The 57509-nt window shown below is 68.4% G+C and carries 51 protein-coding genes and 1 other annotated feature (2 of these 52 running past the window's edge); of the genes, 24 read left to right on the forward strand and 27 right to left on the reverse strand.

The features are described 5' to 3' along the window. The 11 genes in view from NV401_RS13100 to hemA are tightly spaced (at most 11 nt apart) and all read left to right on the forward strand, a layout consistent with a single transcriptional unit that may run on beyond the window. A protein-coding gene (locus NV401_RS13100; RefSeq protein ID WP_261294881.1) for a magnesium chelatase subunit H crosses the window boundary here: on the forward strand, positions 1-1660 show its end. 1991 nt of this gene lie to the left of the window's left edge; 1660 of the gene's 3651 nt are visible here — the last part of the coding sequence; its start codon lies beyond the left edge, outside the window; its stop codon occupies positions 1658-1660. A gap of 10 nt (positions 1661-1670) precedes the next feature. After that, positions 1671-2576 carry a ferredoxin:protochlorophyllide reductase (ATP-dependent) iron-sulfur ATP-binding protein gene (gene bchL, locus NV401_RS13105; protein ID WP_261294882.1) on the forward strand — a complete coding sequence of 302 codons (906 nt, stop codon included), beginning with the start codon at positions 1671-1673 and terminating at the stop codon, positions 2574-2576. After that, on the forward strand, positions 2576-3274 hold the full coding sequence (gene bchM, locus NV401_RS13110) for a magnesium protoporphyrin IX methyltransferase (RefSeq protein WP_261294883.1): 699 nt from the start codon (positions 2576-2578) through the stop codon (positions 3272-3274). Before bchL ends, bchM begins: the two co-directional genes overlap by 1 nt. Next, the gene (locus NV401_RS13115; RefSeq protein ID WP_261294884.1) at positions 3271-4719 is read left to right on the forward strand and encodes a BCD family MFS transporter; all 1449 of its coding nucleotides are present in this window, start codon (positions 3271-3273) and stop codon (positions 4717-4719) included. The genes bchM and NV401_RS13115 overlap by 4 nt, the downstream gene beginning before the upstream one ends. A gap of 11 nt (positions 4720-4730) precedes the next feature. After that, positions 4731-5498, forward strand: coding sequence for a photosynthetic reaction center subunit H (gene puhA / locus NV401_RS13120; RefSeq protein ID WP_261294885.1), 768 nt, complete (start codon positions 4731-4733; stop codon positions 5496-5498). Then, positions 5495-6145, forward strand: coding sequence for a photosynthetic complex putative assembly protein PuhB (gene puhB / locus NV401_RS13125; protein ID WP_261294886.1), 651 nt, complete (start codon positions 5495-5497; stop codon positions 6143-6145). The genes puhA and puhB overlap by 4 nt, the downstream gene beginning before the upstream one ends. Further along, the gene (puhC, locus tag NV401_RS13130) at positions 6142-6624 is read left to right on the forward strand and encodes a photosynthetic complex assembly protein PuhC (RefSeq protein WP_261294887.1); all 483 of its coding nucleotides are present in this window, start codon (positions 6142-6144) and stop codon (positions 6622-6624) included. Before puhB ends, puhC begins: the two co-directional genes overlap by 4 nt. After that, positions 6621-6914 carry a hypothetical protein gene (locus tag NV401_RS13135; protein WP_261294888.1) on the forward strand — a complete coding sequence of 98 codons (294 nt, stop codon included), beginning with the start codon at positions 6621-6623 and terminating at the stop codon, positions 6912-6914. Before puhC ends, NV401_RS13135 begins: the two co-directional genes overlap by 4 nt. After that, positions 6911-7984, forward strand: coding sequence for a magnesium-protoporphyrin IX monomethyl ester (oxidative) cyclase (gene acsF / locus NV401_RS13140; protein WP_261294889.1), 1074 nt, complete (start codon positions 6911-6913; stop codon positions 7982-7984). Before NV401_RS13135 ends, acsF begins: the two co-directional genes overlap by 4 nt. Beyond that, positions 7981-8760, forward strand: coding sequence for a putative photosynthetic complex assembly protein PuhE (puhE, locus tag NV401_RS13145; protein ID WP_261294890.1), 780 nt, complete (start codon positions 7981-7983; stop codon positions 8758-8760). Before acsF ends, puhE begins: the two co-directional genes overlap by 4 nt. An 11-nt stretch (positions 8761-8771) precedes the next feature. Beyond that, the gene (gene hemA, locus NV401_RS13150; protein ID WP_261294891.1) at positions 8772-9992 is read left to right on the forward strand and encodes a 5-aminolevulinate synthase; all 1221 of its coding nucleotides are present in this window, start codon (positions 8772-8774) and stop codon (positions 9990-9992) included. An 85-nt stretch (positions 9993-10077) separates the two neighbouring features. On the opposite strand, the gene NV401_RS13155 is transcribed toward hemA, so the two are convergent. The 11 genes from NV401_RS13155 to NV401_RS13205 form a co-directional block, all read right to left on the reverse strand. Beyond that, positions 10078-11328: a DUF3422 domain-containing protein gene (locus NV401_RS13155; RefSeq protein ID WP_261294892.1), complete on the reverse strand. Its 1251-nt coding sequence runs from the start codon at positions 11326-11328 to the stop codon at positions 10078-10080. 52 nt (positions 11329-11380) lie between these two features. Next, positions 11381-12457: a photosynthetic reaction center cytochrome PufC gene (pufC, locus tag NV401_RS13160; protein ID WP_261294893.1), complete on the reverse strand. Its 1077-nt coding sequence runs from the start codon at positions 12455-12457 to the stop codon at positions 11381-11383. Then, positions 12454-13428 (reverse strand): photosynthetic reaction center subunit M, encoded by a 975-nt coding sequence (gene pufM / locus NV401_RS13165; protein ID WP_261294894.1) that lies wholly within the window; start codon positions 13426-13428, stop codon positions 12454-12456. Before pufM ends, pufC begins: the two co-directional genes overlap by 4 nt. Positions 13429-13438: 10 nt before the next feature. Further along, positions 13439-14263 (reverse strand): photosynthetic reaction center subunit L, encoded by an 825-nt coding sequence (gene pufL / locus NV401_RS13170; RefSeq protein WP_261294895.1) that lies wholly within the window; start codon positions 14261-14263, stop codon positions 13439-13441. 95 nt (positions 14264-14358) lie between these two features. Continuing rightward, complete coding sequence (pufA, locus tag NV401_RS13175; protein WP_261294896.1) at positions 14359-14538, reverse strand: light-harvesting antenna LH1, alpha subunit; 180 nt, start codon at positions 14536-14538, stop codon at positions 14359-14361. A 46-nt stretch (positions 14539-14584) separates the two neighbouring features. Beyond that, positions 14585-14749, reverse strand: coding sequence for a light-harvesting antenna LH1, beta subunit (gene pufB / locus NV401_RS13180; RefSeq protein WP_261294897.1), 165 nt, complete (start codon positions 14747-14749; stop codon positions 14585-14587). Between the two features lie 136 nt (positions 14750-14885). Further along, complete coding sequence (gene bchZ / locus NV401_RS13185) at positions 14886-16331, reverse strand: chlorophyllide a reductase subunit Z (protein WP_261294898.1); 1446 nt, start codon at positions 16329-16331, stop codon at positions 14886-14888. 133 nt (positions 16332-16464) lie between these two features. Next, a complete protein-coding gene (gene bchY / locus NV401_RS13190; RefSeq protein WP_380816673.1) occupies positions 16465-17946 on the reverse strand; it encodes a chlorophyllide a reductase subunit Y in 1482 nt (493 codons plus the stop codon). A gap of 122 nt (positions 17947-18068) precedes the next feature. Then, complete coding sequence (locus tag NV401_RS13195) at positions 18069-19052, reverse strand: chlorophyllide a reductase iron protein subunit X (RefSeq protein ID WP_261294900.1); 984 nt, start codon at positions 19050-19052, stop codon at positions 18069-18071. Next, positions 19049-19975 (reverse strand): chlorophyll synthesis pathway protein BchC, encoded by a 927-nt coding sequence (gene bchC / locus NV401_RS13200; RefSeq protein ID WP_261294901.1) that lies wholly within the window; start codon positions 19973-19975, stop codon positions 19049-19051. The genes NV401_RS13195 and bchC overlap by 4 nt, the downstream gene beginning before the upstream one ends. Positions 19976-20060: 85 nt before the next feature. Then, positions 20061-21188 (reverse strand): acetylserotonin O-methyltransferase, encoded by a 1128-nt coding sequence (locus tag NV401_RS13205; RefSeq protein ID WP_261294902.1) that lies wholly within the window; start codon positions 21186-21188, stop codon positions 20061-20063. 51 nt (positions 21189-21239) lie between these two features. Between NV401_RS13205 and crtD the strand changes: the two genes are divergently transcribed. Then, positions 21240-22793, forward strand: coding sequence for a 1-hydroxycarotenoid 3,4-desaturase CrtD (crtD, locus tag NV401_RS13210; RefSeq protein WP_261294903.1), 1554 nt, complete (start codon positions 21240-21242; stop codon positions 22791-22793). After that, positions 22694-23626: a hydratase gene (locus NV401_RS13215; RefSeq protein ID WP_315369508.1), complete on the forward strand. Its 933-nt coding sequence runs from the start codon at positions 22694-22696 to the stop codon at positions 23624-23626. Before crtD ends, NV401_RS13215 begins: the two co-directional genes overlap by 100 nt. On the opposite strand, the gene NV401_RS13220 is transcribed toward NV401_RS13215, so the two are convergent. From NV401_RS13220 to NV401_RS13235, 4 genes are read right to left on the reverse strand one after another with little or no spacing between them, the layout of a single operon-like run. Beyond that, positions 23573-23758: a hypothetical protein gene (locus tag NV401_RS13220; protein ID WP_261294904.1), complete on the reverse strand. Its 186-nt coding sequence runs from the start codon at positions 23756-23758 to the stop codon at positions 23573-23575. The genes NV401_RS13215 and NV401_RS13220 overlap by 54 nt on opposite strands. Continuing rightward, complete coding sequence (gene bchO, locus NV401_RS13225) at positions 23755-24636, reverse strand: alpha/beta fold hydrolase BchO (protein ID WP_261294905.1); 882 nt, start codon at positions 24634-24636, stop codon at positions 23755-23757. The genes NV401_RS13220 and bchO overlap by 4 nt, the downstream gene beginning before the upstream one ends. After that, the gene (locus tag NV401_RS13230; protein ID WP_261294906.1) at positions 24633-26312 is read right to left on the reverse strand and encodes a magnesium chelatase subunit D; all 1680 of its coding nucleotides are present in this window, start codon (positions 26310-26312) and stop codon (positions 24633-24635) included. The genes bchO and NV401_RS13230 overlap by 4 nt, the downstream gene beginning before the upstream one ends. Continuing rightward, positions 26309-27274, reverse strand: coding sequence for an ATP-binding protein (locus NV401_RS13235; RefSeq protein WP_261294907.1), 966 nt, complete (start codon positions 27272-27274; stop codon positions 26309-26311). The genes NV401_RS13230 and NV401_RS13235 overlap by 4 nt, the downstream gene beginning before the upstream one ends. Positions 27275-27322: 48 nt before the next feature. Between NV401_RS13235 and NV401_RS13240 the strand changes: the two genes are divergently transcribed. Both NV401_RS13240 and NV401_RS13245 read left to right on the forward strand, forming a co-directional pair. Continuing rightward, the gene (locus tag NV401_RS13240) at positions 27323-27793 is read left to right on the forward strand and encodes a TspO/MBR family protein (protein WP_380816665.1); all 471 of its coding nucleotides are present in this window, start codon (positions 27323-27325) and stop codon (positions 27791-27793) included. Between the two features lie 83 nt (positions 27794-27876). Beyond that, on the forward strand, positions 27877-28674 hold the full coding sequence (locus NV401_RS13245) for a DUF2189 domain-containing protein (RefSeq protein ID WP_261294909.1): 798 nt from the start codon (positions 27877-27879) through the stop codon (positions 28672-28674). A gap of 43 nt (positions 28675-28717) precedes the next feature. On the opposite strand, the gene NV401_RS13250 is transcribed toward NV401_RS13245, so the two are convergent. Continuing rightward, positions 28718-29539, reverse strand: a complete 822-nt coding sequence (locus tag NV401_RS13250; protein WP_261294910.1) for a glycoside hydrolase family 16 protein — start codon at positions 29537-29539, stop codon at positions 28718-28720. Further along, positions 29536-30849, reverse strand: coding sequence for a sugar MFS transporter (locus NV401_RS13255; protein ID WP_261294911.1), 1314 nt, complete (start codon positions 30847-30849; stop codon positions 29536-29538). The genes NV401_RS13250 and NV401_RS13255 overlap by 4 nt, the downstream gene beginning before the upstream one ends. A gap of 170 nt (positions 30850-31019) precedes the next feature. On the opposite strand from NV401_RS13255, the gene NV401_RS13260 reads away from it, so the two are divergent. From NV401_RS13260 to NV401_RS13270, 3 genes are all read left to right on the forward strand, one after another. Then, positions 31020-31637 carry a TetR/AcrR family transcriptional regulator gene (locus NV401_RS13260; protein ID WP_261294912.1) on the forward strand — a complete coding sequence of 206 codons (618 nt, stop codon included), beginning with the start codon at positions 31020-31022 and terminating at the stop codon, positions 31635-31637. A 52-nt stretch (positions 31638-31689) separates the two neighbouring features. After that, positions 31690-31745: a sequence feature (sul1 is cis-regulatory element that is thought to sense ions involved in sulfur or methionine metabolism; They are found in Alphaproteobacteria), on the forward strand. A 72-nt stretch (positions 31746-31817) separates the two neighbouring features. Then, on the forward strand, positions 31818-33284 hold the full coding sequence (locus tag NV401_RS13265) for a SulP family inorganic anion transporter (protein ID WP_261294913.1): 1467 nt from the start codon (positions 31818-31820) through the stop codon (positions 33282-33284). Between the two features lie 19 nt (positions 33285-33303). Next, on the forward strand, positions 33304-34593 hold the full coding sequence (locus NV401_RS13270; protein WP_261294914.1) for an MFS transporter: 1290 nt from the start codon (positions 33304-33306) through the stop codon (positions 34591-34593). On the opposite strand, the gene NV401_RS13275 is transcribed toward NV401_RS13270, so the two are convergent. Next, positions 34580-36868: a glycoside hydrolase family 3 N-terminal domain-containing protein gene (locus tag NV401_RS13275; protein ID WP_261294915.1), complete on the reverse strand. Its 2289-nt coding sequence runs from the start codon at positions 36866-36868 to the stop codon at positions 34580-34582. The genes NV401_RS13270 and NV401_RS13275 overlap by 14 nt on opposite strands. Before the next feature lie 150 nt (positions 36869-37018). On the opposite strand from NV401_RS13275, the gene NV401_RS13280 reads away from it, so the two are divergent. The 4 genes from NV401_RS13280 to NV401_RS13295 all read left to right on the forward strand — a co-directional run bounded on the left by NV401_RS13280 (position 37019) and on the right by NV401_RS13295 (position 45469). Next, entirely contained in the window at positions 37019-38044 is a 1026-nt protein-coding gene (locus tag NV401_RS13280; protein WP_261294916.1) for a LacI family DNA-binding transcriptional regulator, read from the forward strand. Beyond that, a complete protein-coding gene (locus tag NV401_RS13285) occupies positions 38041-41007 on the forward strand; it encodes a TonB-dependent receptor (protein ID WP_261294917.1) in 2967 nt (988 codons plus the stop codon). Before NV401_RS13280 ends, NV401_RS13285 begins: the two co-directional genes overlap by 4 nt. Positions 41008-41069: 62 nt before the next feature. Next, a complete protein-coding gene (locus tag NV401_RS13290; RefSeq protein WP_261294918.1) occupies positions 41070-42479 on the forward strand; it encodes a glucoamylase family protein in 1410 nt (469 codons plus the stop codon). Further along, complete coding sequence (locus NV401_RS13295) at positions 42479-45469, forward strand: discoidin domain-containing protein (RefSeq protein WP_261294919.1); 2991 nt, start codon at positions 42479-42481, stop codon at positions 45467-45469. Before NV401_RS13290 ends, NV401_RS13295 begins: the two co-directional genes overlap by 1 nt. 12 nt (positions 45470-45481) lie before the next feature. On the opposite strand, the gene NV401_RS13300 is transcribed toward NV401_RS13295, so the two are convergent. Continuing rightward, the gene (locus tag NV401_RS13300) at positions 45482-46957 is read right to left on the reverse strand and encodes a DUF4403 family protein (protein WP_261294920.1); all 1476 of its coding nucleotides are present in this window, start codon (positions 46955-46957) and stop codon (positions 45482-45484) included. 149 nt (positions 46958-47106) lie between these two features. Here NV401_RS13300 and NV401_RS13305 point away from each other — a divergent pair, with 149 nt between their 5' ends. After that, positions 47107-48153 carry an SDR family oxidoreductase gene (locus NV401_RS13305; RefSeq protein WP_261294921.1) on the forward strand — a complete coding sequence of 349 codons (1047 nt, stop codon included), beginning with the start codon at positions 47107-47109 and terminating at the stop codon, positions 48151-48153. After that, complete coding sequence (locus NV401_RS13310; RefSeq protein ID WP_261294922.1) at positions 48150-49127, forward strand: SDR family oxidoreductase; 978 nt, start codon at positions 48150-48152, stop codon at positions 49125-49127. Before NV401_RS13305 ends, NV401_RS13310 begins: the two co-directional genes overlap by 4 nt. 3 nt (positions 49128-49130) lie before the next feature. Here the strand turns inward: NV401_RS13310 and NV401_RS13315 are convergent, their stop codons facing one another. The 8 genes from NV401_RS13315 to NV401_RS13350 all read right to left on the reverse strand — a co-directional run. Further along, positions 49131-49961, reverse strand: coding sequence for an exonuclease domain-containing protein (locus tag NV401_RS13315; RefSeq protein ID WP_261294923.1), 831 nt, complete (start codon positions 49959-49961; stop codon positions 49131-49133). Between the two features lie 46 nt (positions 49962-50007). Continuing rightward, positions 50008-51204: a DUF2252 domain-containing protein gene (locus NV401_RS13320; RefSeq protein WP_261294924.1), complete on the reverse strand. Its 1197-nt coding sequence runs from the start codon at positions 51202-51204 to the stop codon at positions 50008-50010. A 95-nt stretch (positions 51205-51299) separates the two neighbouring features. Continuing rightward, complete coding sequence (locus NV401_RS13325) at positions 51300-52409, reverse strand: hypothetical protein (protein WP_261294925.1); 1110 nt, start codon at positions 52407-52409, stop codon at positions 51300-51302. Beyond that, positions 52406-53548 carry a DSD1 family PLP-dependent enzyme gene (locus NV401_RS13330; protein ID WP_261294926.1) on the reverse strand — a complete coding sequence of 381 codons (1143 nt, stop codon included), beginning with the start codon at positions 53546-53548 and terminating at the stop codon, positions 52406-52408. The genes NV401_RS13325 and NV401_RS13330 overlap by 4 nt, the downstream gene beginning before the upstream one ends. Further along, positions 53548-54801, reverse strand: coding sequence for a D-arabinono-1,4-lactone oxidase (locus NV401_RS13335; RefSeq protein WP_261294927.1), 1254 nt, complete (start codon positions 54799-54801; stop codon positions 53548-53550). The genes NV401_RS13330 and NV401_RS13335 overlap by 1 nt, the downstream gene beginning before the upstream one ends. Then, positions 54798-55952 (reverse strand): SO2930 family diheme c-type cytochrome, encoded by a 1155-nt coding sequence (locus NV401_RS13340; protein ID WP_261294928.1) that lies wholly within the window; start codon positions 55950-55952, stop codon positions 54798-54800. Before NV401_RS13340 ends, NV401_RS13335 begins: the two co-directional genes overlap by 4 nt. A 155-nt stretch (positions 55953-56107) precedes the next feature. Further along, entirely contained in the window at positions 56108-57340 is a 1233-nt protein-coding gene (locus tag NV401_RS13345) for a parallel beta-helix domain-containing protein (RefSeq protein WP_261294929.1), read from the reverse strand. Positions 57341-57349: 9 nt separating this feature from the next. After that, a protein-coding gene (locus NV401_RS13350) for a TonB-dependent receptor (RefSeq protein WP_261294930.1) crosses the window boundary here: on the reverse strand, positions 57350-57509 show its 3' end. 2255 nt of this gene lie beyond the right edge of the window; only the last 160 of its 2415 coding nucleotides appear in the window; the start codon falls outside the window, past its right edge — the gene reads right to left on this strand; its stop codon occupies positions 57350-57352.

The raw sequence follows: 57509 nt of genomic DNA on the forward strand, positions 1-57509 counted from the left end.
GGGGCTGAACGAACTTAAGGCGTTGCTCGAACGGTGGCGCTCCTCGCCGTCGGAAGACGAACGCGCGGCGCTGGAGCCGATGATCCGCGCATCGGCCGAGACGCTCGACCTCCGCCCCCCTTCCGACCGACGTGCCGAACCCGGTTCAGCATCCGTCGTACCGCACGCGGCGGCGTTGCCAGCGGAGGGATCGACCCCGAGCCAAGCTCAGGGTGACGGCGCTTGGGAGATAGCGGCGCTCGCCACGCGGCTTTACGAAGTCGAGCGCGAACTCATCCCGCACGGGCTCCACGTGCTCGGCACGCCGCTGTCCGAAGCAACGCGCGCACAGACGATCGCGGCAGGCGCAGACGCCGATCTCGCGCCTGAAAACAACGAGCTCGCAGCGCTGATCCACGCGCTCGACGCGCGCTATGTTCGCCCCGCCCCCGGCGGCGACGTGTCGCGCAACCCCAAGGTGCTGCCGACCGGGCGCAACATCCACGGCTTCGATCCCTTCCGCATCCCCGGCAGTTTCGCGCTGGCGCAGGGCAATGCGCAGGCCGATCAGGTCATCGCGCGCCACATGGCAAGCGGTGCGGCCTTCCCGGAAACGCTCGCCATGGTGCTGTGGGGCACCGACAATCTGAAATCGGAAGGCACGCAGATCGCGCAGGCGCTCGCCCTGATCGGCGCGCGCCCACGCTTTGATGGTTATGGGCGGCTATCGGGTTCCGAACTGATACCGCTTGAAGAACTGGGGCGGCCACGGATCGACGTGGTCGTGACGCTGTCGGGGATCTTCCGCGATCTGCTGCCGCTCCAGACCAGGATGATCGCCGAGGCCGCCTGGCTCGCGGCGACGGCCGACGAGCCGCTTGACCGGAATTTCGTCCGCAAGCACAGCCTGATGCACGCTGCCCGCCACGATTGCGATCTGGAAACCGCAGCGCTGCGCGTCTTTTCGAATGCCGAGGGCGCCTATGGCGCCAACGTCAACATGCTGATCGACGATGGCGCCTGGAGCGATCCGGACGAAATCGCCGAAGTGTTCGAGCGCCAGAAGGGCTATGCCTATGGCCGCAGTGGCACGCCGGCGCGCCAAGCCGATCTGTTCAAGAGCGCGCTGGAAGGCGTCGATCTGGCCTATCAGAATCTCGATTCGGTCGAGCTCGGCGTCACCGACATCGATCATTATGTCGACGCGCTGGGCGGGATCAGCCGCTCGATCACGCGCGCCCGGGGCAAGGCCGCGCCGATCTACATCGTCGATGCCACGCAGGGCGCGTCCAAGGTGCGCACGCTGACCGAACAGGTCGATCTCGAAACGCGCACCCGGATGCTCAATCCGCTCTGGTACGAGGGCATGCTGCGCCACGGCTTCGAAGGCGTCCGCAATATCGAGGCGCACGTCACCAACACGGTCGGCTGGTCGGCGACCACCGGCGAGGTCAGCCCGTGGATCTATCAGCGCATCAGCGAAACCTATGTGCTCGATGCCGAGATGCGCGAGCGGCTGGCCACGCTCAACCCCAAGGCGTCCGCGCGCGTCGCCAATCGCCTGATCGAGGCTAGCGACCGGCAATTCTGGGCGCCCGACGCCGCCACCCTGGCGGCGCTCCACGCCGCCAGCGACGAACTCGAAGACCGCCTCGAAGGCGTCACCGCGGTGGCGGCATAAGGACAAGATGATGGCCCTGCTCGATCCCCCGGCACGCACCCGCGACCTGATCGGCCTCGACGGCGACGGCAGCGTGCAGGTTAAGCTCGATCCCGCCGATCGCATCGGCACTGCGAAAGTGTTCGCGGTTTACGGCAAGGGCGGGATCGGCAAGTCGACCACGTCGTCCAATCTCTCCGCCGCTTTCTCGCTGCTCGGCAAGCGCGTGCTGCAGATCGGCTGCGACCCCAAGCACGACAGCACGTTCACGCTGACCAAGAAGCTGATGCCGACGGTGATCGACGTGCTCGAAACGGTCGAGTTCCATGCCGAGGAGCTCCGGCCCGAGGATTATATGTTCGAGGGCTATAACGGCGTGATGTGCGTCGAGGCGGGCGGGCCCCCGGCGGGCACCGGCTGCGGCGGCTATGTCGTCGGGCAGACGGTGAAACTGCTCAAGCAGCATCACCTCCTCGAGGAAACCGATGTCGTATTGTTCGACGTGCTGGGGGACGTGGTGTGCGGCGGGTTTGCCGCACCGCTGCAGCATGCCGAGCGCGCGGTTGTCGTCGCGTCGAACGATTTCGACAGCATCTTCGCGATGAATCGCATCGTCGCGGCGATCAAGGCCAAGGCCAAGAATTACGACGTGCGCATGGCCGGCGTGATCGCCAACCGATCGGCGGCGACCGATGAGATCGATCGCTTCAACGCGGCGACGGGATTGAAGCGGCTGGCGCACTTCCCCGATCTCGATGCGATCCGTCGCAGCCGCCTCAAGAAATGCACCTTGTTCGAGATGGAGCAGACTCCCGAGGTCGCCGCCGCCTGCGACGAATATAAGCGGCTCGCGGCGATGATGTGGGCGGGCTGCGATGCGCTCGATGCCGAGCCGATGAAGGACCGCGACATCTTCGAATTCCTGGGGTTCGAGTGATGTCGAGCCCGGCGCTCTCCCGCAGCTATGACGACCGGCGTGCGCGGCTGGAAAGCTATTTCGACTGCACGGCCTCCAAGACCTGGCAGCGGCTGACCTCGGAGGCGCCGGTTAGCGGCATCCGCGCGACGGTACGCGCCGGGCGCAACCGTATGCGCGAGACATTGCTGTCCTGGCTGCCTGCCGACATGACCGGCCTGCGGCTGCTCGACGCGGGCTGCGGCACCGGCGCGCTGGCGGTCGAAGCGGCGCGGCGCGGCGCCGACGTGGTGGCGATCGATGTCGCCGGCAGCCTGGTCGCGGTGGCGCGCGATCGCGCGCCGGCGGCACTGTCGATCGACTGGCGGGTCGGCGACCTGCTCGATCCCGCGCTTGGCCGGTTCGACCATGTCGTGGCGATGGATTCGCTGATCCATTACCGCCACACCGACATGGTCGATGTCGCCCGCGGGCTGGCCGCGCGCACGCGTGGCTCGCTGCTGTTCACGTTCGCGCCAGCGACACGCCCGCTGCAGGCGATGCACGCGATCGGCAAGCTGTTCCCGCGCAGCGACCGCGCGCCGGCGATCGAGCCGGTGCGCGAACGGCTGCTGCGCACGCTGCTGATGCAGGCGCTGCCGCAGGCCCGGGTCGCGCGCGACGCGCGCATCGCCAGCGGCTTTTACACCAGCCATGCGCTGGAGGTGCTGCCGGGATGAGCCGCCTCGCCGCCTTGACCAACGGCACGTTCTGGAACCGGCTCGGCAGCCGTTTCCTGCCGTTCGCGGACGCGGCGACCGACGACCTGCCGCTCGGGCGCATCCTGCGCCTGTCACTGTTCCAGGTCTCGGTCGGCATGGCGGCGGTATTGCTCACCGGCACGCTCAACCGCGTGATGATCGTCGAACTCGGCATGTCCGCCAGCTTGGTTGCGGCGATGGTCTCGCTGCCCTTGCTGTTCGCGCCGCTGCGCGCGCTGATCGGCTTCAGGTCCGATCACCATCGTTCGATCCTCGGCTGGAAGCGCGTGCCCTATATCTGGTTCGGCACGCTGCTGCAGTTCGGCGGGCTCGCCATCCTGCCCTTCGCGATGCTGGTAATGACCGGCGGCGGCACCGGCCCGGCAATCGTCGGCCAGATCGGCGCGGCGGCGGGGTTCCTGCTGATCGGCGCGGGCATGCACATGACGCAGACCGCTGGACTCGCGCTCGCCGCCGATCTCGCGCCCGATCACGCCCGCCCGCGCGTCGTCGCCTTGCTGTACGTGATGCTGCTTGCCGGCATGATGATCAGCGCGATCGTGATCGGGCGGCTGCTCGCCGATTTCACCGCGACCAGGCTGGTGCAGATCGTCCAGGGCGCCGCGCTGCTGACGATGAGCCTCAACCTGATCGCCTTGTGGAAGCAGGAGGCGCGCGACCGCACCATCGCCGCCGTGCGGGTTACGGCGCCCGCGTTCGGCCCGGCCTGGGCGCAGTTCATCGCCCGCCCGCGCACGCGACGGCTGCTCGTCACCGTCGGGCTCGGCGCGGCCGCATTCAGCATGCAGGACGTGCTGCTCGAACCCTATGGCGGGCAGATCCTGGGCCTGTCGGTCGGCGCGACCACCGCGCTGACCGCCTTGTGGGCGCTGGGCATGCTTGCCGGCTTCGCGCTGGCCGCCCGGCGGCTCGGCGAGGGCGACGATCCGCACCGGCTGGCCGGCTATGGCGGCGTGCTCGGGATCGCCGCGTTCCTGTGCGTGATCTTCGCGGGGGCCCTGAGCCTGGTCGCGCTGCTCGGCATCGGCGCGGCGCTGATCGGCCTGGGCGGCGGGCTGTTTTCGGTCGGGACGCTGAGCGCGGCGGTGGCGATCTCGGACGAGGAATCGCTGAGCGGGCGCACTGGCCTGGCGCTCGGCGCATGGGGCGCGGTGCAGGCGACAGCCGCAGGGCTGGCGATCGCGCTTGGCGCGGTGCTGCGCGATCTGGCGTCGGCAGCGGCGGCGGCGGGCGCGTTCGGTGCCACGCTGGCCGCCCCGGCGGCCGGGCCGGTGACCGGCTATGCCGCGGTCTACGGGATCGAGATCGTGCTGCTGCTCGGCACGCTGGTCGCGCTCGGGCCGCTGGTCCGCGGCAGCAGCCCGGCCCGCACGCGTTTCGGCCTCAGCGAATTTCCGATCTGAAAGGGCATGCCATGAACCCGCATCTCACCTCCGGCATCGATGTCGCCCTGCTGGTCTTCTGGGCGTTCGTATTGTTCTTCATCTGCCTGGTCTTCTATCTGCGCCGCGAGGATCGCCGCGAAGGCTATCCGCTCGAGGACGAGATGACCGGCCGGCTGGATACGGTCGGCGGGCCATTGCACACCGCCAGCGACAAATGGTTTCTGCTACCGTTCGGCCACGGCCGGGTCGTCGCCGGGTCCAGCCCGCGCGAACCGGTCGACATCGCGGCGCGCCGCACCGATCGCTTTGCCGGCGCGCCTTATGCGCCGACCGGCAACCCGCTGGCCGACGGCATCGGCCCGGCAGCCTGGGCCAACCGCGCGCAGCGCCCCGATGTCGATATGGAGGGCCATCCGCGCATCGTGCCGCTGAGCAAAGCGGCCGGATTCACGGTCGCCGCGCCGGACCCGACGATGCTCGGCTGGCCGTTGCTTGGCGCCGATGGCGTGGTCGCCGGCACGATCGACGATCTGTGGATCGACCGCGCCGATCGCCTGATCCGCTACGTGCAGCTCGGCATGGATGGCGGCGCGATACTCGCGCCGCTGATGATGGCCAAGGTCGATCGCCACCGGCGCCGGCTGGTGATCGATGCGCTGCTCGCCCACCAGTTCGCCGGCGCGCCGCGCATCGCTGCCCCCGACCGAATCACGCTCTATGAGGAAGAGCGCGTGCAGGCCTATTTCGGCGGCGGTTATCTCTACGCCACGCCGGCACGACAGGAGCCGCTGCTGTGATCGAGCATGACGACGAACCGATCCCCGGCCTGCCCGGCCTGCCCCCGCCGGGCGAGCGGATCCTGTGGCAAGGCGCACCCGATCGGCGCGTGCTGGCGCGCACCGCTTTCCATACGCGGCTCGTGGCCGGCTATTTCGCGGTGCTCGCGCTATGGGCGCTGGCCGGCGCGGCGCTTCAGGGCATCGATGCGCCGGGCGATCTGGTCGGCTGCGCGATGACGATCATCGCCGGGATCGCCGGCGTTGGCCTGCTACACCTGCTCGCCTGGGGCGCGGCACGCAGCACGGTCTATACCTTGACCAACAAGCGCATCGTGCTGCGGGTGGGCATGGCGCTGCCCAAATGCATCAACCTGCCGCTGCCGCTGATCGGCGCGGTCGATCTCGCCCGGCGTGCCGATGGATCGGGTGACGTGCCGCTGGCGATCACCGGCCCCCAGCAGCTCGGCTATCTCGCGCTATGGCCGCATGCCCGGCCGTGGAAGATCGTCACGCCGCAGCCGATGCTGCGCGCCCTGCCCGATGCGGCGCAGGTCGCCGCGCTGATCGCGCGGACCTGCCTCGCCGCCAGCCCCGGCAGCCGGCTGACCGCGCCGGATAGCGCGCCGCGCCCGGCGCCGGGCCGTGCCGAGGCGCAGGCGGCATGAGCAGGACCGCCCGCTCGCCCGACCTGGTGCCGCGCCCCACGCTCATCGCCGCGGGCAGCCTCGTGCTGTTCGCTATCGCCGCGACCGGCATGATGCGGATCGCCGGGATCGCGCCGGCCGCCTCGCCCGTGCTGCTGCGCCAACAAGCGCATGTCGCGCCGGTCAAGACGCGCGTGCTGCGCTTCATCGACCGCGCCGATGGTGCGGTGGTGATCGCCGACGTGGAAGGCGGCACGGCGGCGGTGATCGCGCCGGGCGAACAGACCGGCTTCGTGCGCGGCGTGATGCGCGGGCTGGCACGGGAGCGGCGCGCGCACGGCATCGGCGACGGGCCGCCCTTCACGCTGACGCTGTGGCGCGACGGCGAGCTGTCGCTGACCGACAGCGCGACCGGGCGCGCGATCGAGCTGACCGCGTTCGGCTCGACCAACCGCGCGACCTTCGCTGCCCTGCTCGATGCCAAGGGACCGGCGGCATGAGCGCGCTACGCCGCACCCGCTTCGACACGTTGTGCCGCGTCGTGATCGAACATAGCGACGAGTTCCTCTGCGCGCATGTCGAGCTCGGCGATATCGCGATCGGCCCGGGCGACCGGGTGCGCGTGCATGGCGCGCCGATCGTGATCGGCTTCGGCGAACGCCTGGAGGTGGAACGGCTCGCCACGGTCGAGCGCGCCGCCTGGCACGAACGGGTGTGGACCAAGTTCGCCGGCCATTTCGAGATGACCGAACTCTACGACGTCAGCTTTTCAGATCGGACGACAGCATGAACGCGCATACGCCCGTCACGCCCGCCAGCTCGCCGGCGGACACGTTCGCCATCGCGCGGCAGGACACCGTCCTGTCGCCGCGCTTCTACACCACCGATTTCGCGGCGTTGGACCGGATCGACGTGTCCGCGGTGCGCGCCGAATGGGATACGCTGATCGCCGAGATGGAGAGCGATCCCAACCGGCTGCATTTCAAGCGGACCGCGGCGTTCGACGGCGTGATCGAAAGCCTGCCCGAGGCGCTGCGCGCCGAATTCACCGATTTCCTGGTCAGCTCGCTGACCGCGGAATTTTCCGGCTGCATCCTCTATGCGGAAATCGCCAAGCGCGTGACCAACCCGGACGTAAAGTCTCTATTCAAGCTGATGAGCCGGGACGAAAGCCGCCATGCCGGCTTCATCAACGATACGCTGAAGGATGCCGGCATCGGGGTCGATCTCGGCTTCCTCACGCGGGTCAAGAAATACACCTATTTCCGGCCCAAATTCATCTTCTACGCGACCTATCTCAGCGAGAAGATCGGCTATTCCCGCTATATCACGATCTACCGCCACCTCGCGCAGCATCCCGAACTGCGCTTTCACCCGATCTTCGACTGGTTCGAATTGTGGTGCAACGACGAGTTCCGCCATGGCGACGCCTTCGCCATCCTGATGCGCACCGATCCCAAGCTGCTCACGGGCATCAACAGATGGTGGATCCGCTTCTTCCTAGTTGCGGTCTATACCACGATGTACGTGCGGGATCACAACCGCCCGGCGTTCCACAAGGCGCTCGGCATGGATCCGACCGATTACGATCTCCGCGTGTTCGCGATCTGCTCGGCGATCACGCGGCAGGTGTTCCCGCTGGTGCTCGATACCGATGCACCGCGCTTCCGCGCCGGGCTGGAGCGGATGCGCCGCATCGCCGGCGCGATCGATGCAGCCAAGGCGCAGGGCGGCATGGTCGGCGCGATCAAGCGGGTGGCGTTGGTCGGCGCGGCGGCGGCGAGCTTCGCCTGGCTCTATCTGACCCCGGTCAAGCGCAATGCCGCGCCCGATACCGTGCGGCTGGTGCCAGCCTGGTGACCCTCCCCCCGCTCCTCTTTGCACTGCTGCTGTGGTTCATCGGCACCGGCGCGGTGGTGTGGCTCGACAGCCGGCCGCGCGAGACCTTCCGCACCAGCCTGACGCTGGCCGGTGTGGTGGCGATCGCCGCGCTCGGCCTGGTCTGGGCCAAGGCCGACGATGCCGGCGCGGACGGCGCTTATCTCGGTTTCGGCGCGGCGATCGTGATCTGGGGATGGCACGAGATGAGCTTCCTGATGGGGCACGTCGCCGGCCCGAACCGCGCGGAATGCCCGCCCGGCGCGACTGGCTGGGCGCGGTTCCGCGCCGCCACGGCGACCGTGATCCACCACGAACTGGCGATCGCCGCGACGACGATCCTGCTGTTCCTGCTGACCTGGAACGCCGTGAACCAGACCGCGCCGCGCACCTTCCTGCTGCTGTTCGCGCTCAGGCTGTCGGCCAAGTTCAACCTGTATCTCGGCGTACCCAATCTCAGCGACGAGGTGTTCCCGGCGCATCTCGCCTATCTCAAAAGCTATTTCCGCAAGCGCCGGCTGAACCCGCTGTTTCCCTTCTCGATCCTGTTCGGCAGCGCCATTGCCCTGTGGGCGTGGCAGGCCGGGGACGCGGCGCCGGCCGGCAGCGGCGCGGCGGTCGGCGCGGTCGCGATCGCCGGCCTCGCCGTACTCGGCGTGGTCGAGCACCTGTTCCTGGTCCTGCCACTGCGCGATGCGAAGCTGTGGCGCTGGGCCAGTTCGTCACCACGAGCGGCGTCGGCCGCCATCATCGATTGAGGGGGAGCGCCATGAATTACGAGGCATTTTTCGCAACCGAGCTGACCAAGCTGCAGGACGATGGCCGCTACCGCATCTTCGCGGAGCTGGAGCGCAAGGCCGGCGCCTTCCCCGCCGCGGAACAGTTCGTCGATACGCGTCGCCGCCCGGTCACCGTCTGGTGCTCGAACGACTATCTCGGCATGGGGCAACATCCCAAGGTGCTGGGTGCGATGCACGAGACGCTCGATCGCTGCGGCGCCGGCGCGGGCGGCACGCGCAACATTTCCGGCACCACGCACAGCCATGTGCTGCTCGAGGCCGAGCTGGCCGACCTGCACGGCAAGGAAGCCGCCTTGCTGTTCACCTCGGGCTATGTCTCGAACTGGGCGGCGCTCGGCACGCTTGGCGCGCGCCTGCCCGGCTGCGTGATCCTGTCCGATGCGCTCAACCACGCCTCGATGATCGAAGGCATCCGCCACAGCCGCGCCGAAGTGCACAAGTTCGAGCACAATTCGCCCGCGGATCTCGACCGCCGCCTCGCCGCGCTCGATCCCGCGCGGCCCAAGCTCGTCGCGTTCGAAAGCGTCTATTCGATGGATGGCGATATCGCGCCGATCGCGGAGATCCTCGACGTGTGCGAGGCGCATGGCGCGATGTCCTATCTGGACGAAGTGCACGCCGTCGGCCTGTACGGACCGCGCGGCGGCGGCGTCGCCGAGCGCGAGGGATTGATGGACCGCGTCACCGTGATCGAAGGCACGCTCGGCAAGGCGTTCGGGGTGATGGGCGGCTATATCGCCGCGTCGGCCGCCTTGTGCGATTTCGTGCGCAGCTTCGCCAGCGGCTTCATCTTTACCACCGCGTTGCCCCCCGCGCTTGCCGCCGGCGCGACCGCCAGCATCCGCCACCTCAAAACCAGCGAGATCGAGCGCGCGCAGCATCGTGACCGTGTCGCCAAGGTGCGGCGCCGGCTCGACGCGATCGGCATCCCGACGCTCGACAATCCCAGCCACATCATCCCGGTGATGGTCGGCGATGCGCACAAGTGCAAACGGATCAGCGACTGGCTGCTCGAGCAGCACGGCATCTACGTCCAGCCGATCAACTACCCGACCGTGCCGGTCGGCACCGAACGCCTGCGCCTGACGCCGTCGCCGGTGCATAGCGACGGCGATATCGACAAATTGGTCAGCGCGCTGAGTGAGATCTGGTCGCAATGCGAACTCGCGCGCCGCGCGCTCGCGGCGTGATCCTGCGTCGCCCGGATACCTGACGCCCCCGGATTACGCTTCCGCTGCGCAAGCAGGGCCAGGCCGAAGGTGCCGCGCGCGCCGCTTAGTCGCGCAACTGCCGGTGCAAACGCCAGCGGCCAAATGCGACGAGCGCGACAACCAGCGGCACGGTGATCGCCAGCGCCAGATCGTGCCGCACGCCGGGCAGCGCGGACAGCAGATAGCCGACCAGGGCGACGAGATAATAGCTGATCGCCACCACCGACAGCCCCTCCACCGTCTGTTGCAGGCGCAGTTGCAGCCGCGCACGCCGGTCCATCGAGCGCAGCAAATCGCGGTTCTGCTTGCTCAACGCGATATCGATGCGGGTGCGCAGCAATTCGCTGGTCCAGGCGGCGCGTTGCGACAGATCCTCCAGCCGCGCGGAAAAGGAGTCGCAGGTTCTCACCGCCGGGATCAGGCGCCGTTCGGTGAAATCGGCGAGCGTCTGATAACCGCGCACCGCGCCGATCCGCAGGCTGGCAAGCCGATCGGTGCTGAGCTGGGCATAAGCGCGCGTCGCGCTCATCCGGTAGCGCGTCTCGGCGACCAGGCGAGCGAGTTCGGCCGAAAGGAAGGTAAGCTCGTCGAGCAGCTGGTCGTCCTCCGACATGCGCTCCGACACCGCATGGGTCAGCTCGGCAAGCCGCGCCTCGAGCTTGCTCACGCTTGGCGTCAGGCGTTGCGCGAGCGGCAGGCCGAGCAGCGCCATGTTGCGGTAATTTCCCAGCTCCTGGAGCCGCATCACCAGTTGCGCCGGCTCGTCGCGCTGCAGGCCGCGATCGAACACCAGCAGGCGGCCATAGCCGTCATCGTTGAGCCGGAAGTCGGACACGATCCGCGCGCCGCCCTCGGCCACGTCGCACACGATCGTCGCCTCGGGGGCGAACCAGGCATCGAGCGCGGCCGGCTGCGGGTCGTCGGCCGTGCCGGCAACGAGGGCGATCTGCGTCGCGCGGATAATCGCGCCCGGCATTTCTGCGAGCACGGTCGATAAGCTCGGCTCGAACAATGCGGGATCGAACGGCGTTTCCGCCGCGCCGGCCCGCAGCAATGTATAGGTGGCGAATTCGGTGTGCCGTTCCCACACCAGGATCACCGCCCCCAAGGCGAGCACGCCATATTTCCCCGCCACCGGCACGATCGCGCGCGCGGCGGCCGCCAGTGTGTCGATATGCGCGCGCGCCGTGTCGGCGGCGCCCTCGCCCAGCACGGTGACGATTTGCATCAGCCGGCATGGCGCCGCCAGGCGCGGCAGGCGCCGGAGATGCATTTCCTCGGACAGCGCGGCGCGCAGCTCGTGATCGCGGATCATGCGCGATCGCCGCGTGACCACCCGATCCGCGCCGCCGGGGGCGCGGCGCGGGTCATTTCCTGCCGGTCATCGCCGCCGGCTTGGCGAATGCGGCGGGCACGGCCGCTGCGCCCGCCGGTGTCTCCGCCGGCGCCACACCGCGCAGCACCGGCGCCTCGGCGATCATGCTGACTCCGCCGAGCGGCTTCGACACGCCCTGGTGGCAGGTGGTGCAATTGACCTTGTAGGGATCGCCGCGCGGCCCCTTGCGATAGGCCGGGAAGACCGATTGCAGCGAGGTGATATAATCCTCGTTGATGTTGCGGACCATGCGGATGCCGTAATAAGCGGTGCCGCGCTGCGCGCTGCTGAGGTTCCACGCGCGGAACGACTGGCTGTTGTGGCAATAGGTGCAGTTCACGCCGAGCGCTCCGCTGACATGCATCATCAGCCCATAGGATTTCTCGGCATCCTTGATCGAGACGATATGCTTGGAGCTGGGGAACGCGCTGCTGCTCGCGACGCGGATCTGGCTCCTGCCGGCAAGATAGGTCGCGAACGGATCATAGGGCAGCGACGCATAGCCCACATTCTGGTTGGGCGTGTTCTGCCCATGCTTGTTGCGCAGGATCGTGCCGGGTGTGGGCGTGCCCTCGGCGATCGCCCATTTATATTCGGGCACCGGATTGCCGCGATGGCAGGTATAGCAGGTCACGCCGGTCTGCTTGACATGGCTCGCCCAGCGCGAATTGACCGTCTGCGTCATCTGCAGCATGCGCCGCGCGACGATCTTGGTATATTTCTCGTCAGAGGCCATGTTCTCGGGATTGTGGCAATAGCTGCATCCCTGCGCGGGCGGTGCCACCCACTGGTTCATCTCGGCCATCAGATGGTCGAACCGTTCCTTGCTGAGGCCGCTCAGCACCTTGATGTTCTGATAGCTTTGCCCTGCGGTCGGGCCACCGTCCGGCGGCAACGGATAGGGCGCCGCGGGGATCTCCGCCGCCTCCTTGATCTCGCTGACATCGACGATCTGCTCCAATCCGGCGCCGCGAAATCCGGTCTGCGTGCTCTGCTTGGCGCCGAGCTCGCAACCGCCGAGCAGCAGGAGGGCGGCGCCCGCGGCCAGCGGGGTGATGATCCTGGTCATTGCGGTGCTCCCGGCAGACTGGCTGGATCGACGACGCCGGTGCTGGGATAGCTCGGCGCATAACCGTGCAGCACCGCCCAGAGGTACCAATTGTCGACCACCGTGCCGGTCAGCAGGATGCCGATCGCGCCGGTCAGCGGCGTCAGCACCGCGAACCACCAGGCCCAGCGATGGATCGATTCCGCGGTCGCGTTGAAGCCCATCGTCCAGCGCCAGAACAGCGCGCCGCGCTCGAACGCGGTGCCGCGATCAATGATCTGCTCGATCTCGCGCTCGCTGCCGTAGCGGCCCGTCGCCAGGATGGTCGCGCCGTGCATCGCGAACAGCATCGTCGATCCATAGAGAAAGGCGATCGAGAGGCAGTGGAACGGATTGTAGAACAGATTGCCGTAGCGGATCGAGAAGGCCGCGGTCCAATCGAGGTGCGGGAAGATGCCGAACGGCACCGCCTCGGCCCAGCTCTGCATCAGCAGCGGGCGGATGAATCCGAGCGTCAGGATCAGCAGGATGCCGGCGCCGAACGCCCAGGCGATATGCGTGCCCATGCCGAGCGCGCGCGCGCGGGCGAAGGTGCGTACCCACCACAGGATCAGCGACGTGCTCATGAAGAAACCCGCCATCTGCCACCAGCCCCCTTCGGCCAGCGGCACGAACAGCTGGAAGCCCCATTGCGGCCCGGGCGGCTCGAGCGCGAGCCACGGCAGTTGGCGGACGAATTGGACCGGATCCCATCCGACGCTGGCGAACATGTTGAGCCCGATGATCTCGAACGCGGTAAAGGCGCAGATCAGCGACGCGATGCCCAGCCGGCCGAGATAGATCGGCCCCAGTTGCGCCGCGCCCAATTTGCCCGCCCAGTAATTGTAGCTGCCCTGGCCCAGCCGCCGGAAGCTGCCCGGCGGCAGCAGCGGCCCGGCTTCGAGCGGACCGCGCAGCTGCACCTGCGTGAAGATGTTCTGATAGCGCGCCATCATACCCCCCTCAGGACCAGATCGGCAGGTTGAGCCACCACGTCCACCATTCGGGCCAGCCGCGGGTCCATAGCGGCCCCGAGATGATGATGCACACCGCGCTCCAGAAGCCGGCCGACAGCGCGAGGAACAGGCCCAGCCGGTGGATGCCGAGCGTGCCGATCGAATAGCCGATCGTGTCGCGGAAGAAGGCGTCCTCATATTCGGGCGACTTGACCGTCTCCCCCGGCGCGACGTTGACCGCCGACAGGACCAGCGCGCCGTGGAAGGCGAGCGCCCCGCCGGTGACGAAGAAGAAGCTCACCGCGATCATGTGCGCGGGATTGTAGTGGAAGTGGAGATATTGGTAGCCGGTGTTCGACACCCAATCGAGATGGCTGAAGATGCCGTAGGGGAAGCCGAACCCCCAGGCGCCGAGCAGCCAGGGCCGGATTACGACCAGCGAGACATAGGCGAAGATCGCGAAGCCAAAGGCGAACGGCACGTGATAGCCGATGCCGAGCTTGCGGCAGATCTCGGCCTGGCGCAGCGCCCAGGATACGAACGCGCCGATCGCGCAGATCGTGATGATCTGGTAGAATCCGCCCTCGCGCAGCGGCGCCAGCCCGAGGCCGTAGGAGATGTCCGGCGGCGCGATGCTGATCAGCCACGGGTTCCACGTATCCCCCAGCGACGCGGCGTAGAAGATCAGCGCTGTGCCGAGCGACGCGCAGATCGCGGTGGTGACGCCGAAAAAGCCGACATAGAAGGGGCCGACCCAGAAATCGAACAGGTCGCCGCCGATCAGCGTGCCCCCCCGCACCCGATATTTCCGCTCGAAGCTCAGCAGCGCCATGGCATCTCTCCGTCCCCGTGCAGCTGCCCGGGGCGTGGTTTAGGTCATCGGGGGACGAGGCGTGCCCCGCCCGCCCGGATCCGCTCGGCAGCGCGTCAGCTGCCCGTCGGCGTGGTCGGCTGGACCACGGTCGCCGCCTTGTGCGGGCCATCCAGCCAGTTGAAGCGATCGGTGCTGAGCAGGATGAAGTGGATCAGCAAGGCCAGCACCAGCAGGAAGGTAAACAAGGCGACGAGCGACCGCCGCGGATCGAAAATCAGCCAGATTCGCCACATGACGAGGTTCCTCTCGTTAGGGTTTGAGGTGTCGAAAAGCGCCGGGTCAGAACCAGGGCCGCCAGTTCCACACCAGGAAGTGTGCGATGATCGCGACGACCGTGAAGATCAGGAAGCTGGTGATGAACAGCTTGTGAAACTCCTTGGCCTCTTCGGGGGTCAGGTAGGTGCCCGGCCCCATGCGTTCGTCTCTGTCTCTCAGGTCGCTCATTTTGACGTCTCCGTTGTTCCCGACGAGGACAGGAGCGTGACACGGCGCTCCCTGCATCCGCGCGGGCCGGATGCCCGCATGGATCTGGTGATCCGCGGCGATCGCGGCGCGATCGGGCGGGAAAGGCGCGCCGCGCTCATGCCGCGCGGCTTTCGAGGATGGCGCGCGCGAGGCGCTCGGGCGTGACGCTCGGCTCGCCCGCGCGGCGCGCGGCGCGCTCGGCGGCGTCGCGGATGCGCTTGGCGGTCGAGATGCGCACCAGCACCGGCGCGCGTTCCACCTCGGCATCGAAGGCGCTCTTGGCGGCATCGTCCCACGCCACCGCGCGCTCGATCCGCGCCGGCGTCGCCTCGGCCTGGTCGAGCTGGCCGGCCAGCGGCAGGATATGGAAGAGCGCGTCGAACAGCGCGTTGCACACTTCCTGGACGAGATAGGTCGCCCCGGCATAGCCCATGAACGGCGTGCCGGTATGGCGGCGGATCACCGCGCCGGGAAAGCTCGCCGGCACATAGATGCCGCGCCCGCCCGCTTCCGCCAGATACATCCGCTCGTTGACGCTACCGAACAGGATCAGTGGCGGGGTATCGCGGATTGCCGCCTTGACCGCGTCATTGTCCGGCTTGATCCCGGCCGAGCGGCTGAACGCGAAGGCGCAGGGCAGCCCCATGTCGGTCTCGAGGAAATGGCGGATGCCGCGCGCATAGGTCTCGGTGGCGACGATGCCGAAGCTCGCCGTGCCGAAGAAATCCTGCGTGACCGAGCGCCACAGGTCCCAGAGCGGCTTGATCGTGCTGTGCTTTTCGCGGGCGATGAACGGTTCGGGATCGAGCCCGGTCAGCTTGCCGAGCGTGCGCAGGAACAGCGTCGTGCTGTCGAGCCCGATCGGCGCCTGCAGATAGGGGCGTTCCAGCATTTCGCACAGTCCACGGCCGAACTCGCGGTACAGGCACACATTGACCTGCGCCTCGGCGAGCTTGCGGACATCTGCAAGATGGCTGCCGAGCGGGAACACCATCCCCACCTCGGCGCCGATCCCCTCGATCAGGCGGCGGATTTCGGCCAGATCGGAGGGCATGTTGAACGTGCCGTACATCGGGCCGATGATATTCACCTTGGGCCGCTCGCCCGCTTTCGGCGGCCGCGGCGCCGGCACCGTCTTGGCGCCGAACTGCGTCCACAGCCAGGTCAGCGCGCGGTCGCCCGCCTGCCACTGATCCTCGTCGATCGTGCGCGGCAGGAAGCGCTGGATGTTGGTGCCCTCGGGCGTCACCCCGCCGCCGATCATCTCGGCGATCGAGCCGGTCACGACGACGGCGGGCAGATCCGGATCGAGCGTCGCCCAGGCGCGCTTCATCGCGCCTTCCGTGCCGTCGCGGCCCAGTTCCTGTTCGCCAAGCCCGGTCACGACGATCGGGAGTTCGTGCGGCGGCAGCGCATCGGTATAATGCAGCACCGACGTGACGGGCAGGTTCTCACAGCCGACCGGCCCGTCGATGATCACCTGCAGCCCCTTGATCGCGGTGAAGGCGTAGACTGCCCCCCAATAGCCGCCGGCACGATCATGATCGAGGATGAGGGTCATGGCGTGACGTCCCCCCCAAACGCTTCGTCATGCTGAACTTGTTTCAGCATCCACCACGCAACAATGGCGGTCTGCCTTTGTTGCCCGGTGGACCCTGAAACAAGTTCAGGGTGACGGGGGTGAAGACCCACGCTCATGACCCCACGCTCTCTTCCGCCTTGGCGGCGGCAATGCGCTTGGCGGCATATCTGGCCTTGAACGCGGGCCGGTCGACCGGCGTCTCTTCCCAGATGCCGGCGGTCGCGCCCGTGCCGACGCCCTCGAAAAACGCCGTCATCCGCTCGAAGCGCGCCTGATTGGCGAGCGCGGCGTTGACCACCTGGGCGAGGCTCCCCGCCCCGGCCGCCCCCATCAGCGGCCGTGCGGAAATCAGGTTGGTGAAATAGAGCGCGGGGATCGCCCGCTGCTTGGCATGCTGCACCACCGGCGTGGTGCCGATCGCCAGATCGGGGCCGAATTCGTCGACCGCCGCCAGATCCTGTTCGAGGCTGGCGCGATAGCGCACGCGGACGCCGCGCGCTTCGAGCCAGTCGCGATCGGGATCGGACCAGATCGTGCGCGGGCAGGCAGTGCCGACATAGGGCACGTCCGCACCGCTCTCGATCAGCAACCGCGCGACGAGCAGTTCCGACCCTTCATAGCCCGATACGGTGATCCGCCCCGTTATGGGTTTGGCGGCGAGCGCGCCGCGGATCGCGGGGAGAAAGCGGTTCTTGGCCGCATCGACCTTTCCCTGAGCAATACCGCACGCCGCGCCGATCGCGTCGAGCCACGCCGCCGTCCCCTCCGCGCCGACCGGCGCCGAGCCCACCACCGTCCGCCCCGCCGCCTCGAACGCGCGCACGCTGGCGGTGTAGAAGGGATGGATCGCCGCCACCGCGGCGCAATCGAGCGCGGCATAGAGCTCGCGCCACTCGCGCGTCGGCACGACCGGCCCGGCGGCAAGCCCCAAGGGCTCGAGCAACAGCCCGATGCCCGGCGGATCGCCCGGGAACATCTCGCCGAGCAAGGTGACGGTCGGCTTGTCGGCGCGGTGCTTCGGTGCGGCGACCGGGCCGGTCTCGGCTTCCTTGCGCGCATATTCCAGCATCGCGCCGGCCAGCACGTCCTTCGCCTCGGCATGCGTCGGCACGCCGAACCCCGGTACGTCGATGCCGATCACGCGCACGCCATTGATCTGGTCGGGCAGCAATTGCAGCGGTACGCCCGAGGCGGTCGGCACGCAGAGGTTGGTGACGATAATCGTGTCGTACAGCGCCGGATCGGCGAGTCCCTCGACCGCTTCCTTGATATCCTCGAACAGCTTGCCGGTGACCAACGTCTCCGAACTGAACGGCACATAGCCGACGCTGCGCTTGGCGCCGTAGAAATGCGAGGTGAAGGTCAGGCCGTAGACGCAGCAGGCAGAGCCCGAGAGCACGGTGGCGGTACGCCGCATCCGCAGCCCGACGCGGAGCGAGCCGAAGGCGGGGCACATCGATTGCGGCTGGTCGTGCGGGCCCTTGGGATAATCCGCGTCATAGCGCGCCAGGATATCGGACTTGCCGGCGAGTACTGCGGCGTCGCGCAAGGTGGTGCCGTTTGCACATCCGCCGCTTGCCGCCTCGTTCAGCACGATGCGGTCGGCAACACGCGTTCCCCCGCACAGGCGGGGGTCAAGGGTCGCGGGCGCTTCGCCCTGTAACTCTGGACTCCCGCTTTCGCGGGAGAACGATGGAGAGGCGGGAAGCGCGCTCATCAGACCGCGTCGTACACGACTTCGAGCGTCGGCTTCGGGACGTACGCCACGCCACGCATGTCCGCCTGGCTCGCGGGCCGCAGCGCATAATCCGCCCCCGTTACGTCCGCCGAGAACAGCCCGAGCAGCCCATCCTGGTCGAGCGGTGTCGGCCGCAACGGCGGTGCTTCCGCCACGTTGATCGCCAGTTCCTCGAACAGGCTTGCCCATTGCCCGCCGGGCTTGCCGATGATCTGGTAGTTCGCGCTCTTCTTGCGGATATCCTCGTTCGCTGGGATCGCGGTCAGCACCGGGATGCCGACCGCCTGCGCAAACGCATTGGCCTCGCCGGTGCCGTCATCCTTGTTGAGGATCATCCCCGCGACGCCGACATTGCCGCCCATCTTGCGGAAATATTCCACCGCCTTGCAGACGTTGTTGGCGACATAGAGCGATTGCAGGTCGTTCGACGCGACGACGATCACCTTCTGGCACATGTCGCGCGCGATCGGCAGGCCGAACCCGCCGCACACCACGTCGCCGAGGAAATCGAGCAGCACGTAATCGAAGCCCCATTCGTGGAAGCCCAGTTTCTCGAGCGTTTCGAAGCCATGGATGATGCCGCGACCGCCGCAGCCGCGGCCGACCTCGGGCCCGCCCAATTCCATCGCGAACACGCCGTCGCGCTGGAAGCAGACATCCTCGATCCCGATCGTCTCGCCGGCCAGTTTCTTCCTGCTGCTGGTCTCGATGATCGTCGGGGTCGATTTGCCGCCGAACAGCAGCGAGGTCGTATCGCTCTTAGGGTCGCAACCGATCAGCAGCACGCGCTTGCCCTGCTGCGCCATCATGTAGCTGAGATTGGCGAGCGCGAACGACTTGCCGCTGCCGCCCTTACCGTAGATCGCGATGATCTGCGTTTCCTTGGTCACCGGGCCGCGATGCACGGGATCGGGCTCCTGCCCGGCCTCCTCGCGCAAGGGTGCGGGATCGAACATGCTCATATCGCTCTCCAATCGAGCACCATCTTGCGGCATTGCGGGTCGGTGAAGGCCTGCGGATAGGCCTCCGCCGCCTCGGCCGCGGGCCGCGCATGGCTGATCAGCCCATCGAGTTCGAGCAGGCCGGTCTCGATCAGTTCGAGCGCCGCCGTCACGTCGTCCGCGGTAAATTCGGCGGCGATGCGCAGCCGCGCCTCGCGCACGAAGGCCGGCGGGAAGGCAAAGGACAGGCGATCGTAGAAACCGGCCAGCACCACGTCCCCGCTTTTGGCGAGCCGGGCAAAGGCCAGGTCGAGCGCGTCGGCCGCGCCGCTCGCGTCGCAGATCACGGCATAATCGCGCCGGGCATCGTCGGCCGGATCGATCACCGCATAGCCGAACGCGTCGCGCCGCTCGGGATTGGTCTCCCACACGACCGGCGCATCCCCGCCGGTGGCGACCGCGAGGCGCGCGATCAGGCTGCCGAGAATGCCGTGGCCGATGACCAGTTCGGGCACGCCGCCGAGCGCGATCGCATGATGCGCGGTCGCTGCCAACGCGAGCAGGATACCGTTGCGCCCGAGCGACTCGGCGATCGGGATGGCGCGCGCCGAGGGCAGCAGCACCTGCCGCGCCGTGCCGCCGAACAGGCCGCGCGCCTCGGCATAGCAATTCGCGCCCGGCACGAAGACCCATTCGCCGATCCGGGCGCGCGCATCGGCACCGGCATCGACGATCCGGCCGACCGATTCGTAGCCCGGCACCAGCGGATAGCCCATGCCGGGAAAATCCGGCATGCGCCCGGTCCACAGCAGTTTCTCGGTGCCCGAGCTGATCCCGCTCCAGTCGATCTCGACGCGGACGTCGCCATCGCGCATCGGGTTGAGTGCCAGCGGTCGCAGCGCGAGCCGCTCCGGCGCTTCCAGTATGACCGCCATTGCGTCCATACGACCGTCCCCTCATGGGTCCTAAATGAACCTCATAACCCGTAGACTGATCTAGACACTTCGTATTGTCAACTAGATTGGACATTCATTGGCGTCGGGCGACGATGACGCGCGTCGTGAGCGGCATGGCCGTCCGCCGGACGCGCGATGCGACAAAACCGGCCGCGCGCAGCATGGCGCGGATCTCGCCGGCGCTGCGGGGCCGGCCCGATCCCATCGCCAGCAGATAGAAGCCGAAATAGGCGTCGCCGGCCGGTTCGGCGCCCGGCGTGCGCGCCATCGGCTCGGCAATCAGCACCGTCCCACCGGGGGGCAAGGCGGCATGGATCTGGCGCAGCAGCGCGAATGCCGGCGCATCGTCATGATCGTGCAGCACGCGGATTAGCGAGATGATATCGTAACCCGTCGGCAGCGGATCGCGCAGGAAGTCGCCGCCGAACACGTCGGTCCGGCCGCCCAGCCCGGCCGACTCGAACGCCTGCGTCGCCCGCGCCGCGACCGCGGGGAGATCGAACAGGCCGAGCCGGAGCCGATCGTGGCGCGCCGCGACCGCGCTGAGGAACGCACCCTCGCCGCCACCGACATCGAGCAAACGACGGTGCCGGTGCAGCGGATAGGCGTCCAGCGCCTGCGCCGCGACCAACGGCTGCGATGCCGCCATCAGCCGCGAATAGCCGGCGACATCGGCGCTGTCGCCCTGCCCCGCCGCCTCGGCATAATGCCAATGCCGCGATAGCGCGCCGCCGCCCCCGCCGCGGCGCAGCAAGGCCACCGGATCGGCGAGATCGGCATAGAGCAGATGATGGTGCGCGATCATCTCCCCGATCCCGCGATTGCCGCGCAGCGCGGCGCCGTCGCTGCCCAGCGCCCAGCCGCCGCGTAGCCGCTCGACCAGGCCCAGCGCCGCGGCGCCGCGCAGCAACCGCTCGGCGCCGGCGATCGGCAGATCGAGTCGCAGTGCGACGCTCGCGCTGTCGCGCGGCCCCTCCGCCAGCAGATCGAGCAGCCCGGTCTCGATACAGGCGGCCAGGATCTGCGAATAGGTGAAGCCGGCGACGAGATCGAACAGCGCGCGCGCGCGGCGTCGTGCGATCGGGCGAAGCAGCGGAATGCTCTGCGCGAAGCGCTGGAAGCGCGGCGAGCCCAGCATGGTGTTGCGCCAGCCCAGCCAGCGCCCCCTCCACCCATAGTTCTGATAGCCGGTCGATTTCATATGTCCAGTTTTGTGGACACATGATAGCATCGCGTCAATCGGAGGATGCCGATGGCGGATGCGGGCGTGGTGGTGATCGGGGCGGGGATCGGTGGGCTGGTCAGCGCCGCACTGCTTGCCGCACAGGGCGAGGAGGTGACCGTGATCGAGGCGCAGCCCGGCCCGGGCGGCAAGCTGCGCGCGCTGACCGTCGACGGCGCGGCGATCGATGCGGGGCCGACCGTGTTCACGCTGCGCGCCGTGTTCGAGGAAGTCTTCGCCGCCTGTGGCGACTCGCTCGATCGCCACCTGACGATGCGCCCGGCCACAACGCTGGCGCGCCATGCCTGGGGCAGCGCGACACTCGACCTGTTCGCCGATCCCGCGGCCAGCGAGTCGGCGATCGGCGACCTCGCCGGCGCGGCCGAGGCGCGCGGCTATCGCGCCTTCCGGGCCGAGGCGAAGCGGCTGTTCGAGGCGCTCGACCAGCCGTTCCTGCGCCATACCAAGCCCGATCCGCTGACGCTCGGCTGGCGGATGGGCGCGCGCGGCTTTGCCGATTATTGCACGCTCAGGCCCTATACGTCGCTGTGGCACGCGCTTGGCAACTATTTTCGCGATCCCAGGCTCAGGCAGTTGTTCGGGCGCTACGCGACCTATTGCGGCTCCTCGCCGCTGCACTGCCCCGCCACGCTGATGCTGATTGCGCATGTCGAGGCGAGCGGCGTGTGGCTGATCGATGGCGGGATGCATCGCCTGGCAGGCGCGCTGGAACAGCTCGGCCGGCACAACGGCGTGCAGTTTAGCTATGGCTCGCCGGTACGCACGATCCTGGTCGACCATGGCGGCGCCGCCGGCGTCGAACTGGCCGGCGGCGAGCGCATCGCCGCGTCGGCCGTGATCTGCAACGCCGATCCCACCGCGCTCGCCGACGGCCGCTTCGGCGGCGCGGCGCGTGCGGCCGTCTCCGCGGCCCCGCCGGCGCGCCGCTCGCTCGGCGCGCTGGTATGGACCGGGCATGCCAAGGCGACCGGCTTTCGGCTCGCGCGGCACAACGTGTTCTTCTCGCCCGATTATCCGACCGAGTTCGCCGCGCTCGCCGCCGGCCGGCTCGCCGCGCAGCCCAGCGTCTATCTCTGCGCGCAGGACCGCGACGATCACGGCGCCGCTCCCGCCGCGCCCGAACGCGTGCAGATCATCGTCAACGCGCCGCCGATCGGGGACGGCGCCGGCTTCACCCAACAGGAGATGGCGTCATGTACGAAGCGGATGCTGGACATGGTTTCGCGGGCGGGGCTGTCGCTCGCGCTGGCGCCGTCGACGGTGCTGACGACGCCCGCCGACTTCGAGACGCTGTGTCCCTCGACGGGTGGAGCCCTTTATGGACCGGCCTCGCACGGGTGGGCGGCCTCCTTCCGCCGGCAGGGCAGCCGGACGCGGATCCCTGGGCTCTACTGCGCGGGCGGGAGCACGCACCCCGGCGCGGGCGTCCCGATGGCGGCGCTTTCCGGCCGACTAGCCGTCGATTGCCTGCGCAGGGACCGCGCTTCGACGTTCGTGTCGATGCCGGGGGCTATGCCTGGTGGTATATCGACGCGACCAGCGATGACGGCGCCCACGGCCTGACGATCATCGCCTTTGTCGGCAGTGTCTTTTCCCCATATTACAAGCTCAGCGGGCGGCGGACCCCCGAGAACCACTGCGCGATCAACGTCGCGCTCACCGGGCCGCGCGGTTCGGCCTGGGCCATGACCGAGCGGCCGGCGCATCGGATGCAGCGCGATGCCGATCATTTCCAGGTCGGCCCGAGCGGCCTGCACTGGGATGGCGACACGCTGGTGATCGACATCGCCGAGATATCCGCGCCGTTGCCGTATAAGGTGCGCGGCACGGTGCGCGTCCGGCCGGCGATGATTGGCACCACCGCCTTCGCGCTCGATCCCGCCGGGCGGCACCGCTGGCATCCGGTCGCGCCGCGCGCACGGGTCGAGGTCGAGATGACGCATCCAAACCTGCGCTGGTCGGGCCCGGGCTATTTCGACTCGAATTTCGGCGACGAGCCGCTGGAAGACGGGTTCGACGACTGGCACTGGTCGCGCGCGCACCTCAAGAACGACGTTGCCGTCCTGTACGAAGGGCGGCGGCGCGACGGGACGCCGTTCGATCTCGCGCTCAAATTCGATGCCCAGGGCCGCTGGCACGATGTGGTCCAGCCCGCGCCGGCCATGCTGCCGCGCACCGGCTGGCGGATCAAACGCGCGACACGGGCCGATGCCGGCCATGCGGCGCGGGTGATCAAGACCTGGATCGACGCGCCCTTCTATGCGCGCTCGGCGCTGGCCACGCGCTTGTTCGGCGAGGATGTCCGCGCCGTGCACGAGAGTCTCGCGCTCGGGCGCTTCCGCTCACCGATCGTCCAGTCGATGCTCCCCTATCGTATGCCCAGAGCGATCTGGTGACGGGCGTTCCGGTGCATCGCGCGCGCGATCCTTGGCGATCTCGCGATGGACCGAGACGAGCTGCCACAGGCAGAAGAGGATCACCGGGACGCCGGCAATCGCCAGATCGAACAGGCCCAGATAGTCTTTCATCTCCGCTCCCCGATGAAGTCCCGGATCAGCGCGACAATCTCTGCCGGTCGCTCCTCGTGCGCAAGATGACCCAGACCGGCGAGCATCTTAAGCCGGCCATTGACGACCAGCGCTGCGGCCGCGGACGCGGTCGACGGCGGGATCGCGGCATCCGCGTCGCCGTGGATCAGCAGCAGCGGGGTGTGCAGCCGCGGCAGATCGCGTTCGAGCGCGGCCAAATTCCAATCGGCCATCATACCGAGCGCGCCGGCGCAATGCGCCGAGGTGGCGAACAGGCGCGCATAGCAGCGCACGCCTTCGGCATCGATCCGCGATCCGGTGCTGCGCTGGAGAAAACGGGCGGCTTCGCCCGGCGTACGCGCGAGCCGGGCGAAAAAGTGCGATGCGAACGGATTGGCGAACAGAGCGCGGGCGAGCGTCGGGAACAGCTGGGCGGCGAGCCCGGGAAACGGCAGCAAGGCGGCGCTCAGCCCGACGATCGCGTCGGGTGTCGCCATACCATCGAGCGTCAGGCGGAGGGCGAGCGCCGCGCCGGCGGAATGGCCGACGATCACCGTTGGCGCGAATTGCATCGTGCGCAGCAGATCGGCGATCGCACGCGCCATCGCCGGCATCGACAGGCCACCGATCGGGCGGCCGGTCGTGAAGCCGTGGCCGGGCAGGTCGATCGCCACGACGCGGTACTGCGTGGCGAGCAGCGGCGCGATGCCGCGCCAGCTATGCGTCGCAGCGCCGGTGCCGTGGAGCAGCAGCATGACCGGCGCGTCCTCCGGCCCGAAGGTCTGGACATGCCAGCGCAACCGGCCGGCCGCGACGAAACGGCTGTGCGCGCGATGCGGCCAGTCGCGCCCGTCGACCGACCAGAGCGGTGCGCTCATCGCGGCTGCACCGCGCGCACCGCGGCGTGCATCGTCGCGGCATCGGCGCGCGGCAGCGGCAAGTAGCGCGCGCGCATCGCCGTTGCCAGCGCCGCGCCTTCCGGGCCGGGCCGGGCCGAGATGTCGAGGAACGCCGCCTGGACGCCCCCGGCGCCGATCGCCTTTGCTGCCGCCATCGCGTCCGCCACCGCGGCCGCGCGCACTGCGCGGCCATCGGCAGCGATATTGGCGCGCCCGTCGGTCAGCACCACGAGGAACGGCGTGCGCCCACGCGCCCGCGCAGCCTCGGCGAGTTGCTGCGCGGCGCGCAAGCCGGCGGCGAGCGGCGTCCCGCCACCGCCGGGCAGTTCGGCGAGCGCTCGCCTAGCGCGCACCAGCGAGCGCGTCGGCGGCAGCAGCAGTTCCGCGGTCGTGCCGCGAAACGCGATCAGCGCGACCTGCGCGCGCTTCACATAGGCCTCGGCCAGCAACAGCTCGACCGCGCCCTTCGCCTCCGCCAGCCGCGCCAGCGCGGACGAGCCCGAGGCATCGACCGCGAAGATCGTCACTGCCTCGGCGCGCGTCTCGAAGCGGCGGATGCGCAGATCGTCGCGCCGGATCGCCACGCGCCCCGCGGCGCCGCGCAGTTTCTGCCACGGCGCGGCGGCGCGCAGCGTGTCGATCAGCGCGAGCCGGCGCCCGCCGCCCGGCAGCCCGGCGCGCGCGCCCATCGGTCGCCCGCGCGCGCCCGATTTGCGCCGCTCCCCCGCGCCATGCGCAGTGGTGGCGCGACGGTCACGAGCGGTGCCGGCGGCGATCCGCGCGAGCACATCCTTGGGCAAGGCAGCGAGCGTAGCGGCGAGCACGACGTCCTCGAGGGCAGCGGGGCTGCCCTGCTCCTGCTCGCCGGCATAGTCTTGCGGTGGTGGTGGCGGCGGTTCGGCCGGCGCTTCTTCTGCCGTGGGAAGGCGTGTCGCACGCGGCGCGAGGACGAGCCGGGCGGCGAGGAGGATATCCTGTTCGGCGATCGCCGCGCGCCCATCCAGCCGCGCCGCCGCCCGCGCCGCCCGCAGCGCAAAGAGCGGCGCCCGCGCCGTGTCGATGCCCAGCGCCACGGCGATGGCGACCAACGCCGTTACGACCTCCCCGTCATCCCGAATTTGGTCGGGGGTCCAGGACTCCTCCGGCGCCGCCGCCTGGGGGACTTCGGCTCCCGGACCATGGCCGGAATGACGGTCGTGGGAAAGGTCGATCCAGAATGCCAGCCGCTCCATCAGCGCAGCAGGCGACCGCTCCTCCGCCTCGATCCCGTCGTCCAGCGCCACCGTCACGAAGCGCGCATCGCCATCGATCGCCGCCGCCAGCCGCCCCGCCATTGCGTCCGACAATCGCTCCGCCATCGGCACGATCACCGCGCCGCCATCCGCCTCGGCCAACAGCCCCGCGCGCGACACGGCCGCCCCCCGCGCCAGCGTCGCCGCCAGATCGATCCCGCCGAGCAGCCGCTCATCGTCGATATGCACCGGCATGCGCTTCACCGACGCCCAGCCGGGCAGCCCCGTGCGCAGTTCGGCAAGGACGAGATCCCGCGCCTCCCCGCCACCGCGCAGGATCATGCCCCCCAGCCCCGGATCCACCGCGCACAGGCGCGCGGCGAGCAGCGCATCGGCGAGGCGTTCCTCGCCGACCGCGCTCACGCCGCCAGTTCCTCCAGCGCGCGTTCGATCCGCGCCGTCGAGCCCGTCTCATCGAGCACGGCGCGCCGCAACCGGTGCCGCAGCGCGAGCGGCGCGACCGCGGAGATCTGCGCCGCGCTGACCACCGCGATGCCGTCCAGCGCCGCCAACGCGCGCGCCGCACGCATCAGCGTGAGTTCGCCGCGCAAGCCATCCGCGCCGACCGCGATGCACAGCCGTGAGGCAAAGCCGAGCACCGCGTCCGGCATCACCACGCCGGCCAGCGCCGCGCGTCCGCGCGCAATGCGCCGCACTGTCGCCCGTTCCGCCCGCCCCCACATCTCGGCAAACCCCGCCGGGTCGCGCTCGAACGCGTCGCAGCGTTTCAATATCTCGACCCGCTGCGCCAGATCCTGCGGCGTGCGCACCTCGACCGACAGGCCGAACCGGTCGAGCAGTTGCGGCCTGAGCTCGCCTTCCTCCGGGTTGCCGCTGCCGACCAGCACGAAGCGCGCCGGATGGCGCACGCTCAGCCCCTCGCGCTCGACCACATTCTCGCCCGAGGCAGCGACGTCGAGCAGCAGATCGACGATATGATCCTCGAGCAGATTGACCTCGTCGATATAGAGGAACCCGCCATTGGCGCGCGCCAGCAGCCCGGGCTCGAACGCCTTGACCCCCGCCCCCAGCGCGCGCTCCAGATCGAGCGCGCCGACCACGCGATCCTCGGTCGCGCCTAGGGGCAGATCGACGAACGGCACCGGCACCTTGCCCTTGCGCACCGTGCCGTCCTGATAGCCGGCGTCAGCCGCCGCGATCGGCGGCAGCAGCGCGGCCAGCGCGCGCACCGCGGTCGATTTGCCGGTGCCGCGGTCGCCGAACACCATCACCCCACCGATCCGCGCATCTACCGCTGCGATCAGTAACGCGCGCTTCATCTCGTCCTGGCCGACGATCGCCGAAAAGGGGAAGGACACCCGCATCGCCAATGTGTAACACGCTCTTGACACTCGACAAGATGGACAATGCACATGTGGATACCGATCGCCGTAGCCGGAGGCACAGCGCTGCTGCTCGGCGCGCTGGGCGGGCTGATGACGCCGATCGGGCCGTGGTATCGCGACCTCCGCAAGCCCCGGCTGCAGCCGCCCAACTGGCTGTTCGGCCCGGCCTGGACGGTGATCCTCGCACTTGCCGCCTGGTCGGCCGTGCTCGCCTGGGGCGCCGCGCCGGACGATGCGGCGCACACCCGCGTGATCATCCTGTTCGCGGTCAACGCTGTGTGCCACGCCTTGTGGAGCCCGCTCTTCTTCCGCGCGCGCCGGCCCGATTGGGCGCTGGTCGAGGTCGTCTTCCTCTGGGCCTCGCTGGTCGCCCTGGTCGTCGGGCTGTGGCCGATTTCGCCCACTGCCAGCCTGCTGATCCTGCCCTATCTGTTGTGGGTCAGCTTCGCCGCCTGGCTCAACAGCGCGATCGTGCGGCTCAACCGGCCGTTTGCCTGACGCGAATTGGCAGCGAGGACGGATCGGCGTATAGTGGCGCCACATAAAAAGGAAGATCGCACGCATTCACCCGGAGAGAGATCATGGCCACGCTTCAGCACACCGCCTATACCGCCGACACGGAACTCCCCGAGATCCGCAAGATCAGCGTCAGCGACCTGAACTGGGCCCTGGCCGAAGGGTGGAAGGACTTTCTCGACAAGCGCGGCGACCTGATCGTCATCGGCCTGCTCTATCCTATCATCTGCCTGGTCGCCGCGGTGGTGACGTTCAACGATCCGCTGCTACCGCTATTCTTCCCGCTCGTCGCCGGCCTGTCGATCCTCGGCCCCGCCGCCGCCTCGGGCTTCTACGAACTGGCGCGGCGCCGCGAGGAAGGGCGGGATTCGAGCTGGTGGCATTTCCTCGATCCGCTCAACGGCCGCAGCCGCCTGCCGCTGGCGATGCTCACCGGCGGGCTGGCTGCGCTGATGGTCGGCTGGCTGGTCGTCGCCTATGCGATCTACGACCTCACCTTCGGGGCGACCGCGCCGCTGCAGATCGGCGATGTGTTCGGGCGGCTGTTCACCACCGAGGCGGGCTGGACGCTGATCGTGCTCGGCAATCTCGCCGGCGCGCCGTTCGCCATCGCCACGCTGGTGTTCGCGCTGGTGTCGTTCCCAATGGTGGTCGATCGCCCGGTCGAGGCCGGGCTCGCGGTGCGCACGTCGCTTGCCGCGGCCCGCAAGAATCCGCGCGAAGTGTTCGGCTGGGGCTGGCGCGTCGCCGGCCTGCTGCTGCTCGGGCTGCTGCCGGCGGCGATCGGCCTGGCGGTGGTCCTGCCATGGCTCGGCTATGCCACCTGGCATCTCTACACCCGGCTGGTGGTCCGCACCGCGTAGCGCGTCGGCGGCAGCCCGCGCCCCGGCGGGCCGCCGCACATGCTCAGGGCGTATCCCAGATGCGCACGTAATCCACGTCCATCCGCTGCGGCAGCGCGGCATCGTCGATGCCCTTGGCGCCGCCCCAGTCGCCGCCGATCGCCAGGTTGAGGATCAGGCGGAAATCCTTGTCGAACGGCCAGGCGCCCTGGCCGCCCGGCTGATCGTTGCGCACGCGCATATAGGCGCGATCGTCGACGCCGATGGTGATCGCATCGGCGCGCCAGTCGAGCTGGTAGCGATGAAAGGCGGTGCAGGCGGTCGGCACGGTGACCTGCGCGCCGCGCTGCGTGCCCTTCACATGGTTGAACAAGCCGCTGTGCAGCGTCCCGTGCACCACATTGGCGTCGTGCCCGACCATTTCCATGATGTCGATCTCGCCCTGTTCGGGCCAGGTGCCGCCATCGGGCAGCATCCAGATCGCCGGCCAGGTGCCGCGCGCGCACGGCAGCTTGGCGCGGATTTCGTAGAAGCCGTAGCGCGAGGCGCGGGTCGCGACCAGCTTGGCCGAGCTATAGCCCTGCCCGCCCCAGTCGGGCAGCGTCGACAGCGCCTCGCGGCGCGCCTCGATCACCAGCGCGCCGCGCTCCAGCCGCGTGTTCTCGGGCCGCGCCTTGGCGTAATATTGCTTCTCGTGATTGAACCAGCCGGTCTTGTTGTGCTTCGTGTCGAACTGCCATTTCGCGGGGTCGACCGCCTTGCCGTCGAACTCGTCGGCCCAGCGCGGCGCGCCGGTCGGCGCGGCCATCGGCGCATCGACCGCGACATTGGTCGCGCCCAGCGTCTGCGCCTGCAGCAGCGCGACGAGCAGCACCGCGGCGCTCATGCGCCCAGCTCCGGCGCCGGGCGCCGCGCATACCAGCCATAGCATGCGATGATCGCGTAACAGGCCGCCGGCAGCACCAGCGCGAAGGCCAGGCTGCCGCTCACATCGGCAAGATGCCCGGTCAGCGGCGGCACGATCGCGCCGCCGACGATCGCGGTGGCGATCACCCCCGATCCCTCCGCCGCGCGCGGGCCGAGCCCTTCGCTCGCCAGGCTGAAGATCGTCGGGAACATGATCGAGTTCATCAGCCCGATGCTCAGCAGCGCATAGCCGGCAAGCGTCCCGGTCGAATTGGCCGAGAGCAGGATCAATGCGATCGCGCCGATCGCCACCGCGCTCAGCACCTTGCCCGGGGATAGCACGCGCAGCGCGAACGCACCGATGAACCGGCCGATCAGCGCGCCGCCCCAATATAGGAACACATGCTTGCCCGCGGCCTGCTCGCCCAGGCCCAGCACGTCGGCCTGCATCAAATAGTTGACGATCAGCGAGCCGATCGCGACTTCGGCGCCGACATAGAGGAAGATGCACAGCGCGCCGATGCCGAAGCGCGGCCGCCGCAGCAGGCCGAACGCGTGGAAGATGCTGCCGGTCTGCTCCTGCTTGACCTGCAGCCGGTTGCGCTTCGTCCACACCACCGCGGCGACAATCAGCAGCGCGACCGCCAGCCCGAGATAGGTGTTCACCACGACCTGCGTTTCTGCCGCGCGATAGGCGTCGAGTGCGGCACCGCTGAGCGACGCGGCATCAACCGTGGCGAGGCTGCCAAGGATCACGATCGATCCGACATAGGGAAAGATCGTCGTGCCGAGCGAATTGAACGCCTGTGCGAAGGTCAGCCGGCTGTGCGCCGTCTGCGGCTTGCCGAGCAGCGAGATCAGCGGGTTGGACACGACCTGGACGATGGTGATGCCCGCCGCGAGCACGAACAGCGCGAACAGGAACAGGCCGAACGTCGCCGAGGAGGACGCGGGAATGAACAGCAGGCAGCCCGCCGTCATCGTCACCAGCCCGATCGCTGCGCCGCGCATATAGCCGAAGCGCCGGACGATCGCCGCGCCCGGGATCGAGACTAGGAAATAGGCCGCGAAGAACGCCGACTGGACCAGCATCGCCTGGAAATAGCTGAGCGTGAACAGGTCCTTGAGCTTCGGGATGATCACGTCGTTGAGACTGGTGATGCCGCCGAAGATGAAGAACAGGGCGAACACGAAGACGCGCAGGTCCGGCGCGTCGATATGGCCGGCATCGGCCGTGCCGGGCAGCGGATCGCTGCTGCTGGTTATGCCCGGCGCGGGTGTGAAGGCCATGACGTTTCTCCTGGTCGCGCGATCCCATTGCCCCGGATCGCCTTTGAGTCGTTTTGCCCATACAGGCTTTATCGATCGTCGCCATATCCGTGCGCATCGATCCGCATTTATTGACATCGACCGCGCCGGCGCGGCGATGTACGTGGCCACCGGGTTCAAGAGGATTTGCCATGTCGATCGAGCGGGCCGCGCCGCGCCCCCGTCCCCAGCAGGAACGGTCGCAACAGACCTATGAGCTGCTGCTCAACGTCGCCGGCGAGCTGCTGGCGGAGGTCGGCATCGACCGTATCTCGACCAACATGATCTGCGCGCGTGCAGGCATGACCCCGCCCGCTTTGTACCGCTATTTCGACGACAAATATGCCGTGCTCGAGGCGCTGGGCGGGCGGCTGATGGCACGGCAGAACGCGGTGCTGGACGCCTGGCTGGCACGGTACGAACCGGGCGGCGTCGCCTCGCTCAAGGGCAATATCGAGGAATTGCTGCGCGATACCGCTGCGGTCACCGCGAGCGAGCCCGGCGCGGTATGGATCCTGCGCGCGCTGCACGCCTCGCCGCGGCTGGTGCATGTCCGCGTCGCGTCGCACCGGCTGGTCACCGATCGGCTGACCGATGCCTATCTTCGCCACCTGCCCGGGGTCGATCGCGATCAGCTGTGGCGGCGGCTGCGCATCTCGGTCGAGATCGGCTTCGCAGTCGATGAAATGCTGCAGGAGGAAGAGCGCGTCTCGGCCGACCTCGCGTTTCGCAATGCCGCGCGGATGCTGCAGGCCGATCTGGAGGACTGACGCGCTTGCCGCTTGTGCCGGCGCGCCGCGCGCGCTAGGGGGCCGGCATTCGCCAGGACCCGGTGCAATTCCGGGTGGCTCTTCCGGCCGCCAATCCGCCGGACAACGCATGTCGCAGTACCGATTCCCGCCGCGCTCGAATGCCGGCGCGCCTGCGACTGTTGCGGACACTTAATTCACATGAACACTGCAATTTCTCGTTATGCGCACGAATGGTTCAGCGGCGCCGCCGCCGCGCGCCGCGACGTACTCGCCGGCATGGTCGGCACGTTCGCGCTGATCCCCGAAGTCATCGCCTTCTCCTTCGTCGCCGGCATCGATCCCGAAGTCGGCCTGTTCGCCTCGTTCGTGATCGGCATCGTCATCGCGTTCGCCGGCGGGCGCCCGGCGATGATCTCGGGCGCCGCCGGCTCGGTCGCCTTGGTCGCCGCCGCACTGGTCCACAGCCACGGCCTGTCCTACCTGCTTGCCGCGACGATCCTCGCCGGCCTGTTGCAGATCGTGTTCGGGCTGCTCAAGCTCGACGTGCTGATGCGCTTCGTCTCGCAATCGGTGCGTACCGGCTTCGTCAACGCGCTCGCCATCCTGATCTTCTCGGCACAGGTGCCGCAGATGCTCGACGTCACGTGGCACACCTATGCGATGATCGCGCTGGGCCTGGCGATCATCTATCTGCTGCCGCGCCTCACCACCACCATCCCCTCCCCCCTGATCTGCATCCTGGTGCTGACCGTCGTTGGCATCGCCTTCCCGATGCCGATCGCCACCGTCGCCGATCTTGGCCGCCTGCCTGCATCTTTGCCCGCCTTCGCGCTTCCCCAAATCCCGTTCGCCTGGGAAACGCTGCGCATCATCGCTCCCTACGCGCTCGCCATGGCGGCGGTCGGATTGCTCGAATCGATGATGACCGCGCGCGTCGTCGACGATCTAACCGACACGACCAGTTCCAAGGCACGCGAATGCACCGGCCTCGGCCTCGCCAATATCGCCGCCGGGCTGTTCGGCGGGATCGCCGGCTGCGGCATGGTCGGGCAGACCGTCGGCAATGTCCGCTATGGCGGGCGCGGCCGGATCTCGACACTCGTCGCTGGCGTGTTCCTGCTCGTGGTGATGGTGCCGCTGCGGCCGTGGGTCGCGCAGGTGCCGGTCGCGGCGCTGGTCGCGATCATGATCATGGTCTCGATCAGCACCTTCTCCTGGTCCTCGCTCAGCGATCTGGCGCGCCACCCCAAAGTGTCCGGCGTGGTGATGCTGGCGACCGTCGCGGTCACCGTCGCGACGCATGATCTGTCCGCCGGCGTGTGCGTCGGCGTGCTGCTCAGCGGCGTGTTCTTCGCCTTCAAGGTGACCCGCCTGATGGACGTGACGAGCAGCTACGACGCCGCCAGCGACACGCGGACCTATACCGTCACCGGGCAGATCTTCTTCGCCAGCGCGGAGATCTTCGCCGATCGCTTCGATCTGCGCGATACCGCCGGACGCGTGCGCATCGATCTGAGCGCGGCGCATCTGTGGGACATCACCGCAGTCGGCGCGCTCGATGACGTGGTGACGCGCATGCGCCGCCACGGTATCGCGGTCGAGACGATCGGGCTCAACCGCGCCAGCGCGGTGCTGGTCGATCGCCACGCGCCCGGCATCGGCTAGGCGCGCGCGGGGAGACGGCATGGTAACAGGGCTGCCGCATCGACGCGCGACCGGATCGCTGGTGCTGTTCGCCTCGGGTGACTTCGCCTTCAACCTGTTCTGGCAGAGCATCAGCCTGTACCTGCTGTTCTTCTATATCGACGTGCTGGCGCTGCCACCGCTCGTCGCCGGGCTGGTGTTCATGGCGGGCACCGTGTGGGACGGGATCGCCGACCTGATTGCCGGCGCGGTCGCCGAGCGCACGCGCCTGTCGTATCGCCGGCTGGTCGGCTGGGGCGCGCTGCCGCTGGGCCTCGCCTTTGTCGCCATGTTTGCCGTGCCGATGCATGCGGCGGTTTGGGTGCTGCTCGCGCAGATGCTGTGCCGCACGCTCTACGCTTTCACCAACATTCCCTATTCGGCCTGGACCACCCGGCTGAGCGATGCGCCGGAGGTCCGCACGCTGCTGGCGGGCCTGCGCATGATGTTCGGCGCCGCCGCTGCCGCGCTGGTCGCGCTCGGCCTGCCCGTGCTGGCAGCGCGCTATGGCTATCCCGGCGCGGCCGCGGTGCTGGCGATGCTGGGCGTGCCGCTGCTCGTGCTGGTTGCACGCAGGGTGCCCGAGCCGCAGCGCGCGCGCACCGGCGCGCCCGCCTCGCTTGCCGGCCAGTTGCGCGCACTGCTGCGCAATCGCGCCTTCGTCACACTCAACATCGCCGCGGCATCGGGCGGCGCGGCGGCGGCGCTGCTCGGGCAATCGGTGCCCTATTATTACCGCTACGTCGTCGCCGATCCTGCCGGCGGGCCGCATGCGCTGGCCGCGATGGGCGTGGCAAGTGCCGTGATCCTGCCGCTATGGACCCTACTCGCCACGCGCATCGGCGCGCGCGCGGCGTGGCTGATCGCAGCGCTGATCGGCCTGATCGCCCTCGGCCTGTTCGCCTGGCAACCGCTCGAGGCGGCCCGAGCCGCGCTCGCGCTGCTGGTCGTGACCAGCATCGCCTTTGCCGGGTTCAACCTCGCCGCCTGGGCGCTGCTGCCCGCTACGGTCGATTGGGGCGGCGCGCAGCGCGGCGTGCGGGTCGAGGCGCTGGCCTTCGGCGCCTTTGCCTTCGTGCAGAAGATCGCGCTGGCGATCGGCGGCCTGGCGATCGGCGCGGTCTACGACGCGAGCGGGTTCGTCGCCGGCGCCGCCCAGGCACCGGCGGTGGCGGCGACGATCCGCTGGCTGATGCTCGGCGGGCCGGCACTGCTGATCGCGCTCTCGCTGGCGGCAATGCTGGCCCATCCGTTACGCCGCCACACGCTGGCGGAACTCAGGCGAGCGTGAACTCGCCGGCGACGCCCTCCGCCTGCGCCGAGGGGGCGATCCACACGCGGAACCGGCCGGGCTCGACCGTCGGCTGCAGATCGCGCCCGACGAACAGCAGATCCGCCCGGCGCACGGTGAAGCGCACGACCTGCGACTGACCGGGCTTGAGCGCGACCTTGCGGAACGCCTTCAGCTCGCGCACCGGGCGGGTGATGCTCGCCGTCACGTCCTGGACGTAGAGCTGCACCACCTCCTCGGCCGCCCGCGTGCCACTGTTGGTCACCGTCGCCGAGAGTGTCAGCATGCCATCCGCCGCCAGTTGCCCGCCGCCCAGATCGAGCGCGCCATAGCTGATCTTGCCGTAGGTCAGCCCGTGCCCGAACGGGAACAGCGCGTCGTTGGCGAATTCGCGGTAATGCGCCTTGTATTCGGTCAGCGGCCCGGGGCCATTCGGCCGGCCGGTGCTTTTGTGCGCATAATGATAGGGCTGCTGCCCGGTGGCGTGCGGGAAGCTGACCGGCAGGCGCGCCGAGGGCGCCATGATGCCGAACAGCACGTCGGCGATCGAGCGCCCCGCTTCGGATCCCAGGAACCAGGTGACCAGGATCGCCGGCGCGTCGAGCACCGGCCCCGACAGCGCCAGGCCGCGCCCGGTGGAGAGCAGGACGACGACCGGCTTGCCGGTGGCGATCACCGCCGCGGCGAGCGCCTGCTGCGCCGCCGGCACGACGATGTCGCTGCGGCTCTGCGCCTCGCCCGACATGCGCTGGCTCTCGCCGATCGCCAGCACCACCACGTCCGCGGCCTGCGCCGCCGCCACCGCCGCATCGATCCCGCCCGGCAGCGGCGCATCGATCCCCGACCCGTCGGTCGCCGTGACCATCGCGGCATCCTTCACCGCCTCGCGCACGCCGGTGAGCAGATCGACCGCCTCGGCATCGGTGCCATAGACGTTCCACGGCCCGACCAGATCGTGCTGCCCCTGCGCGAACGGCCCGATCAGCGCGATGCGTTTGCCCGATCGCGCCAGCGGCAGCAGATCGCCGTCATTCTTGAGCATGACGATCGACTTGGACCCGGCTTCGCGCGCCAGCGCCAGCAATGCCTTGGTGCGTACCTGCGTCTTTTCACGTCGCGCATCGATGCGCCGGAACGGATCATCGAACAGGCCGAGCGCGACCTTCAGCGCGAGCACGCGGCGCACCGCTTGATCGAGCCGCGCCATCGGCACCTCGCCCTTGGCGACCAGATCGGGCAGATGCTTGATATAGAAGCCGGACTGCATGCTCATGTCGACGCCGGCAAGGAAGGCGAGCCGCGTCGCTTCGCGCGCATCGGCGGCGAAGCCGTGCGCGATCAATTCCTCGTCCCCGGTATAATCGGACACGACCAGTCCGTCGAACTTCCATTCGTCGTGCAGTACCTCGGTCAGCAGCCACGGATTGGCCGTCGCCGGGACGCCGGCAATCTCGTTGAACGAGGCCATCACGGTCGGCACACCGGCCGTGAGCGCGGCCTGGAACGGCGGAAAATAGACATCGCGCAGCGTGCGTTCGGACACGTCGACGCTGTTGTAATCGAGCCCCGCCTCGCCCGCGCCATAGGCGGCGAAATGCTTGGCGCAGGCCGCCACCGCGTCCGGCGCGGCCAGCCCCTTGCTGCCCTGGAAGCCGCGCACGCGCGCATCCGCCATCAGCCGGCCGAGCAGCACGTCCTCGCCCGCGCCCTCGACGCCGCGGCCCCAGCGCTGGTCGCGCGCAATGTCGACCATCGGCGCGAAGGTCCAGTCGATCCCCGAGGCCGCCGCCTCGGCGCCGGCGGCGCGCGCGGTGCGGCGCGCGAGATCGAGATCGAAGCTGCCCGCCTCGGCCAACGGCACCGGAAAGACGGTGCGGAAACCGTGGATGATGTCGGCAGCGAACAGCAGCGGCACCTTTAGCCGCGCCTCGCGCATCGCCACGGTCTGCATGCGCTTGGCCATCACCGCGCCGTTGCCGTTGAACACGCCGGTGAGCCGCCCGCGCCGCGCTTCCTCGAGCTGGCCGTCGAAATTGGCAGCGGCGCCCGCCGGGTTGAGCGCGGTCGCAGCGCCACCGGCCCAGGCCGCGGCCATCAGCGTGAGCTGACCGGCTTTTTCCTGCACCGTCATCTGCGCGATCAGCGATTCGACCCCGGCCGGCAACGCGCCATGCCCGACCGCCCCCAGCAAGGCGCGCGCCGGCGATGCGGCCCAGGCCGCCATGGCGCCCGCGCCGAGCAGAATGGCGCGTCTCGATGGGGGCCGCTGATGCATTCAATTTCTCCTTAGTCGCGATCGTACTGACATCGATCAACAATCTGTTGAATAGGCTTGTAGTTTGCTGTAACCGGTTACAGCAACAAAAAACGATCCGGCTGCGGCCGGGCGGCACGCCATGTGCCACAGTGAGGATGACGACAGGGAATGCCGCACGCCACGATCCGAGACGTCGCCCGCGAAGCCGCGGTGTCGGTGGCGACGGTGTCGCGCGTGCTCAACGGCCATGACAATGTCCGCCCTGCGCTCCGCGTGCGCGTGCAGAACGTCGCGACGCGGCTCGGCTATGTGCCGCATGCCGGCGCACGCAACCTGAGCCTGGCCCGCGCCGGCGCGATCGGCGTGGTGCTGCCCGATCTGCACGGCGAGTTCTTTTCCGAATTGCTGCGCGGCATCGATCACGAAGCCTCGTCGCGCGACCTGCAGCTGCTGCTCACCGTGATGCACGATCGCCCCGGGCGCGGCATCGACGTGCTGCAGACGATGCGCGGCCGCGTCGACGGGCTGGTGCTGATGGCGCCGCATATCGCGCAGGACGTGCTGCTCGCCCATCTCCCGGCCAGCCTGCCCACGCTGCTGCTCAATTGCGGCCCCAATGACGGCGACCATGCTGCGCTCAAGGTCGACAATCATGCCGGCGCTGCGGTGATGATCGAGCATCTCGTGGCGATCGGGCGCCGCCGGATCGTGCACATTACCGGGCCGGACAACAATATCGACGCGCGCGAACGCCGCGAAGGCGTCGAGGCTGCGGCGGCCCGCGCCGGCCTGACCGTCAGGATCATGCCCGGCGACTTCCTGCAGGAAACCGGCGTCGCCGCCGCTACGGCGCTGCTCGCCGATCTGGATCAGGTCGACGCGATCTTCGCCGCCAACGACATGATGGCGATCGGCGCGCTGATGACGTTGAAGCGCGCGGGCGTCGCCGTGCCGGAGCAGGTCGCCGTCGCCGGGTTCGACGACATTCCGCTCGCCCAGCTCATCTCACCGTCGCTGACGACGCTGCGGATCGACACCGCCGCGTTCGGGGCACGCGCCGTCGCCCGGCTCGCCGATCTCGTCGCCGGGACCACCAATCGCACGATCGAGCCGGTCACGCCCGCGCTCGTGACCCGAGAAACCACCGCACCAAGCCTCAACAAGGGGCACCACAAAGGGGAACACACGACATGATCAGGAACTTCAAACTGGCGCTCGCCGGCGCCACCATGCTGGCATCGGGCGCCATCGCCATCGCGCCCGCCGCCGCGCAAACCACCACCGCGTCGGCACGCGGCCAGGTGCGCGATGCAAGCGGCGCCGGTGTCGGCGGCGTTACCGTCTCTGCCGTCAATGCTGGCACCAACCAGACGCTACGTACGGAAACCGACGCGACGGGCAGCTTCACGCTGAACGGCCTGCGTCCGGCACAATATACCGTCACCGCGACAGCCGCCGATGGCCGCACGGTCAATCAAAAAGTGATCGTCGCGATCGGCCAGGCGCTGACTCTCAATCTCGTCCTCGGCGAGTCAGAAGCTGCGGCATCGTCCGAACCCGACGTGGATACCGGCGATGATATCGTCGTTACCGCCAATCGTCTGATCGAAACCAAGACCAGCGAGATCGCCACCAATGTGTCGCAGCAGCAGTTGCGCACGCTGCCGCAGACCGATCGCAACTTCCTGAGCTTTGCCGCACTGGCTCCCGGCGTGCGCTACAATGACAGCGAAACGGACAAGGGTATCCAGTCGGGCGCCTCGACCGCCAGCCAGGTCAACGTGTTCATCGACGGCGTCAGCCTGAAGAACAAGCTGCGCGAGGGCGGCATCGCCGGTCAGCAGAACAGCCGCGGCAATCCGTTCGGGCAGCTTGCGGTCCAGGAATTCCGCGTGCTGACGCAGAATTACAAGGCGGAATACGAGCAGGCTGGCTCTGCGATCATCACCGCAGTGACCAAGTCCGGCACAAACCAATTCCATGGCGAGGTCTTCGGCCAATATACTGACCGCGGTCTTTCCGAGAAGAGCTTCCTCGATCGCAGCAACAATCGCGCGAAGCCGGCGTTCGAGCGCAAGCAATATGGAATCGCGCTCGGCGGTCCGATCATCAAGGACAAGTTGTTCTTTTTCGCCACCTATGAAGGCAACGATCAAGACCGCGCCTTCGTGGTCGATTCGACCGGCTCGGTTGACAATATCGCGGCGTTCGAGCGTGCGTCGGGGCGGCGGCTGGCCGACTTCGAAGGTAATTTCGTCAGTCCGTTCCGTGGCGATTTCTATTTCGGCAAGCTTACCTTTACGCCGGACGAAAGGCAGACGTTCGACCTGTCGTATAGCCGCCGTGAAGAAACCGACATTCAGGGCTTCGGCGGCAACGTCTCCTACGAATTCGCAGAAAACAAGATCAACGTCGTCGATACGTATCTTGCGAAATGGACCTATCGCGGGGATAATTTCGTCAACGAGGTAAACCTCAATTACCTCAACTATCTGAACAATCCAACGTCGCTCAATCCGGACAGCCCGACCTATAATTACGACACGGTCATCTTGTTCGGTGGACGCGAGGCGACGCGGCGCGAGCAACAGCAGAGTTACACGCTGCGCGACGACTTCAGCTATACGGGGTTCGACGGGCACTCGATCAAGGTTGGCGCCCGAGTTGAAATCACCGATATCGAGTTCGGCAACCTGGCCTATGTGCAGCCGAGCTTCGTGTTTCGTATCGATACGGTCGAAAACCCCAACACGAATCTGGCGAACGATACCGATTTCTCCTTCCCGGCCGAGGCACGGCTCGGGCTTGGCAATGGTACGGTGCGGGGATCGAACACGCAGCTAGGCTTCTATGTCCAGGACGACTGGGACGTGACCGACAAGTTGCAGCTCAATCTCGGCCTGCGCTGGGATTACGAGACCAACGGCAACAATAACGAATTCCGCACCGGCGACACCGCCGCCGCGGCGCTTCGTGCCCTGCCCAAGACGGCCTATTTCGACCCTGAGGATTACATTAGCACGGGCAAGAACCGCAAACCGTTCGCTGGGGCGTTCGCGCCGCGCGTCGGCTTCTCGTTCGACGTCAACGATGACGAGCAGACCGTTATCTTCGGCGGATTCGGGCGCTATTACGACCGCAACAACTTCAACAACACAATCGATGAGCAGTCGCGCACGATCAACCCGATCGGTGTATTCCGCTTCTCGCGCGACGGGCAGCCGCGCAATGGCCTCGCCACCACCGTGTGGAACCCAAGCTACCTGACGCGCGAAGGCCTGCTCGCGCTGCGCGCCAGTTCGACCAGCGGCTTGCCGGAATTGTTCGCGGTCAAGAATAATACCAAACCGCCGGTCAACGATCAGGTCAGCCTCGGCGTGCGTCAGCAGGTCGGCCCGGTACAGGTTTCGGTCACGGGTTCGTACCAGCGTGGGCGCAACGGCTATACGAACTTGTTCGCGACCCGCCAGAACGGCGGCGAGGGCCCATGCTGCAACACCGCGCCGCTTGCGCCGTTCGGCTATGCCAATGCGTTGATCGGCTATGACGGGCTCGATACCCGCTACAAGGCGCTGTTCGTAACCGTCGACAAACCGTACAATCAGTCCAGCGGCTGGGGCGTCAACCTCGCCTACACGCTCTCCAAGGGCGAGCAGAATGGCGGCGACCTGTTCAGCCTCGATGCGCCAACGCCTGACCAATATGGCTGGCGCCCGCGCAACGGCGACGAACGGCATCGTGTCGTGTTCTCGGGCATCGTAGATTTGCCGGCAGGCTTCCAGTTCTCGACGCTCAGCACCTTCGGCAGCGGCCAGGCGTTCCGCCTGACCGACGGCACCAACGGAGCAACGTCGGGGCAGAATACCTTTAGCGGTCGCTACCCCAACAAGAATTGCATCGGCGGCGTGTTTGCCTTCTGCGAGGTCAACCTGACCTTGAAGAACACCGTGCATATCCTGGGCGGCGACGCTGAAGTTGCGGTCGATCTGCTCAACGCGTTCAACAACAAGAACTTTTCGGGCTTCGACGATTTCTTCAACAACCAGATCAATCCCGAGACCGGGCGGGTCGTCGATACGCTCGACCCGGCCGATATCGGCCGTGATCTGCTCACGCTGCCACGGCGCATCCAGTTCCGCGTCGGCTATCGCTTCTGATCTCCCCCTGGCCGGAGCGGCGCCTGGCGTCGCTCCGGCTTCTTTTTGAACTCGAGTTTGCTTTGATCGATCGACGCACGTTCCTCGGCACCGCCGGCCTCGCCGCCGCCGGTATCGCCACCCCCGCCCTGGCCGCCCCCCGCGTCGCCCGTCGTTCCGCCGCCGAGCGGTTGATCGACGATATCCAGCACCGCAGCTTCCGCTACTTCTGGGAAACCGCCGATCCGATCACCGGGCTGGTGCCGGATCGCTGGCCCACCCCCTCCTTCGCCTCGATCGCCGCGGTCGGCTTCGCGCTCACGCTCTATCCGGTCGGCGTCGAACATGGCTGGATCAGCCGTGCCGCGGCGCGCACGCGCACGCGGGCCACGCTGCGCTTCTTCGCCGGCGCGCCGCAAGGGCCCGCCGCCAGCGGCACCAGCGGCCATAAGGGGCTGTTCTACCATTTCCTCGACGCCAAGACCGGGCACCGCTTCGGCCGCACCGAGCTCTCGACGGTCGATACCGCGCTGCTGCTCGGCGGGATCCTGTTCGCGCAGAGCTGGTATGATGGCGATCACCCCGACGAGCGCCGCATCCGCGACCTCGCCGAGCAGATCTACCGCGCGGTCGACTGGACCTTCGCGGTGCGCAACGCGCCGTTCCTGTCGATGGGCTGGCATCCCGAGACCGGCTTCATCCCGTCCGACTGGAATATCTATAACGAAGGCATGCTGCTCTACGTGCTGGGTCTCGGCTCGCCGACGCACGCGCTGCCCGAGGGTACGTGGCAGGCCTGGTCGGCACGGTTCGAGCCGAGCTGGACGACGCAGGGCGGCAAGCCGCATTTGCACTTCGCGCCGCTGTTCGGCCACCAGTACAGCCAGATGTGGATCGATTTCCGCGGCATCCGCGATCCCTATATCGCCGCCAAGGGGCTGGATTATTTCGAGAACAGCCGCCGCGCGACCTATGCGCAGCGCAGCTATGCGATCGCCAACAAGGGCGGGTGGCGCGGCTATGGTGCCGATTGCTGGGGGCTCACCGCCTGCGACGGCCCGGGCGATTTCACGCGCACGATCGGCGGCCGGCAACGCGACTTCTTCTCCTATTCCGCGCGCGGCCCCGGCGATCGCGACGACGGCACGATCGCGCCGACCGCCGCGTTGGGCTCGATCGCCTTTGCGCCCGAGATCGTCGTGCCGACGATCTCGGCGATGCATCGCCGCTACGGCCGCGGCATCTACGGCCAATACGGCTTCCTCGACTCGTTCAACCCGACGCTGACCGATCCTGCCGCACCGCTCAAACATGGCAGGATCGTGCCCGGCATCGGCTGGGTCGATGGCGACTATCTCGGCATCGATCAGGGCCCGATCGTCGGCGGGATCGAGAATTACCGCACCGGCATGATCTGGCGCACGATGCGCCGCAACCCGCATATCCGTCGCGGGCTGCTGCGCGCCGGCTTTACCGGCGGCTGGCTGGCGTGATGCTTGTCCTTCCGATTGCCCTGGCGTTGGCCGCGCCGGCGCCGGACTGGCGCGCCTCCGCCTCGGACGGGGTGACCGCGCGCGTCGCGGCGACGGCGGAGGGGTTGCGGCTCGAGTACGACTTCGCCGCGGTGTCCGGCTATGCCGTCGCGCGGCGCGATCTGCCGCGCGATTGGCCGGCGAACTTCGTGCTGCGGCTGAAAGTACGCGGCAGCGGCGCGGTCAACGATCTGCAGATCAAGTTCACCGATGCCGAGGGCAAGAACGTCTGGTGGGTGCAGCGGCGCAATTTCCGCCCCTCGGCCGCCTGGCAGACGATCGAGATCCGCCCGCGCGACATTGCCTTCGCCTGGGGCCCGAACGCGGACAAGACGCTGCGCCGCACCGCCGCGATGGAGATCGTGCTGGTGCGCGGTCGCGATGGCGGCGCGGGCCAGCTCGAGATCGCCGAGCCGGTCTTCACGCCCCTGCCCCCGCCCGCGCCGCTCCCGCCGCCCCGCGCCAGCGATGGCCGCGCGCTCGATGCGCCGCGCACGATCGCCGGCCCGCTGACGATCGACTTTGGCGGCCCGCGCGAACTCGGCGGCGTGATGCTGCGCTGGGGGCAGCGCTTCGCACCGCGCTACACGATCGCCGAGTCCGATGATGGCCGCCGCTGGCGCACCGTGCGCACCGTCACCGCGGGCGATGGCGGCGAGGATCCGCTCGCCTTGCCAGAACTCGAAACGCGCTACCTGCGGCTCACCGCCCCGGGCCGCCCGGCCTTGGCCAGCATCGCCGTCATGCCGCCGGCCTGGGGCGCCACCCCCAATGCGATGATCGGCGCGCTGGCAAAGACGGCGCCGCGCGGCACCTATCCGCGCGGCTTCACCGAACAATCCTATTGGACGCTCGTCGCCAGCGATGGCGGCGCGGTCTCCGGGCTGATCGGCGAGGATGGCGCGATCGAGGTCGCCAAGGGCGGCTTCTCGCTCGAGCCGTTCGTTGTCGCCGACGGCAAGCGCTTATCCTGGGCCGACGTCACGCCCGAACAGACGCTGCGCGACGGCTATCTGCCGATCCCACGGGTGCACTGGTCGGGCGACGGCTGGACGCTCGATACCACGCTGGTCGCCGACCAGTCCGCCCCGCGCCTGCTCGCCCGCTGGCGGCTGACCAATACCGGCGACCGTCCGCGCAGCCTGCGCCTGGCGCTCGGCGTCCGCCCGTTCCAGGTCAATCCGGCGGCGCAATTCCTCAGCCAGCAAGGCGGGGTTAGCCCGATCTCGCGCATCGCCTGGGCCGATGGCAGGCTCGCCGTGACCACGCTGCCCGCGATCGCGGGCGATCCATCGGTCACGCGCACGCTCTATCCGCTTGCCGCGCCAGGCCGGGTCGCCACCCGCGCCTTCGATCAGGGCGCGCTCGTCCCCGCCGATGGCGGCGCACTGATGGTCGACGATCCCGTGCAGCTCGCCGCTGCCACGCTCGACTGGCAGGCGACGCTCGCGCCCGGCGAGACGCTCGACATACCGATCGCGATCGGCGCGCCCGCGTCGGATCGCGCCGCCTTCGCCGCCGCCGAACAGGCCACGGCCGGCTATTGGCAGCGCAGGCTGGGCGCGGTGACGATCACCGCCCCGCCCGCCAAACAGGCCGTCGCCGACACGCTGAAGACCGCGCTCGCGCATATCCTGATGAGCCGCGAGGGGCCCGCGCTCAAGCCCGGCACGCGCTCCTACGATCGCAGCTGGATCCGCGATGGCGCGATGATGGGCGATACCCTGCTGCGGCTCGGCCAGCCCGCGCCGGTGCGCGCCTTTGCCGACTGGTATGCCACCAAGCTGTTCGCCAACGGCAAGGTGCCGTGCTGCGTCGATGCGCGCGGCCCGGATCCGGTGCCGGAGAATGACAGCCAGGGCGAATATATCCACCTCGTCACGCAGCTCTATCGCTACACCGGCGATCGCGCCGCGCTGGCGCGCGCCTGGCCCGGGCTCGATGCCGCGCGCCGCTATATGGAGGCGCAGCGCCAGTCGGAGCGCAATGCCGCCAACCTGGCGCCGGCACGCCGCCACCTGTACGGCCTGATGCCCCCCTCGATCAGCCACGAAGGCTATTCAGCCGAGGCGCAATACAGTTTGTGGGACGATTTCTGGGCGCTGACGGGTTACAAGGATGCGGCCTTTGCCGCCGCCGTCCTGGGCAAGCCGGAACGCGCCACGATCGCGGCGCAGCGCGATGAATTCGCCGCCGATATCCACGCCGCGATCGCCGCCTCGGTCAAGCGCTTCGGCATCGATTTCATTCCCGGTGCGACCAGCCTCGGCGATTTCGATGCGACCTCGACGACCATGGCGCTCGATCCCGCCGACGAGGGCGCGCGCCTCGATCCCGAGCTGCTCGGCAACACCTTCGCCCGGCAATATGATCGCGTGATGGCGCGCACCGCGCCGGGCGCCGCCTGGGCCGACTATACGCCGTACGAACTGCGCAACGTCTCCGCGCTGGTCCGGCTCGGCCAGCCCGGACGGGCGAACGATCTGCTCGATGCCTATATGGCCGATCGCCGGCCCGCGGCGTGGAACGGCTGGGCCGAAGTGGTCGGGCGAGATCCGCGCGAGATCCGCTTCATCGGCGATATGCCGCACGCTTGGGTCGCCTCGGACTTCATCCGCGCCGCGCTCGATCTGTTCGCCTATGTCCGCCCCGGGGAGGACGCGATCGTGCTCGCCGGCGGGCTCGATGCCAGCTGGCTGGCGGGCAAGGGCGCGGCGATCGAGGGGCTGCGCACGCCTTACGGCCGCGTCTCGCTAGCCGCGCGCGCACAGGATGGCGCGCTGATCGTGGATCTGTCGGGCGACGCGCGCCCACCCGGCGGGTTCATTATCGACTGGCCGTTTGCCGGCACGCCCGGCACCGCGTTGGTCGACGGGGTGCGCCGGCGACCGAGCGGCAAGCAATTGCGCCTGCCCGCCGGTGCCGCGCAGATCGTCTGGCGGCCGGCCTGACGATCGGCCCGGTCAGCGCCCCGGCGCGAAGCGGATATTGGCGGTACCCGTCACCTGCACGGGCAGAAACAGCCCCTGCCCCGTCACCTTGATGGGCCCGTTGCGCACATCGGTGATATCCGCCGACAGCACGAAATCGCCTTCGCGGTGGCCGGCCACGGCGCGCCGCGCGGCGATCAGCACCTTGTTGTAATCGCGCGCGAAATCGTGGGTCAGCGCGTCGCGGATATTGGCCTGCACGACGGTGTCGTCGAACAGCGTGATCAGCAGGTTCACCGCAGTGGAATCGCTGCGCCCGGCGATCTTGACGTCGCGCGCGCGTACCACCTTCGAATTCGCCGCGTTGAACGGCAGCGCCGATAGCCAGATCTCGCCCTTGGTCGCCGGCAGCAGCCCGTTGCGCGCCTTTACCCTGGTCTGCACGCCGACCGCGATATGGCCATGCTCGGTGGCATAGATCGTCACCTTGCCGAATTCGGCATCGACCGGCCCCACCCCTGTCAGCGTGATGCCCTTGGCGGCCAGCTTGCGCAGCGCGCGCTGCACCACCGGCTCCAGCTGTGCATAATCCGCCAGCACGGGAATGAAGAAGCGCAAGCCCCGCGGCCCGATCCTGCCCGCGGGCGGCGGCAGCGCGGTGGGCGTCGGATCCGCCGGGCGATCGCCGACGAACGTCTCGGTCAGCGCCTCGGCGGCGAGCTGCAGCTCGATCCGCCCGCCCGCGATACGATAGCCGCCAAAGCCTAGCCGCCGCGGCGTCAGGCGCATCCATGCCGGCGGGCGGTCGCGGTTGAGCTGGATCGAGGTGAAGGCCTGCCGCCAGATGCCGGCCAGTTCGTCGCGCGCGCGCAGCTTGGCCAGTTCGCGCGGCAGGTCGCGCTCCAGCCCGGCGATCACGCCTTTCAGCTTCTCATCGGCCTTGTCCGCAAACCGGATCCGCGCGCCGAGAAAGTCGATCCCCGGCGGCTCGGTCCAGTCATAGGCGATGTCGACCTTGGCGACCGGCGCCCAGCGCCCGTCGACCGACAATTTGGCCGTCGCACGCACCAATGCGGCGCCGGTCGCGGTCTCGCGGCCGATAATGCCGCCCACGTCGCGCGCGCTGATCTCCGCCTTGACCGGCAGCGCGATGGTCAAGGTGTCGCCGCTGCCCCCCAGCCGCATCCGCCCGCGGGTCACCCGCCCGACGATGCGGCAGCCAAGCGTCGGCGTCACCTTCACTGCCCGGCCGAACAGCTTGACCCGCTTGCCCGGCACGCAACGCGGCTCGGCCTTGTCGATGCGCCACAATTCGGTCGGCGTGCGCGCGTTGAACTGCTGCTCCAAGGCGGCCAGCGATGCCGAAACCGGGACGACGATGGTCGAGGATTGCTGCGGGAGCACGGCCGGCGTCTCGATCCGGGGCGGCGCGGGATTGCCCTTGTCGCGGCTGCACGCCGCCACCGCCAAGGCCAACAGAAGCAGCGGGAGAGCGCGGGCGGCAAGCATGATGCCGGTGTAACGCGCATTGCCGCGGTTCGCTTCCTGGATTGTGCACCGCGCCCGCGAAAATCCGCAAGTATCGATAAAATTGCGACAAAGCATGGCGAATATCGCCGCCTTGCGCGTTGTGCCGTCGTTCTGAAGTGAAGGAGTGTATGCGTGAAACCGACCGTAACGAGCCGGGCGGCCTGATGGCCGTCGACTTGAAACCGCTTGCCGATCAGGTGCTGCTGATCACCGGTGCCAGCTCGGGTATCGGCCTCGTCACCGCGCGTGCCGCGGCGCGCAAGGGCGCCAGCGTGATGCTCGTCGCACGCGGCGAAGGCGCGCTGCGCGACGCCGCCGAAGCATTGCAGCGCGACGGGCTGAACGCCGCCTATGCGGTGGCCGACGTGTGCTCGATCGATGCGCTGCGCGCCGCCGCCGCTGCTACGGTCGCGCGCTTCGGGCGGATCGATACCTGGGTCAATTGCGCCGGCGTCGCGCTCTACGCCAAGCTGGTCGATACGCCGGAGGACGAGCACCAGCAGCTCTTCCAGACCAACTATTTCGGCATGGTGCACGGCTCGCTGGTCGCGGTCGAGCAGCTCCGCCAGGGCGGCGGTGCGCTGGTCACCGTGGGCTCGATCGCCGGTGACATCCCCTCCCCGATCATGGGCGCCTATGCCGCGTCGAAACATGCCGTGAAGGGCTATACCGAGGCGCTGCGGATCGAGATCAACGCCGCCCGGCTGCCGATCTCGGTCACGCTGATCAAGCCGTCGGGCACCGACACGCCGATCGCCGCGCATGCCGCCAATCACGTCGATGGCGAGGCGCAGATCCCGCCACCGATCTATGCGCCCGAACTGGTCGCAGACGCGATCCTCGATGCGGCGGTGCGCCCGCAACTGGCGATCACGGTTGGCGGGATGGGCCGGCTGCAGGTGCTGCTCGGCCAGCATTTCCCCGGCCTGCTCGCGCGCTTCGGTGGCGCGATGATCCCGATCCTGTCCGATCCGAAACAGCCCAAGACGACTGCCTCGAATCTCTCGGCCCCGTTCAGGGATGGCGAGGAGACGTCGCGCAACCAGCCCGGCCGTGCCGTCAGCGTCTATGCCATCGCGCGCCAGCCAGCCACGAAGGTCGCGCTTGCCGCGCTGCTCGGCCTCGGCGCCGCCGCGCTCGCCGTCCGCCATCAGTCCAAGGGAGAAGCCGAATGACCGATTCCACCAGCCGCCGCGATGTCCTGAAGGGCAGCGCGATCGCCGGCGCCGGCCTCGCCGCCGCCCCTGCCCTCGCTCAAGGAGCCCGTCCGATGATGACCGATCCGCAATCCAAATACCCCACCGAACCGTTCAAGGAACAGCCGCAGAAATGGCCTGCCCTGCAGCGCGACATGAAGCCCGTCCCTGATTGCGGCGAGGCAAGCTACCGCGGCTCGGGCAAATTGCAGGGCATGAAGGCGCTGGTCACCGGCGGTGATTCGGGCATCGGCCGGGCGGCGGTGATCGCCTTTTCGCGCGAAGGCGCCGATGTCGCGATCAACTACTATCCGACCGAGGAGCCCGATGCGCAGGATGTCGCCAAGCTGCTGCGCGGCGAGGGCCGCAAGGTGGTGCTGATCCCGGGCGATCTGACCGATGAGAAGTTCTGCGAGCAATTGATCGCAAGGGCTGCCAAGCAGCTGGGCGGGCTCGACATTCTCGTCAACAACGCGGCCTATCAGCAGTCCAAGGCGTCGATCGCCGAGATCAGCTCCGAACAGTTCGATCGGACGATGAAGACCAATGTTTATGCCACCTTCTGGCTCAGCAAGGCGGCCGCGCCGCTGATGAAGCCGGGCGCATCGATCATCAACACCGCCTCGGTCAACTCGTTCAACCCGGGCGAGGAACTGCTCGATTACGCCACCACCAAGGGCGCAATCGAAATCTTCACCAAGGGGCTGGCCAAGCAGCTCGCCAAGAAGGGCATTCGCGTCAACGCGGTGGCGCCGGGCCCGGTGTGGACGCCGCTGCAGGTTGCCGGCGGCCAACTGCCCGGCAAGCTGGGCGAGTTCGGCCAGGATACGCCGCTCGGCCGCGCCGGCCAGCCGGCCGAACTGGGCTCGCTCTACGTCACGCTGGCCGATCCGGGCACCAGCTTCACCACCGGCAGCGTGTTCGGCGCCAATGGCGGCACCGGCTCGGTCTAAGAACTAGTCCAGCGCGGCGAGCAGCGCGGCTTCGGTCAGGATCCGGGCCGTGCCGCTCGCCTGCGCCTTCTGCCATTGCGGGTCGATCGCCACCGTCCGTGGATCGGCCGCGCCGGCGATCACCAGTAGCGTGGTGGTGGTGCCGACGGCGGTCATGATCCGCCCGCCGAGCGCCGCCAGCCGATGCGCCAGCGCGCCGTCGCGCGGCTCGCCCACGATCACAATTCGCTCGCCCGCCAGCGGCCCGCTCCGCGCCGCGCGCGGCGCCGGCGCGGCCTTGCGCGGCGGGGCGAGCCAGTCCGCCAGTGACAGGCCGGTATGGTCGATCGCCTTGACCACCACCCAGCCCGCTGCCCGCGCGTCGCTGAGCGCATCGTGATGGCGATGGGTGATGCCGAGATAGCGTGCCAGCCCGCCCAGCTTATGGTTGGGCAGATCGGGCCAGGCGCGCTTGGCGACGCGGACGCTGTCCAGCCATGTCGTCTCGATCGCCGGACGATCATGAACCCGGCACGCCGCCGCCAGCGCGCCCTTGTCGAAATGCGAATGCGCCACGGTCGTGCGCCCGGCGAGATGCCGGTCGATCACGCCGTGCACGTCGGCGAAGCAGGGCTGCCCGACGACATGGTGCGCGGCGATGCCGTGGATCTGCGTGTTGAAGAAATGGAAGTCGTCGCGCGGGTCGAGCAATGTCTCATAGGCGAAGATCTCGCGCCCGCCGGCAAAGCCGACGATCCCGACCTGGCAGATGCTGCTGGCGCGCGCGCACGCCGTCTCGACGTCGATCACGACGAAATCGGGCAGCGGGTCGGTCGGCATGGCAGCATCGGGCATCAACCGTCCTTAGACGATCGACGCGCGATTGCACGACGCCAGTGCGTCAGGCCGCCCGCGCCAGCGCATAGCGCCGGCAATGTTCGAGATAGCCCGCCTCATGGCTCGCGGTGAGATCGACGACACTGTCCCACAGCCAGCTCGGCGCGTCGATATCGGCGCCATGCCGCCGCCCGATCGCCGTCAGCCATGTCGCCCGGCCCGCCGCGTCCATCTGCCGCGCATGCGCGACACCGACGACATAGGCCAGATAGCGTGCCGCGCGCGTCGCCTCGGCGCGCGAGAATTGATCGATCTCCAGCTTGAGATCCTGCGGCAGCAATTCGCGCAATACCATTGATTTGCCCAGCAATTGCGTTGCCAGCATGCGCGCACCAAGGTTCGGCGCCAGCGCCTGCGCGCCGGCCACCACGCGCTCGGCGGGATCGGCCGGCATGGCCCTGGGGCGCGATGACGGCGCGATCGCGGCGACCGCTTCCTTGAGGTCGATCAGCGCATATTCGGCCGGGTCCTTCTTGCTGCCGCCGATTGCCACCAGCACGGCGAAGCGCAGATTGCCGAGTGAGCTGCAGCCCTTTTTCCAATAGGCGGCATCGACCAGCCGGACGCGATCGTCGGCATCGCGGTTGCTCAGCGACAGGATCATCGACGTCACCGCCGGCTGCTCGAACAAAGCATCGACTGCGGCGCGTTCCTCATCCTCCAGTGCCCAGAATTTCTTGCCTAGCGTCAGTTTGGGCTCGACGTCGGACAGGCGCTCGTCGGCTAGGTGACGCCAGCGCCGGCCCAGCGCGCGCCGTCGCACGGCGCGCACGACATTGGGTTCGGGTGCCTGCGTGCCGTCATGATCGGCCATCGCCAGGCTATAACCCTCCACCATCTGCTCGATCATCCGCGCGGTGGTGACGCCAGGCAAATCGGAGCCGCGCGCCGCGGTGGCCAGCGACAGGCCGAGCCGGATCAGGTCGTGCGCCGGATTGCCGATGACGCTCTGATCGAGATCGCGGATCTGCACGTCGACGCGGCCGGCGGGATCGGCGACCGGTCCGAGATTGCCGAGATGGCAATCGCCGCAGATCCAGATCGCCGGCCCGTCGGGAAGTCGCTTGGCCGAGCGCGACTGATCGAGCCATTCGTAGAACTTGCCGGTATTGCCGCGGACATAGGCGTGGGTCGAGCGCGCCATCTTCAACGCGCGGCTCTGCTCGAGCTCGGCGCGGCGCGCTTGGTTGATCCGGTTCATTGCCACTCCATTGCCAGAACGTTGCGGGGTAACGCATCGCGGCCGGAAACGGCCCTTGCCCGGCGGAGTCTTTTGCTGCGCTGCGAAATTCGCCGTCAGCGGGCGGCGCGGGTCGATCCGGCCCCCAACAGCGCGGCGACCCCCACGCCGAGGCAGGCTGCGCCGAACCACGCCACCGGTGCGACGTTGCCGTCCTCGACCAGCCCGCTGGCCAGCAACGGCCCGAGGCTCGATCCGACCAGTTGCGCACCGCCGATCAGCAGTGCGGCGCGGCGCCCGGGATCGGCAGCGATCACCAGCGGCACCTGGAACGGCAGCGCGAACAGCCACAGGAAGCCGAACGCAGCACTGGCGGCAATGAACAGCGACGGCGGCCCCGCCACCATGGCGACGAGCAGGGCGAGATTGACCATGCCGACCGCCACGAGCGTGGCGCGTGGCGGCAACCGCCCGGCGAGCAGCGTCGCCGCCCCCGCCCCCAGCACCTGCATCGCCAGCGACAGCGGCGCGATGAGGTGGACCTGCGCGATCGGCACGCCGCGCTGCAACGCCAGCGGCTCGACATAGACCCACAGCGCGACGATGAAGGCGAGGTAGAGCAGGACGCCGAGCAGCGCGATCAGCCCGCGGCGTGGCGGCATCTGGCTCGCGCCCTCACTGACCGTGGTCGCATAGCCATCGGGCATCCACGGTACCACCGCGGCAGCTGCCACCGTCACCACGCCGAGCGCGGTGAACCCGCCCAGGCTGCCGGCGGCGTACAGGCCGATCACGCTGGCCAGCGCGAATTGCGCCAGCGTCTGCAGCGCGAGATAGATGCCCGACCAGCGGTCCGGCCGCGTGGTGCGGACGATGAAGCCGATCGCGATCCAGATCAGCACCCCCTCGCCCAACCCGGCGGCAACACGCAGGGCAAACATCGCGCTGCCCGAGACATGCGGGGTGGCGAGGTCGACCGCCCCGGTAGCGATCGCGGCGATCGCGGCGATCGCGCGCAGCCGCCCGGCCGGCAGCACGAATCCGGCGGCGCCGGCGGCGATGCCCATCGCCAGCAGTTCCGCCGTGGCGAGGCCGCCCAGGGCCGCTGCGGAAAGCTTGCCCTCCAGCGCCAGCGCGCCAAGCAATTGCGGCTGCAGACCCGGGATCAGCACGCCGATGATGCCCACCACCAATACGGCCGTGACCTGCGATGCGCGCAGGCTCAACGTGCCCGCCCGCGCGCGCTGACCGGCCAGATCTCCACCAGCGTGCCGTCGCGCACGACATGATAATGATCGTACAAATTCACCGTCGGGTCGCAGTGCGGCACCGTCAGGCTGACCGGATCGCCGGGCTTGAGCGTCCGGCCGATATCGGGCGCGACGAGCGCGGCATGTTCGTCGCCCATGAAGATGAACATCGTCTCGGGCGCGGCGCCGCTGCGCACCTGCGCCGCGCCGCCATCGGTCGACAGTGATTTGAACCCGGCATCGATCGTCACCAGCGCATCGTGATTGGCGCTGACCACGCGGGCATCCACCGCCAGCGACGGGTCGAACGGCACGCGGCCGTCGCCGGTCAGATCGCAATCGAGATATTGCTTGTCCATGAAGACATAGGATCCGGCCTGCAGCTCGGTAAACAGGCCGAGCTCGAGATCGATATGGTGCGTGCCGGTGCCCGATCCGGTGACGATCTCGGGCGCGAAGCCGGCGGCAACCAACGCGTCGATCACGCTTTGCAGATAGGCGGTGCGCTCGACGATCGCGGCGTGGCGCGCGGCATATTCCTCGACATGCTGCTGCATCCCGCAATAATATTGCACGCCGCGCAAGGTGATATTGTCGGCGACGGCGATCGCCTCGGCCAGTTCGACCGCCGCCTCGGGCGAGGCCACGCCAGTGCGGCGGATGCCGGGATCGACATCGATCACCACGTCGAGCGTCGTGTCGGCCTCGGCCAGCGCATGCTGCAGCCGCGCGACGACGCCGGGATTATCGACCGCCGCCATCAGCCCGCTGCTCCGCCCGGCGAGCGCGGCGAGCCGCGTCACCGCCGCCGGCGCCGCCACTGGCGAGGTGATCAGCAGCCCGGTTATGCCGCCATCGGCGAACACTTCCGCCTCGCCGATCTTGGCGCAGCACAGGCCGACCGCACCGGCGGCGATCTGGCGCCGCGCGATATCGACGCTCTTGTGCGTCTTGCCGTGCGGGCGCAGCGCCACGCCGCGCGCGGCGACCAGCGCCTGCATCGCGGCGATGTTGCGCTCCAGCTGATCGAGATCGACCACCAGCACCGGCGTGTTGAGCGCGGCGCGCGAGCCCTGCTGGCCGATCAGGTGGGCGTGCAGTTCGAGATCGTCCATCAGGAAAACAGCTCCGCGAGGTGGGGATTGAGGAACTTGCCCGTCGGATCCGCCGCGCGGCGGACCGCGCGGTAGCGCTCGGCCATCGGGTACAAAGCATCGACCGCGTCGCGGGTCAGCGTGTGCCGCTTGGCCCAGTGCGGGCGTCCCCCGGCGGCGCGGAAGATCGCTTCCGCCTCGGCAAAGGTCTTGCGCCACGGCATCTTGGCATATTGATGCATCGAAATCGCCGCCACCGGCCCGGCATTCATCGGGCTCATCCAGATATCGTCCGGCGCCACGACACGGAACTCGAACGGGAAGGAGACCGGCAGCCGCTTGCGGCGGATCCAGCCGACCACCTCCTCGAGCGTGTCGAGACCGACCGCGCGCGGCATCTCATATTCCATCTCTTCGAAGCGGATCGTGCGATCGGACGGGAAGATCGCATGCGCCGGCCCGCGGCGGCGGCCGTTCATCTCGCTCTTCATCATCATCCGCTGCAGCGTCGGCACGAGCGGTGGGATCAGCGCACCGATATTGAGCAGGCGGCGGAACGTCGCTTCCTCCATGTCGGTGGTGGAGGGCGGCGGATCGCACGGATCGGTGATGTCGAGCGTCTTCAGGATCACGCTGTCGGCATGCGGGAAAAACCAGAATTCGACATGCCGCTGCTGGCTGACCATCTCGTCATAGCGTTCGCGGATTTCGCCCCACGGCTTCTTCTCGATCCGCTCCGAGAGATGGAATGCCGGCACGACCTCGGCGACGATCTCCGTCGCCACGCCGAACAGGCCGAGCGACAACCGCTGCGCCTGGAACAGGTCGGGATTGGTCTCGGCATCGCACCAGATCGCCGTGCCGTCCGCGCCGATCAGGCGAAAGCCGCGCGCGAACGTCGCCAGGTTGCCGAGATCGTGCCCCGTGCCATGCGTGCCGGTGGCCATTGCGCCGGCCAGCGACTGCGGGTTGACGTCGCCCTGGTTGGCCAGCGCCAGCCCGGCATCGAACAAGGCAGCGGTCAGCTTCTTGATGCTCCACCCCGCCGGGATCCGCGCGGTGCGACGATCCGGCGCCACGGTCAGCGTGCCTGCCATGTCCTCCAGGCTGACGATCACACCGTCCGTGTCGCACAGCGGCATGAACGAATGGCCCGCGCCGACCGCGCGCACCGTGCCCGCGCTGCGGATCACCGCGGCCAGCGCGTCCTCGTTGGTCGGCCGCACGACCGGCGCGCTCGTCCGCACGCTGCCGGACCAGTTGGACCAGCTCATTGCGACGCCAACTTGGTGCCGTCATCCTCGTCGCACGCGCCCTTCAGCGTCGTGATGTAGCGTATCACCAGATCGAGACCTTCCTTGTGCGTGAGATTGCGGCCGAGCTCGGGCATCATCACCCCGGGATCGGTGCTCGCCAGCCGATAGGGCAGGATCGAGCGATCGGGCTGGCCCGGCACGACATCGAACGGGCGATCGCCGGTGCCGCGCCCGGCGGCGACCGGCGGCTTGCACATGCCGAGCACGCGCGGATCGACCGTCTTGGCGTCGAGCCACAGCCCGGAGGTGCGCGCCGCCCCCTCCTGATTGTGGCAATGGCTGCAATTGATATCGAGATAGGAGCGCGCCTCCGCCGCGGTGCCAGCCGCGTCGTCGTGCCAGGCGGCGTTGCGCGGTGCGCCCTGCCCCGGCAGGCCGGTCAGATAGCCCGACGCCACCAGCCGCCGCAGCTGATTGATCTCGCCGCCCTCGCCCGGAAAGTCGCGGTTGAGATGGCGTGCCTTCAATCCGATCGGATTGATCGCGCGCGTGCGGTAGTCCTGCGCATGGCAGCCGGCGCACTGGTTCTGGTTGGGCACGGTATAGTTGAACGCGTCGCGCCGCGCGCCGTCGACCAACGTCAGCGGCAGGTCCGCACCGGTGCGCTCCAGCGTCGCATCGCTGCCCTCGGCATTCCACACATAGGGCAGGGCCACCCAGCCGCTCGCCCGCTTCACCAGCAGCCGCGTCTCGATCAGCCGGACATGGCGAAGATCCAGGCCGGCGACGCCGGTCTGGTAGCTGGCCGGCGTCACCTTCAGCACCTCGCCGCTGGTCTGCGGCACGCCAGCGCTCGCCGGCGTGGAATAATAGAAGGTCTTGGTGACGATCGTGCCGACCGGAAAGTCGAACCATTTGTCCGCATCGTATTTGGCCGCGACGCCCTTGGGCATCCACACCGTCCGCCATTTCTGCGCATAATCGCTGAACAACGGCGCGTTGAGCTCATAGGTGACCATGCCTGGGTGCGGCGCAAGCCGGCCATCGGCAACCGTGAACAGGCCCCAATCGGAGAGTTTCGCCGGATTGTCCTGCGGGTGGAAGGTGACGTCGCGCGGGGTGCCGGTGCAGGCCGTGAGGAGCAGGCCGACCATGGCGGCAAGCAGCAACCATCTGTACCGGCTTACCACCCCGGCGAACGCCGGGGCCCAGTCGCGAAGGCTCGCGTAACGACGTGCAGCAGCCCTTACCGACCGTTCCGCCACTGGGCCCCGGCGTCCGCCGGGTTGGTAGGCGTGGGGAGGATACGCAAACAGGAAACGTGTCACGATTTGCCGCTGTCCTTCGTCATCGCCGCGGGCAGCACGATCTCCTTGAGCCGGGTCGCCGGCGCGCAGTTCGCCGTCGTGTCGATCCGCGGCTTGGCGAACTTGCCCGGCCCATCCACGTTGAGCAGCTTCGCCGCGCCGTTCTGCACGCAGATTCCGGGGCTCTTCAGCTTGGGATTGGTAAAGCCGTCCCACAGCACGTCGGGCAGGCGCCCGCCGCCCAGCGCCTTCAGCGGCGTGAAGCGCCCGCCGGGCTCGTCGCCGCCGCCCGAGAAGCGGTTGCCGGTGACGTAGATATTCTCCGGATACGGATCATAGGCTTCGGCGATGCCCTTCTTGGTGTCGAAGCCGGTCGAATAATAGCTCGAGATGATGACGTTGGCGGTCTTGTTGTCCTTCAGGTCATTGTCGAAGATCTCGACCTCGTCGTTCGAATTGACGATCACGCCCGACCCCGGCGGCACGGAGCTCACCGCGCTGCCCTTGGCGCCGAAATTGGCATGGTTATTGGCGGTGACGGTGTTGCGGTAAACGCGCGTCTTGCTGCCCGGCACCGGCAGATTGGGCATGTTGAAGACCAGGATTCCGCCGGTATTGCCGGTCGTTGTGTTGCCATAGACGTCGGCGTTGCTCGAATTCTCGATCTCGATTCCCGCGACATTGCCCTCGGCACGATTGTCGCGCACGATGATGTTGCTCGATTGCCCGACATAGATGCCGGCATCCGACGCGCCCTTGACCACCGTCCCCTCGATCAGCACGTTGGTCACCTGCACGGGATAGAGGCCGTAGGCGCCGTTGCTGGTCTTGGGCCCACCGGTCCATTCGGCGCGCACGCGGCGCATCACCGCATTCTTGGTGCCGTTGATCTTGAGCGCGTCGCCCTTGCTGTCCTCGATCGCCAGATCCTGGAGCGTGAAATCGTCGCCCGTGACGAGCATGCCCTCGGCGCCGGACGTCGCCTTGGCGAAGGACAGGATCGTCTTGTCCATCCCCGCGCCCTTCACGGTGACGCCGTTGGCGGTCAGGCTCAGGCTGCGGCTCAGCGCATATTTGCCGGCCGGAATGTCGATCACGCTGCCCGGCTTGGCGTCCAGCAGCTGCGCTTGCAGGTTCTTCTCGAACTCGGGGTCGATCACGAACCCCTGCGCATCGGTCTTCGGCCCGCCGCAGCCGGCAAGCAGTGCGAGCGTGGCGGCACAGGTCAGTGTGGCAAGTATCTTGCGCATCTCTCTCTCCTAGAAACGAAAACCAAGTTCGACGCCGTAGAATCCCGGCCGCTCCGCGCGCACGTACGGCGTCTGGAAGATATCGGCCGAGATCGTGTTGAGCGTGCGGTAATAGCGTTTGTTGAGCAGGTTCTCGGCATAGGCCGCGATCGACACCTGATCGCCCGGT

Origin of the sequence: Sphingomonas hylomeconis, from assembly GCF_025370105.1 — a bacterium.
GTDB lineage: Bacteria > Pseudomonadota > Alphaproteobacteria > Sphingomonadales > Sphingomonadaceae > Sphingomonas > Sphingomonas hylomeconis.

Coding starts and splice junctions, on each gene's coding strand:
- bchL (WP_261294882.1), top strand. CDS start 1,671: ATGGCCCTGCTCGATCCCCCGGCACGCACCCGCGACCTGATCGGCCTC.
- bchM (WP_261294883.1), top strand. CDS start 2,576: ATGTCGAGCCCGGCGCTCTCCCGCAGCTATGACGACCGGCGTGCGCGG.
- NV401_RS13115 (WP_261294884.1), top strand. CDS start 3,271: ATGAGCCGCCTCGCCGCCTTGACCAACGGCACGTTCTGGAACCGGCTC.
- puhA (WP_261294885.1), top strand. CDS start 4,731: ATGAACCCGCATCTCACCTCCGGCATCGATGTCGCCCTGCTGGTCTTC.
- puhC (WP_261294887.1), top strand. CDS start 6,142: ATGAGCAGGACCGCCCGCTCGCCCGACCTGGTGCCGCGCCCCACGCTC.
- NV401_RS13135 (WP_261294888.1), top strand. CDS start 6,621: ATGAGCGCGCTACGCCGCACCCGCTTCGACACGTTGTGCCGCGTCGTG.
- acsF (WP_261294889.1), top strand. CDS start 6,911: ATGAACGCGCATACGCCCGTCACGCCCGCCAGCTCGCCGGCGGACACG.
- hemA (WP_261294891.1), top strand. CDS start 8,772: ATGAATTACGAGGCATTTTTCGCAACCGAGCTGACCAAGCTGCAGGAC.
- NV401_RS13155 (WP_261294892.1), bottom strand. CDS start 11,328: ATGATCCGCGATCACGAGCTGCGCGCCGCGCTGTCCGAGGAAATGCAT.
- pufC (WP_261294893.1), bottom strand. CDS start 12,457: ATGACCAGGATCATCACCCCGCTGGCCGCGGGCGCCGCCCTCCTGCTG.
- pufM (WP_261294894.1), bottom strand. CDS start 13,428: ATGGCGCGCTATCAGAACATCTTCACGCAGGTGCAGCTGCGCGGTCCG.
- pufL (WP_261294895.1), bottom strand. CDS start 14,263: ATGGCGCTGCTGAGCTTCGAGCGGAAATATCGGGTGCGGGGGGGCACG.
- pufA (WP_261294896.1), bottom strand. CDS start 14,538: ATGTGGCGAATCTGGCTGATTTTCGATCCGCGGCGGTCGCTCGTCGCC.
- pufB (WP_261294897.1), bottom strand. CDS start 14,749: ATGAGCGACCTGAGAGACAGAGACGAACGCATGGGGCCGGGCACCTAC.
- bchZ (WP_261294898.1), bottom strand. CDS start 16,331: ATGACCCTCATCCTCGATCATGATCGTGCCGGCGGCTATTGGGGGGCA.
- NV401_RS13195 (WP_261294900.1), bottom strand. CDS start 19,052: ATGAGCATGTTCGATCCCGCACCCTTGCGCGAGGAGGCCGGGCAGGAG.
- bchC (WP_261294901.1), bottom strand. CDS start 19,975: ATGGACGCAATGGCGGTCATACTGGAAGCGCCGGAGCGGCTCGCGCTG.
- NV401_RS13205 (WP_261294902.1), bottom strand. CDS start 21,188: ATGAAATCGACCGGCTATCAGAACTATGGGTGGAGGGGGCGCTGGCTG.
- crtD (WP_261294903.1), top strand. CDS start 21,240: ATGGCGGATGCGGGCGTGGTGGTGATCGGGGCGGGGATCGGTGGGCTG.
- NV401_RS13220 (WP_261294904.1), bottom strand. CDS start 23,758: ATGAAAGACTATCTGGGCCTGTTCGATCTGGCGATTGCCGGCGTCCCG.
- bchO (WP_261294905.1), bottom strand. CDS start 24,636: ATGAGCGCACCGCTCTGGTCGGTCGACGGGCGCGACTGGCCGCATCGC.
- NV401_RS13235 (WP_261294907.1), bottom strand. CDS start 27,274: ATGCGGGTGTCCTTCCCCTTTTCGGCGATCGTCGGCCAGGACGAGATG.
- NV401_RS13240 (WP_380816665.1), top strand. CDS start 27,323: ATGTGGATACCGATCGCCGTAGCCGGAGGCACAGCGCTGCTGCTCGGC.
- NV401_RS13245 (WP_261294909.1), top strand. CDS start 27,877: ATGGCCACGCTTCAGCACACCGCCTATACCGCCGACACGGAACTCCCC.
- NV401_RS13250 (WP_261294910.1), bottom strand. CDS start 29,539: ATGAGCGCCGCGGTGCTGCTCGTCGCGCTGCTGCAGGCGCAGACGCTG.
- NV401_RS13255 (WP_261294911.1), bottom strand. CDS start 30,849: ATGGCCTTCACACCCGCGCCGGGCATAACCAGCAGCAGCGATCCGCTG.
- NV401_RS13260 (WP_261294912.1), top strand. CDS start 31,020: ATGTCGATCGAGCGGGCCGCGCCGCGCCCCCGTCCCCAGCAGGAACGG.
- NV401_RS13265 (WP_261294913.1), top strand. CDS start 31,818: ATGAACACTGCAATTTCTCGTTATGCGCACGAATGGTTCAGCGGCGCC.
- NV401_RS13270 (WP_261294914.1), top strand. CDS start 33,304: ATGGTAACAGGGCTGCCGCATCGACGCGCGACCGGATCGCTGGTGCTG.
- NV401_RS13275 (WP_261294915.1), bottom strand. CDS start 36,868: ATGCATCAGCGGCCCCCATCGAGACGCGCCATTCTGCTCGGCGCGGGC.
- NV401_RS13280 (WP_261294916.1), top strand. CDS start 37,019: ATGCCGCACGCCACGATCCGAGACGTCGCCCGCGAAGCCGCGGTGTCG.
- NV401_RS13285 (WP_261294917.1), top strand. CDS start 38,041: ATGATCAGGAACTTCAAACTGGCGCTCGCCGGCGCCACCATGCTGGCA.
- NV401_RS13295 (WP_261294919.1), top strand. CDS start 42,479: ATGCTTGTCCTTCCGATTGCCCTGGCGTTGGCCGCGCCGGCGCCGGAC.
- NV401_RS13300 (WP_261294920.1), bottom strand. CDS start 46,957: ATGCTTGCCGCCCGCGCTCTCCCGCTGCTTCTGTTGGCCTTGGCGGTG.
- NV401_RS13305 (WP_261294921.1), top strand. CDS start 47,107: ATGCGTGAAACCGACCGTAACGAGCCGGGCGGCCTGATGGCCGTCGAC.
- NV401_RS13310 (WP_261294922.1), top strand. CDS start 48,150: ATGACCGATTCCACCAGCCGCCGCGATGTCCTGAAGGGCAGCGCGATC.
- NV401_RS13315 (WP_261294923.1), bottom strand. CDS start 49,961: ATGCCCGATGCTGCCATGCCGACCGACCCGCTGCCCGATTTCGTCGTG.
- NV401_RS13320 (WP_261294924.1), bottom strand. CDS start 51,204: ATGAACCGGATCAACCAAGCGCGCCGCGCCGAGCTCGAGCAGAGCCGC.
- NV401_RS13330 (WP_261294926.1), bottom strand. CDS start 53,548: ATGGACGATCTCGAACTGCACGCCCACCTGATCGGCCAGCAGGGCTCG.
- NV401_RS13335 (WP_261294927.1), bottom strand. CDS start 54,801: ATGAGCTGGTCCAACTGGTCCGGCAGCGTGCGGACGAGCGCGCCGGTC.
- NV401_RS13345 (WP_261294929.1), bottom strand. CDS start 57,340: ATGCGCAAGATACTTGCCACACTGACCTGTGCCGCCACGCTCGCACTG.